The organism is Streptomyces sp. NPDC022910 (genome assembly GCF_055561075.1).
Genome location: NZ_JBVHHL010000008.1, coordinates 113,402 through 170,271 on the forward strand (window position 1 = coordinate 113,402; position 56,870 = coordinate 170,271).

Below are 56,870 nucleotides of genomic sequence, written 5' to 3' on the forward strand. Positions count from 1 at the left end.
TGCGCTTCGGCATTCTCGGCTCCCTCGACGTCCACACCGAAGACGGCACGCCGCTCGAGCCCGGCGGTCCCCGCCCTCGCGCCCTGCTCACGCTGCTGCTCATCGACGCCGGGCGGACCGTGTCGACGGAGCGCCTCACCGAGGGCCTGTACGGAGACGAGCCGCCCTCCGGCGCCGCGAACGCCCTCCAGTCGCAGATATCCCGCCTGCGCAAGCGACTGGGCCCGTACGCCGAGATCGAGGCGACCCCCACCGGCTATCGCCTGCTCGTCCCCCCCGACAGCGTCGACGCCCACCGCTTCGAGCGGCTGGCCCATGATGGCTCCTCGGCCCTCGCCCACGGCGACCACCGCGCGGCCGCGGCCACGCTCCGGGAGGCGCTCGCCCTGTGGCGCGGCCCCGCCCTGGCCGACCTCCCCGGCGCACGCGGCCAGCGCACGCGTCTGGAAGAGCTGCGGCTCGGTGCCGTGGAGGACCGCGCCCAGGCCGACCTCGCCCTCGGCGGCGGCTCCGGCCTCGTCCCTGAACTGCGTGAGCTGCTCTCCGTTCACCCACTGCGCGAACGGCTGTACGGACTGCTGATGCGGGCCCTGCAAGCGGGCGGACGGCCCGCCGAAGCGCTCACCGTGTACGAGCAGGCCCGCCGCACGCTCGCCGACGAACTCGGCGTCGACCCCTCGCCCGAGCTGTCCGCCCTCCACCAGGAGCTCCTGCGCGGCACGGGCCCCGCCCGGGGAACGCGCCTGCCGGCCCAGCTCACCCGCTTCATCGGCCGCGCCCCGGAGCTCGGCCGTATCCACGCGGTCCTTGCCTCGCCGGACACCCGTCTGGTCACCCTCACCGGTCCGGGCGGCGCGGGCAAGACACGGCTGGCGACAGAGGCGGCGCGGCGATATGCCGACGTCCGCGTCGACGACCGCACGGGCGCCGGCGCACCTGCGTACGCTCCCGCTCACTCCCATGCCGCCACCACTGTCGTCTGCTTCGTCGAACTCGCCCCCCTGACCGACGGCTCCCGGGTCCCGTATGCCGTCCTCGCCGCGCTCGGCGTGCGCGACGGATTCCGGGGCCCTGCCGCGGACGCCACGCAACGGCTCCTCGCCGCCTTGGAGGACCGGGAGCTGCTGCTGGTGCTCGACAACTGCGAGCACGTCGTCGAGGACGCGGCCAGGATCGCCGCGCTGCTCCTCGGTGCCTGCCCCGGCGTACGGATCCTGGCGACCGGACGGGAGGCCCTGGGGATCACCGGTGAGGTGCTGTGCCCGGTGCCGCCGTTGCCGCCGGAGCACGCGGTGCGACTCTTCCTGGACCGGGCACAGGCGGTGCGGCCGGGCTTCGAGGAGCACGCGCGCGTGGAGCACGTCTGTGCCGCGTTGGACGGACTGCCGCTGGCCATCGAGTTGGCCGCGGCCCGGCTGCGCACGCTGAGCCCGGACGAGCTGGCCGACCGTCTGGACGACCGGTTCAGGCTCCTGTCCCGGGGCGACCGCACCAAGGCGCCCCGGCACCGCACCCTCCGCGCGGTCGTGGAGTGGAGCTGGGAGCTGCTGGACGACGAGGAGCGCGAGCTGGCCCGGCGGCTGTCCGTGTTCCCCGGCGGCGCGACGCCCGACGCGGTCGAGGCGGTGTGCGGGGTGCCGTGTCCGGACGACCTGCTGGCGTCGCTCGCCGAGAAGTCGTTCCTCGAGGTGGCCGACGGGCGCTACCGGATGCTGGAGACCATCCGCGCGTTCGCCGCCGAGCACCTCGTGGGGGCCGGCGAGGACCAGCACGTGCGGAACGCGCACGCCGCGCACTTCCTGAGACTGGCCGAGCGGGCGGAGCCGCACATCCGCAGCGGGGAGCAACTGCCCTGGCTGGCCCGGCTGACCGCCGAGCACGGCAACCTGGACGCGGCCCTGCGCCATCTCGTGGTCACGGCTCCCGGGGACGCCCTGTGCCTCATGGCCCGCCTGTCCTGGTTCTGGCGGCTGCGCGGCCCGCACGGCGAGCAGGTGCCGGTCGCCCGCGCGCTGCTCGCGGCGATCGGCGACCAACCGCCCGAGGGGCTGGCCGAGGAGTATGCCCTGTGCGTGATGAACACGCTCACCGGACGCGGCGACGACCCGGCCGAACCCGACCGCGTCGCGCGCGTGGCCGAGGTGATGCGCGCCCTGGGCGCGCCGCTGCGGCTGCCGTTCACGATGGTCCTCTGGGCGCTCGCCTGCGGCCCGTTGCTCTCGGCGGACGCGGAGCTGCGGGCCGTCCAGCCCGGCGACGACCCCTGGAGCCGCGCCCTGCTGGACCTTGGGCTCGCCTACCAGGCGCAGTTCGCCGGCCGCCCCGCCGACTCGGAGTCCGCCTTCGCCCGCGCCCTGGCCGGCTTCCGCACGACCGGTGACCGCTGGGGCATGGCCAACTGCCTCGATCCGCTGGGCGTCTTCGCCGACTGGCGCGGCGAGTACGGGCGGGCCCTGGAGCTGCTCGACGAGGGCCTGGCCCACATCCGGGAGCTCCAGGCGCCGGAGGAGACCGCGGACCTGCTGCGTTCCCGGGCGACCGTGCTGCTGCACCGGGGCGACTTCGAGGGCGCGGCGGCGCACTTCGAGCACTCGGCCTCCCTCGCCCGCGCCGCCGGCGTCCCCGACAAGGTGGCGGGCGCCCGCCGTGGCCTCGGCGACCTGGCCCGACTGACCGGGGACACGGCCCAGGCGCGCGTGCAGTACGAACAGGCCCTTGAGGCGTGCGCCGCCAACTGGTTCAGCGTCGGCGAGAGCGTCCGCATCCTCATCGGTCTCGGCCGCACCGCGGCCGCCGAGGGGCGGACGGAGGAAGCCCGCGACTGGTTCGGGCAAGCGGCCGAGCTCGCCGCCGAGGGGCCGGGTGCGCTCGAACTGGCGGAGACCGCCGAGGCGTTGGCGTCCGTCGCCGAGTCCCCCGAGCGCGCGGCCGAGCTCCTCGGAGCCGCCACTGCGCTGCGGGGCGCACCGCTCCTCGGCGACCCCGATGTCGTACACACCCATCGGGCCACCCGCGCGAGACTGTCCCCGCAGGCCTATGAAGAGGCCTACGACCAGGGACGACGTCTTCGGTCAGCGGCGGTCAGCACACGGCAGGAGCGTGGTCAGCGCCGCCACCGAAGCTGTCGCCCATGACGAACACACACGACCTCAGCCACCTGAACGTCCTCGTCTCCGGCGCCAGTGTGGCCGGACCCGCAGCCGCGCTGAACCTCGCCCGGTACGGCGCCCGCGTCACCGTCGTCGAGAAGGCCCCCGCCCTGCGCGAGGGCGGCTTCGCGGTCGACTTCCGCGGGCACGTCCACCGCACGGTGCTGACCGCGATGGGCATCTGGGACGACATCCACGCCCACCAGACCCATATGGGCCGGCAGACCGTGGTGGAAGCCGACGGCACCCCGCGCGTGGACCTGCCGGCCGAGATGATGAGCGGCGACGTGGAGATCTTCCGCGGCGACCTCGCGCGGATCATGTACGAACGGACCAAGGACCGCGTGGAGTACGTGTTCGGCGACTCCATTTCCACGCTCACCGACACCCCCGACGGTGTCGACGTCACCTTCGAGCGCGGCGCGCCCCGCCGCTTCGACCTCGTCGTCGCGGCCGACGGGCTGCACTCGCACACCCGCCGTTTGGTCTTCGGCGACGAGTCCCGGCACCTGCGCTTCTTCGACCACTACGTGGCCGGGTTCGACGTACCCAACCACCTGGGCCTGGACCGCACCGGGCGCCTCTACAGCGAGCCCGGCCGCGCCGTCGTCATCGGCAACTACGACGGCGATCCCGACCGCGCGGGCGCCCTGCTGGTCTTCCGGTCCGAGCGGCTCACGTACGACCGACGGGACGTCGCCGCACAGAAAAGGATCCTCGCCGAGCGGTTCGCGGGCATGGGCTGGGAGACGCCGACGGTGCTGAAGGCTCTGGAGGGCACCGACGAGCTGTACTTCGACGCCATCGCCCAGATCCACGTCGACCGCCTCACCAAGGGGCGCGTGGTGCTCCTCGGGGACGCAGGGTACGGCGCCACGATGGGCGGCATGGGCACCGGCGTGGCGATCGTCGGCGCGTACGTCCTGGCCGGCGAACTCGCCCTCGCGGGCGGCGACCACTGCACGGCCCTGACCGCGTACGAGGCACGGATCCGGGACTTCGCCAAGGGCTGCCAGAAGATCTCCGGCAACGCGGGCCCGTTCTTCGCTCCGGCGACCGAGCGGCGGATCCGCAGCCGGGACCGGATGTACCGGCTGCTCGGCTCGCGCCTGCTCGCCGGGTTCTTCAAGCGGCTCACGGAGAAGGCGGCGACGGACATCGAACTGCCGCAGTACCCCGCGTGAGAGCACTGGCCGCCCCCGCGAGCGAGCCGAAGGGGCGCGCCGGTATCAAGAGCCCGGGCAGCGAAGCGAACGAAGGGGGCTGAGCACGGTCGGGCTCCCGACACCGGCTGAGGCACCCCGAAGGCGAACGAGCCAAGAAACCCAAGAAAAACCAAGGAAAACCAAGAAAACCAGAAAACTACGACTCGATGTCCCCGAAGTGGTCCCAGCCGCCCTTGCTGGTCCACGGCGCCCCGTCGACCGTCACCTGGGGCAGCGCCGACGGGTTGAGGACCTCGCCGATCACCTTCCAGCGCGCCGGCAGCTTCACGTCCGGCGGGAAGGTCGCCACGATCGCGTGGTCCTCGCCGCCCGTGAGCACCCACTGGATCGGGTCGACGCCCACGGCCTGCCCGATGTCGTTCATCTGAGAGGGGATGTCGATGGTGCCGGAGCGGATGTCGATCCGCACCTTGCTCGCCTCCGCGATGTGCCCGAGGTCGGCGATGAGCCCGTCGCTGACGTCGCACATCGCGGTCGCACCGAGCCCGGCGGCGGCCGGACCCGCGTGGTACGGCGGTTCGGGGCGCCGGTGCGCCTCGACGAACGCGCGCGGCGAACGGAAGCCGCGGGAGAGCACGGCGTGCCCGGCCGCGGACCAGCCCAGCCAGCCGGTGACGGCGACCACGTCGCCGGGCCGGGCGCCGGCCCGGGTGACCGGCTCGTGGTTGCGCAGATCGCCGAGCGCGGTGATCGAGATCATGATCGTGTCACCGCGTACGACATCGCCGCCGACCACGGCCGCGCCCGCCACCTGGCACTCGTCGCGCAGGCCGTCCATCAGCTCGGTGGGCCAGGTGACGGGCAGCTCGGCCGGGACGACGAGACCGAGCAGCAGCGCGGTCGGCACGGCGCCCATCGCGGCGATGTCCGCGAGGTTCTGCGCGGCCGCCTTGCGTCCGACGTCGTACGCCGTCGACCAGTCGCGGCGGAAGTGCCGGCCCTCCAGGAGGATGTCGGTGCTCGCCACCACCCTGCGGTCGGGCGCGGCGACCACCGCGGCGTCGTCGCCGGGGCCGATCCGTACCGCCGGGGTGGTGGTGAGCCGGGAGGTGAGCTCCCTGATGAGCCCGAACTCGCCCAGCTCGCCCACGGTGCCCTTCATCGTCGTACGTCCCCTTCTGTTCCCTGCCGCGCCCGGTCGCGAGCGGTCCTCGTCCTCGGTACGGTCGAGTCGACCGTAAAGTTGTGTCGCCGGTGTTCCCCGGCGCTCACGCCACAGCCTCCGTGGGTCTCCCCGCGGCGAGCGGCGACGCGATACCGTGGCGTCCCTTCTCCCCACATGATCCTCGTGGCCGCCCTGGAGGTTCCGTGGTACAGGCGTACATCCTGATCCAGACGGAGGTCGGCAAGGCGTCGACCGTCGCCGAGACGATCAGCAAGATCCCTGGGGTCATCCAGGCCGAGGACGTGACGGGACCCTATGACGTCATCGTGCGCGCCCAAGCCGACACCGTCGACGAACTCGGCCGCATGGTGGTCGCGAAAGTCCAGCAAGTGGACGGCATCACCCGCACCCTGACCTGCCCGGTCGTGCACCTGTAGCCCCCGTCTACGCTTGGCCGGTGCGCTTCTTCCGTCACCGGCGACTCGGTCTGCCCGCCCTCGCCCTGTTGATCGCCACGGCGGGCTGTTCCTCAAGCGACGACAGCCCCTCGGCCGCGGTTCCCAGCCCGGACGCGAAGGTCGCGAAGCTGTGCCAGAACCTGGACAAGGTGCTGCCGCGGAAGGTGGACGGCCTCGACCGGAACGATCCCGAGCCCCGGTCCGCGCTGACGGCGGGCTGGGGAAGCCCGGCGATCATACTGCGCTGCGGGGTGACGAGGCCTGCGGAGATGAACGATCCGGAGGCGGACGGTGTGGAGGCGAACGGCGTCGGCTGGCTCCTGCAGAAGCGTGACGACGGCTCGTTCCGTTTCACCACGACGCTGCGCCAGGCGTACGTCGAGGTGAGGCTGCCCAAGGCGCATACGGGCGACGGGCTGGGTCCGCTCGTCGATCTGGCGCCCGCCGTCAAGAAGGCGATCCCCGGGGGGATCGCCTCCTGAGCGCTGCGCCGGATCCCCTAGCGCAGACCTGTCGAACGGCGCAGGGCCGCCTGGATCAGGCGGTCGACCAGCTCGCCGTAGCTGATCCCGCTCGCCTGCCACATCTGCGGGTACATGGAGATGGGCGTGAAACCGGGCATGGTGTTGATCTCGTTGATCACGAACTGCCCGTCCTCGGCGAGGAAGAAGTCCGCCCGCACGAGGCCCTCGCAGGACGCGGCCTCGAACGCCTCCACCGCGAGCCGCCGGACCTCGGCGGTCTGCTCGTCGGTCAGCGGAGCGGGCACGATGCCGGGCGTCGAGTCGATGTACTTCGCCTCGAAGTCGTAGTAGGCGTGCGCGTCCGGCGGCGGGATCTCGGCCGGCACAGAGGCGCGCGGCCCGTCCTCGAACTCCAGGACACCGCACTCGATCTCGCGGCCGCGCACCGCGGCCTCCACCAGGATCTTCGGGTCGTGCCGCTGCGCCTCACCGATCGCCTCGTCGAGGCCCGCGAGGTCGTCGACCTTGGTGATGCCGATCGAGGAACCCGCGCGCGCGGGCTTCACGAACAGCGGCCAGCCGTGCTCACCGGCGAAATCGATGATCTTCTTGCGGGCGGCGGACTCGTCGCGCTCCCACTGGCGCGGCCGGATCACCACGTACGGGCCGACCTTGAGCCCGAAGGAGGTGAACACCCGCTTCATGTACTCCTTGTCCTGGCCGACGGCCGAGGCCAGCACGCCCGAACCCACGTACGGGACGCCGGACAGCTCCAGAAGGCCCTGGAGGGTGCCGTCCTCGCCGTACGGGCCGTGCAGCACCGGGAAGACGACGTCGATCTCGCCGAGCGCCTTGGGCACCGAACCGGGCTCGCTGTAGACGACTTCGCGGTTCGCCGGGTCGACGGGCAGGACGACGCCGCCCTCCTGGGACTCGGCGAGCTCCTCGACGCTGGGCGTACGGCGGTCGGTGATCGCCATCCGCTCGGGTTCGTCGGCGGTGAGCGCCCAACGGCCGTCCCGGGTGATACCGATCGGCAGGACGTCGTACTTCGTCCGGTCGATGGCGCGCAGCACGGCGCCGGCGGTGACCATGGAGATCCCGTGTTCGGAGCTGCGGCCGCCGAACACGACGGCTACGCGCGGCTTGCGAGGCGGCTGCTCAGGGCTCTGGGGGAGGTTCTCGGTGCTCATATCGCGTTGAGACTACCTGTCCGTAGGGCCCTGAGACAGCGTCGACGGCGCTGCCAAACGAGGGCGTCGCTCAGCGTCGTTCGGGCTTTGCGCTGCGCGACATCAGCTCCTTGAGCGCGACCACCGGCGACTTGCTCTCGTGGACGATGCCGACGACCGTCTCCGTGATCGGCATGTCGACGCCGTGCCGGCGGGCCAGATCCAGCACCGACTCACAGGACTTGACGCCCTCGGCGGTCTGCCGGGTCACCGCGATGGTCTCCTCCAGCGTCATGCCCTTGCCGAGGTTGGTGCCGAAGGTGTGGTTGCGCGACAGCGGCGAGGAACAGGTGGCCACCAGGTCACCGAGACCCGCGAGTCCCGAGAAGGTCAGCGGGTCGGCGCCCATGACCAGTCCGAGCCGGGTGGTCTCGGCGAGGCCGCGCGTGATGAGCGAGCCCTTGGCGTTGTCGCCGAGGCCCATGCCGTCCGCGATGCCGACCGCCAGCCCGATGACGTTCTTGACCGCACCGCCGAGTTCACAACCGACGACGTCGGTGTTCGTGTACGGCCGGAAGTACGGCGTGTGGCAGACGGACTGCAGCCGCTGCGCGACGGCCTCGTCGGTGCAGGCGACCACGGCGGCGGCCGGCATGCGGGCGGCGATCTCCCGGGCCAGATTGGGTCCGGTGACCACGGCGACGCGTTCCGGGGCGACCTTGGCGACGTCCTCGACGACTTCGCTCATCCGCATGGCGGAGCCGAGTTCCACGCCCTTCATCAGGGAGACGAGGACCGTGCCGCGCGCGAGCAGGGGCGTCCATTCGGCGAGGTTCCCGCGCAGCGTCTGCGACGGGACCGCGAGTATCGTGAAGTCGGCGTCTCGCGCCGCCTCGGCGGGGTCCGTGGTGGCCCGCAGGTTCTCGGGGAGTTCGACGCCCGGCAGGTAGTCCGGGTTCGTACGGGTCGAGTTGACCGCCTCGACGAGTTCGGCGCGGCGCGCCCACAGGGTGACGTCGCACCCGGCGTCGGCGAGCACCATGCCGAAGGCGGTCCCCCACGATCCCGTTCCGAACACGGCCGCCTTGACCGGCTTGCTCACTGGCCCTGCCCCTCCTTCTCCCGTGCCTTCTCCTGTGCGGCACTCCGGCGGCGCTGCTCGATGCGCACCTCACGCGGGTCGTACGGCTTCTCCGGCGCCCTCTCGCCGCGGATCTCCTCCAGCCGGCGGGTGATGGCGGCCATGATGACCTCCGTCGCCTCCTTCAGCAGCTCGGGGGACATCTCCTTGTCGTAGAAGCGTGTGAGGTCCACCGGGGGGCCCGCGAGCACGTGGTGCGTCTTGCGCGGACGGAGGTTGGGCTTCTTGGCGTACGGCGGCAGCAGTTCGTTGGCGCCCCACTGGGCGACGGGGATCACCGGGCACTTGGTCTGCAGGGCGACGCGGGCCGCACCGGTCTTGCCGGTCATCGGCCAGCCGCCCGGGTCGCGGGTGAGGGTGCCCTCGGGGTAGAAGGCGACGCACTCGCCGCGCTCCACGGCGTCGATGGCGGCCCGGAAGGCACTGAGCGCGTCCGTGCTCTCCCGGTAGACGGGGATCTGCCCGGTGCCGCGCATGACGGCGCCGACGAATCCCTTCTTGAAAAGGCCGCTCTTCGCGAGGAAACGAGGAACGCGCCCGGTGTTGTACTGAAAGTGCCCGTAGGCGAACGGGTCCACATGCGAATTGTGGTTCACCACGGTGATAAATCCGCCGTCAGCCGGAATGTTCTCCATTCCGCGCCAGTCCCGCTTGAGCAGAACCAACAGCGGCGGTTTGCCGAGGACCGCTGCGAGGCGGTACCAGAAGCCGATTCTGCGGCGGGGCACGCGGACACCTTCCTCTAAGGACCCGGCACGGAGCCTGGCACTGGGGGCTGTGGGCCGCACAAGTGTCGCCTCAGGCCGCCCGTCTGTCGAGAACACGGTACGCCCCGCCGCGTCGCCCACCAGTGGGGCTGTAGGGCATCACCTGCGGAACGGGGTGACAATGGACGCGCCAAGACAGGGACGGAGCGCTCGTGCAGTGGACTGTGGTCGTACCCCTGAAAGCCCTGGCGCGAGCCAAGACCAGGCTCTCGGACGCCGCGACGGACGGACTGCGTCCGGGGCTCGCTCTCGCCTTCGCGCAGGACACCGTGGCCGCGACGCTCGCGTGTGCGGCGGTGCGTGATGTGGCGGTCGTCACGGACGACCCGCTCGCCGGGCGCGAGCTGGCGGCCCTGGGCGCCCGGATCGTCCGGGACGAGCCGGCGGGCGGTCTGAACGCCGCGCTCGCGCACGCGGCGGCGTTCGTACGAGGGCTGCACCCCGCAGGTGCCGTGGCAGCGCTCAACGCCGATCTTCCCGCCCTGCGTGCCCTCGAATTGGCCCGGGTGCTCGATGCCGCCGCCGAATTCCCCCGCGCTTTTCTGCCCGACGCCGCCGGAATAGGTACGACGCTGCTGGCCGCGACGCCGGGCCGGGAATTGCTGCCCGCATTCGGTACCGATTCGCGGGTGCGGCACCGGGCCTCGGGCGCCGTGGAACTGGCTCTGGACGCGGTGGACTCCGTGCGCCAGGACGTGGACACCGGCGACGACCTGCGCGCGGCGCTGGCGCTCGGAGTGGGGCCGCGTACGGCAGCGGCGGCGGCACGGCTGCTCATCCCCGGGCAGCACGGCGGATGAGACGGCAAGGTCTCGGCGCGGCCCGGACAGACGCGCTCGATAGGCTGCCGTCATGCAGGCGACCGCGTACACCTACGACCCCGTGACGCACACCGGTCAGGTGCTGCTCGACGACGGCACCCCCGTCCCCTTCGACGCGCAGGCATTCGACGCGGGCGGGCTCAGGCTGCTGCGCCCGGGCCAGCGGGTGCGGATCGAGACGGAGGGTGAGGGCGAGGCCCGGCGCATCACGCTGGTGACCCTGCACACGTTCTGAGCACCCCCGGACAGACCGCGGGCCGGGCTCCCCCTGGGAGCCCGGCCCGGCGCGTGAGTGCCCGTACGCCCCGGTCAGCTGCGGGCGGTGGTCTTCTTGGCAGTGGTCTTGCGTCCCGTCGACTTCTTGGCCGGGGCCTTCTTCGCCGGGGCCTTCTTGGCCGCCGCCTTCTTGGTGGTCTTCTTCGCAGTGGTCTTCTTGGCGGCCGCGGTGGTCTTCTTCGCCGCCGCCTTCTTCGCCGTGGTCTTCTTCGCAGTGACCTTCTTCGCGGGGGCTGCCTTCTTGGCGGCGGCCTTCTTCGCGGGGGCCGCCTTCTTGGCGGTGACCTTCTTCGCCGCGGCCTTCTTGACCGTGGCGGCGGCGCCGACCTGGAGGCTGCCCTTGGGCGCCTTCTTGACGGCGACCTCACCGCCGCGCGGGAGCTTCTTCGTCCCGCTGACCAGGTCCTTGAAGCCCTGGCCCGCGCGGAAGCGCGGCACAGAGGTCTTCCTGACCCGAACCCGCTCGCCCGTCTGCGGGTTGCGGGCGTAACGGGCCGGACGCTCGACCTTCTCGAACGAACCGAAACCGGTGACCGAGACCCGGTCGCCTCCGACGACCGCGCGGACGATGGCGTCCAGGACCGCGTCGACAGCATCGGCGGCCTGCTGGCGACCGCCCATCTTGTCGGCAATCGCTTCTACGAGCTGCGCCTTGTTCACGTCTTCCCCTTCGGAGACATCGCCAGAACGAAAGTGTTCAAGCTTTTTCGCACGTTAGGCAGATATATACCGCAAATCAAACACGAAACGGGCTTATCACCCTCGTGCCGCAACGGACTCGGCCGCCTCAGAGCTCCTCTTCGGGGATTCGATCCTCGTCGAGGTCGGTCATGAACCGCTCGAGACGCCTGGTCGCTTCGGCGGGATCGTGCTTGGCCGCGGCCGTAATGACCAGCAGCTTCCGGGTCAGCGCCATCCGTACGCCCTCCGGGACTTGCAGTGTGCGCACCCTTGCGTGTGCTTCCTTGAGTTGGGCCGCGACCGCCGTATAGAGCTCGAGTTGGCCGTCGTTGTCCATGCACAGATTGTGCCATCTGGGGCGAGTTGTCGCCCGCGCTGGGGGCAACTGCCGCCTCCCCCAGGCCGCCCGGGCAGCACGGCGCATCGCGGCGCCGGGATCCGCCTTCCCCGGCAATGACCTTTGTAACTGGGCGAGTTGATGCCCTTCGAAGCGGCGCGCCGGAGCTGTTCCAGGGCAGAAACGGCTGTACCCCCAACCGTCCACGATTGGGGGTACAGCGAGGTGTTGCGGTGGCCGAAACCAGCCCTTGCGGGGGCCGGGGGTCAGACCTGAAGGGTCTGCGGCTTGTACGAGGGGCGCCCCGCCTCGTACGTGGCGATGTCGGCCTCGTTCCGGAGTGTGATCGAGATGTCGTCGAGGCCGTTCAGCAGCCGCCAGCGGGAGTTCTCGTCCAGCTCGAAGGCGGCGGTGATGCCCTCGGCGCGCACCTCACGCGCCTCAAGGTCAACAGTGACCTCAGCCGTGGGGTCCTTCTCCGTGAGCTCCCACAGGGCGTCCACGACCTTCTGCTCCAGGACGACCGTGAGAAGGCCGTTCTTGAGCGAGTTGCCGCGGAAGATGTCGGCGAAGCGGGAGGAGATCACGGCCTTGAAGCCGTAGTTCTGCAGCGCCCAGACGGCGTGCTCACGGGAGGAGCCGGTGCCGAAGTCGGGGCCGGCGACCAGCACGGTGGCGCCCTGCCGCTCGGGGCGGTTGAGCACGAACTCCGGGTCCTTGCGCCAGGCCTCGAACAGCCCGTCCTCGAACCCGTCCCGGGTCACCTTCTTGAGCCAGTGGGCGGGGATGATCTGGTCGGTGTCGACGTTGCTGCGGCGCAGCGGGACGGCCCGGCCGGTGTGCGTGGTGAATGCTTCCATGACTCTCAGACTCCAGCGGGCACGGTGACGTCGGACAGGTCGGCCGGCGAGGCCAGGTGGCCGAGGACCGCGGTGGCGGCGGCGACCTGCGGCGAGACCAGGTGCGTACGGCCGCCCTTGCCCTGCCTGCCCTCGAAGTTCCGGTTGGAGGTGGACGCGGAGCGCTCGCCCGGGGCCAGCTGGTCCGGGTTCATGCCGAGGCACATCGAGCAGCCCGCGTGCCGCCATTCGGCGCCGGCCTCCTTGAAGACCACGTCCAGGCCCTCGGATACGGCCAGCAGGCCCACGCGCGCGGAGCCCGGGACGACCAGCATCCGTACACCGTCGGCGACTTTGCGTTCCTGGAGGATCGCGGCGGCGGCGCGCAGGTCCTCGATGCGGCCGTTGGTGCAGGAGCCTACGAAGACGGTGTCCACCTTGATGGAGCGCAGCGGCTGTCCGGCCTCCAACCCCATGTATTCCAGGGCCTTTTCGGCGGCGAGGCGCTCCGAAGCGTCCTCGTACGAAGCAGGGTCGGGGACGGACGCCGAAAGCGGTGCACCCTGGCCCGGGTTGGTGCCCCAGGTGACGAACGGCGAGAGCGCGGCGGCGTCGATGTGGACCTCGGCGTCGAATTCCGCGTCGTCGTCGGTCCTCAGGGTCTTCCAGTACTCCACCGCGGCGTCCCAGTCGGCGCCCTCGGGCGCGTGCGGCCGGCCCTTGAGGTACTCGAAGGTGGTCACGTCGGGGGCGATCATGCCCGCGCGGGCGCCGGCCTCGATCGACATGTTGCAGATGGTCATCCGGGCCTCCATCGAGAGCTTCTCGATGGCCGGGCCGCGGTACTCGAGGATGTAGCCCTGACCACCGCCGGTACCGATCCTGGCGATGATCGCCAGGATCAGGTCCTTGGCGGTGACACCCTCGGGCAGCTCGCCGTCGACCGTGATGGCCATGGTCTTCGGGCGGGCCAGCGGAAGCGTCTGGGTGGCCAGCACGTGCTCGACCTGGGAGGTGCCGATGCCGAACGCCAGCGCGCCGAAGGCGCCGTGCGTGGAGGTGTGCGAGTCGCCGCAGACGACGGTGGTGCCCGGCTGGGTCAGTCCCAGCTGCGGGCCGACGACGTGCACGACGCCCTGCTCGACGTCGCCCAGCGGGTGCAGGCGCACGCCGAACTCGGCGCAGTTCTTGCGCAGCGTCTCCAGCTGGGCCCGGGAGACCGGGTCCGCGATGGGCTTGTCGATGTCGAGGGTGGGGGTGTTGTGGTCCTCGGTCGCGATGGTGAGGTCGAGCCGTCGCACCTGGCGGCCGCTCTTGCGCAGGCCGTCGAAGGCCTGCGGGCTGGTCACCTCGTGCAGCAGGTGCAGATCGATGTAGAGGAGGTCGGGCTCGCCCTCGGCGCGCCGGACGACGTGGTCGTCCCAGACCTTCTCCGCGAGTGTCCTACCCATCGCTTTCCCTCCGGCCGGCAAAGGTGCACCGACCCAACTAGAGATCTTGGGGTGGCAGCGCCCGTACCCCTGGTTCCCGAGCGTGTGCCTCCGGGCCCGTTGGTCTGCGGGCCGCTGTGACTTCCAGGGTGGCGGGTTCCACCGAAAATTGAACTTGCGTTTCACAGAGTGAGACGTGAGTATCGTTGCATGGACAACAGTAGCGGCGTCGGCGTTCTGGACAAGGCGGCACTCGTCCTGAGCGCTCTGGAGTCCGGTCCGGCCACCCTCGCGGGTCTGGTCGGTGCCACCGGACTGGCACGACCCACGGCCCACCGCCTGGCCGTGGCACTGGAACACCACCGCATGGTGGCACGTGACATGCAGGGCCGTTTCATCCTCGGTCCCCGGCTGGCCGAGCTGGCAGCGGCGGCGGGCGAGGACCGCCTGCTGGCGACGGCTGGGCCGGTGCTGACCCACCTCCGCGATGTCACGGGCGAGAGCGCCCAGCTCTACCGCCGGCAGGGAGACATGCGCATCTGCGTCGCCGCCGCGGAGCGCCTGTCCGGTCTTCGGGACACGGTCCCGGTCGGCTCCACGCTCACGATGAAGGCCGGCTCGTCGGCGCAGATCCTGATGGCCTGGGAGGAACCCGAGCGGCTGCACCGCGGTCTGCAGGGCGCCCGCTTCACGGCGACGGCCCTGTCAGGCGTGCGACGCCGCGGCTGGGCCCAGTCGATCGGGGAGCGCGAGCCGGGCGTGGCGTCCGTCTCCGCGCCGGTGCGCGGCCCCTCCAACCGCGTGGTGGCCGCGGTGTCCGTCTCCGGTCCCATCGAGCGTCTGACGCGCCACCCTGGTCGTATGCACGCCCAGGCGGTCATCGACGCGGCCACCCGCCTCTCCGAGGCCCTGCGCCGCTCCGGCTGAGCGGCCGGTACGTCACCGGGAAGGGGGCGGCCCCAACGCCGCGGCAGGCCCTCCCCCGCTCTCATGCCTCCCTGTTCGTGTTCTTCTCCGACCGGTACGCGAACCGGTCCTTCGCCCGCCACCCCCGCTTCTCCAGCGGCAGCAACCCGTGCGCGGCGGCGAGACCGAAGGGCGGCATGTCCCCGTAGATCGACTCGTACGAGCCCTCGGACACCACGTAGGTCTCGTGCCAGATCCCCACGTGCTGCCGCGTCTTCGCCGCCTTCTCCTTGCGGTTGACGATCGCCCACGCCCTGTGGTGGAACATGTCGGGCGCCGAGGCGTACGCGTAGAGCTTCTCCTTGGACTCCCAGTACTGGACGACGTAGTACGTGCGCGGCGAGGCCGTCAGCAGCACCCGCCCCAGCAGCCCCCGGTCACCGTCCCGCGCAAGCTCCCCCAGCATGCGGAACATCGACAGCATGACCGGAAGCCACTGGTGCACCGCCCAGAAGTGGTTGATGCGCATACCGATCAGCAGGACCACCACGTCCCCTTCGGCAGCCGCGGTGGTGCGGCCGGCGACGACAGGAGGAGTCGGCGCGGCGCTACGGCTTCGAGTAGGCCCCGGACGCAGCGAAGGCCCTTCGCTGAAGCGAAGAGCCTTCGTCTCGTACCCCCGACCGGATTCGAACCGGCGCTACCGCCTTGAGAGGGCGGCGTGCTAGGCCGCTACACAACGGGGGCGAGGATCTTACGTTTCCGCAGATCCGAGCTGGTCTACCTGGACTCGAACCAAGACTAACTGAACCAGAATCAGTCGTGCTGCCAATTACACCATAGACCAATGTGGTTTAGACCAGTCCGTACCCCCGACCGGATTCGAACCGGCGCTACCGCCTTGAGAGGGCGGCGTGCTAGGCCGCTACACAACGGGGGCCCTGGCGATCCTCACCCGGCCGTAGCCGGGTGTTGTCCACGTGACGACAGCGGGAGCGACCCAGCTGTCCTCGCGGGAAGGATCTGTACCCCCGACCGGATTCGAACCGGCGCTACTGCCTTGAGAGGGCAGCGTGCTAGGCCGCTACACAACGGGGGCTTGCGGATGAGATCCGCAGGTGCAGATGAGCTCTGCGAGCTGGCCTACCTGGACTCGAACCAAGACTAACTGAACCAGAATCAGTCGTGCTGCCAATTACACCATAGGCCACTGGAACACAAGCCCCTGTGGGGATTTTGTTCTAGCTTGCGCCTCCGGTTCCGGCCTTTCGGCCCGCTCCCCGGCGGCGCAGGAAGAACATTACCCGAAGGTGGACGGCGCTCCAAAACGGGTATCCGCGCCGAGGACGGCCGGGAGTTCGGCGAGGGAGGCGATCCGGTGCAGGCCGGCGGTCCTTTCCGCCCGCGGCGGGGGGCACTCCTCCGTGACGGCGCTCACGCCGGCACGGTCGATCCACACGGACAGCAGCCCGGCCTCGGCCGCGCCGCGGCCGTCGATCTCCGGGTGGTCGCCGACGTATGCGACGTGGTGCGGCGCGAGCCCCAGGGCGTCACAGGCCGCGCGGAAGGCCCGGGCGTCCGGTTTCGACACGCCCAGTTCGGCGGCGCACAGAACGGCCTCGAAGCGGTCGCGGACGCCGAGCGAGCGGAGCTTGTGCTCCTGGACGTGCACGCTGGAGTTGGACAGCACCGCGTGCCGGTGGCTGACGGCGAGGGCGTCCAGGGCGGGCAGGACGTCCGGGAAGAGAGCCCAGGCGGCCTCGTAGTGGCCCAGGTAGCGCTGGAACCAGGCGTCGGCCTCGTCGTCGGTCAGCTCCACGCCCAGGAAGACCCTCACCCGGTCCCGGCGCTGTCCCTCGAAGGTGGTCTCCCCCGCCGCGTATCGCGCCCACTGCCCGTCGGTGATCTCCCGCCACCGGACGAGAGCCTGCTCCACGGTCCTGAACCCGCCGAGCAGACCCTCGGCGGTCAGATGCCCCCGCATACCGGCTCGATCCGCGGTGGTGTAGTCGAAAATGGTGTCGTCGACGTCCCAGACCACGGCGCTGATGCTCATGGTCCGACGGTATCCCGGGGCCAGTGACCGTGTCCCTCCGTTGCCGCGGCCCGGCGCCCCGCCGCAGAACGCCCGAGGGGCGGCACCCGTTCGGGTGCCGCCCCTTGCCGTCGGGCGTGTCAGGCCGCCAGCTTCGCCAGCGCCGCGTCGATGCGCGCGATCGTCTTCTCCTTGCCCAGGACCTCGAGGGACTCGAAGAGCGGGAGGCCGACCGTGCGGCCGGTGACAGCGACGCGGACCGGGGCCTGGGCCTTGCCGAGCTTGAGGCCGTGCTCCTCACCGGCCGCGAGGACGGCGTCCTTGAGAGACTCCGCGCTGGTCCAGTCCGCCTGGAAGAGCTTGGCGCGCGCCGTGCTCAGCAGCTCGGCCGAACCCTCCTTCATCGCCTTCGTCCAGGACGCCTCGTCGAACACCGGCTCCGGCAGGAACAGGAAGTCGACGTTCTCCGTGATCTCCGACAGGACCTTGAGACGGGTCTGCGCGTGCGGCGCGATCGCCTGCCACTTCGCCTCGTCGAAGTCCTCGGGCGCCCAAGGCGCGAACGGGGCCTTCAGCCACGGCCGGCAACGCTCCGCGAAGTCCTTCACATCCAGGAGACGAATGTGGTCGGCGTTGATCGACTCCGCCTTCTTCAGGTCGAAGCGGGCCGGGTTGGGGTTCACGTCCGCGATCTCGAAGGCGGCGACCATCTCGTCGATCGAGAAGATGTCGCGGTCCGGGGCGAGCGACCAGCCCAGCAGGGAAAGGTAGTTGAGCAGGCCCTCCGGCAGGAAGCCGCGCTCGCGGTACAGGTTCAGCGACGACTGCGGGTCGCGCTTCGACAGCTTCTTGTTGCCCTCGCCCATCACGTACGGCAGGTGACCGAATGCCGGCACCGACTTCGCGATGCCCAGCTCGGTCAACGCCTTGTAGAGGGCGATCTGGCGCGGCGTGGAGGAGAGCAGGTCCTCGCCGCGCAGGACGTGGGTGATCTCCATCAGGGCGTCGTCGACCGGGTTCACCAGCGTGTACAGGGGCGCCCCGTTGGCCCGCACGATGCCGTAGTCGGGCACGTTCTCCGGCGTGAAGGTCAGCTCGCCGCGGACCAGGTCCGTGAAGGTGATCGTCTCGTCGGGCATCCGGAAGCGGACGATGGGCGTGCGGCCCTCGTTCTCGTACGCCGCCACCTGCTCGGCGGTCAGATCGCGGCAGTGCCCGTCGTACCCGGACGGCTTCCCGGCGGCACGGGCGGCGTCACGTCGGGCGTCCAGCTCCTCCGTCGTGCAGTAGCAGTGGTAGGCGTACCCGCCGTCCAGGAGCTTCTGTGCGACGTCCTTGTAGATGTCCATCCGCTGCGACTGGCGGTACGGCACGTGGGGGCCGCCGACCTCGGGTCCCTCGTCCCAGTCGAAGCCCAGCCAGCGCAGCGAGTCCAGAAGCTGGACGTACGACTCCTCCGAGTCGCGGGCCACGTCCGTGTCTTCGATGCGGAAGACGAACGTACCGCCGGTGTGACGGGCGAACGCCCAGTTGAACAGGGCGGTGCGGACCAGGCCCACGTGGGGGTTGCCGGTCGGGGAGGGACAGAAACGTACGCGGACGGATCCGTTAGCCACGCTTGATCACCTTGTTGGTGAGAGTGCCGATGCCTTCGATGGTGACGGCGACCTCGTCGCCGACGTTGAGGGGGCCGACCCCGGCGGGGGTGCCCGTGAGGATCACGTCGCCGGGGAGCAGCGTCATGGCCTCGGAGATGTTCACGATCAGATCCTCGATCGAGTGGATCATCTCGCTCGTCCGGCCGAGCTGGCGCTGCTGCCCGTTGACCGTGAGCTGGATGGTGAGGTCGCTCGGATCGAGGTCGGTCTCCACCCAGGGGCCGAGGGGGCAGGAGGTGTCGAAGCCCTTGGCCCGGGCCCATTGCTTCTCGCGCCGCTGGACGTCGCGGGCGGTCACGTCGTTGGCGCACGTGTAGCCGAGGATCACGTCCTTGACGCGCTCGCGCGGGACCTCTCGGCACAGGCGGCCGATCACCACGGCCAGCTCCGCCTCGTGGTGCAGTTCCTGGGAGAAGGAGGGGTACGCGATCTCGTCGCCGGGGCCGATCACCGAGGTGGACGGCTTGAAGAAGGCGAAGGGAGCCTCGGGCACCTCGTTGCCCAGCTCCCTGGCGTGCTCCGCGTAGTTGCGACCGAAGGCCACGACCTTGTTGGGGAGCACCGGCGGCAGCAGCCTGACCTTGCTCAGCGGCACCTTCGTACCGGAGAGCTCGAAGTCCGCGAACGGGATGCCCTTGATGATGTCGAGGACGAGTTCGTCCGGCCTGTCGCCCTCGACCGCGCCGAAGGCGACGTTCCCGTCGATGGAGAATCTGGCGATGCGCACGGGATCCTTGCGCCCCTCACTGAGCTGGCTGGAGTCTGACGCTCCAGGCTAACGCGGCAGGGGGCGGGCACCTCACGCTTTACGGCGGGAGCCACCGGGGTGTACGCAATCACGCTCTCTTCCTGCGGACTCGCGTTGAGCGAGCGGCGCCCGCGACGCGTACTACTCCGCGGCGGAGGCCTGGGCCGGGACCTCCATGAGAACGGTGCGCTTGGGATTGGCGGTCTGGGTGGGAAGGTCGACGGAGTGTTCCGGCGTCGCCGGGGCCTGCAGTTCGTCGGCGTCGGCGAGGTGCGCCAGCGTCGTGCGCTGCGGGTTGGCTATGGTGCGGAACATCATCGTGGTCTTCACTGTTGTAGTCGACCTTGTCGTTGTGGGCGCCGGGCGGGCCTCAAGGACCGTCGCCGGGGCGCGGGTTGTCGGATTCGCCATCCCTGTAAAGCGCCAGGCTAAACATGCAATTCCCTCCGGAAGCCACGAAGAGGGCATGATCCTCATGTGAGTTTGCTCACTGAGCGGCCACCAAAAGGGGCAATTCCCATCGGGCCTGCACCCTGGCGAATCGGACATTGCTTCATTGAAGCCCTCATTCCGCTCCTGATCATGGCGACTGGGACACCCTGCGCGAATCAGTGGTTCGCGGGCTTAGGTCCGTTATGTACTGGATAATTTTCTACGCCTCGTGACGCTTCCCTCACAAGGTGTCACGGTGGTCACCGGCTCGCCCGTTGGCCTTGTTGGAGATCCGGCACTGTGCTGGAATTCCACGGACCGCCGCGGGATCGCACCGGCGCGCAGGGGCGCAACGCAGCGCCGAGCAGCGGCGGGAAGGGGGAGCCAGCGCCGGTCACTCACGACCACCAGGGGGGCGTATTCAGGGCGCCTCTCACAACGCCGACACCGTCCCGCCGCTCGCGCGGAGGGGCGCCTGGTCCAGAGGTTGCGACGCTAGTGCAGGGACGTTTCAAGAGGGATGGCAGCGCTTCGGCGGAGCCGGAGCCGCACGGCGGGACCGACCGTGGTTCCGCGCCCCAGCACGCCCAGAACCCGGGACCGGCACCGTCCGGCGGCGGCCCCGAGCGATCTGGGCGTACCGGCGCGGCCGCGGCCCCCATACCGCCCGCCCCACCCAAGACCACTCCCCCGATCGACGCGGGCTCGCGCATCGCCCTGCGCAACTGGCGCATCTCCACGCGTCTGGTGTCGCTGCTGGCGCTCCCCGTGGTCGCGGCCACGTCGCTCGGTGCCCTGCGCATCAGCGACAACATGGACCAGATCCAGCAGCTCGACAACATGAAGCTGCTGACCGACATGACCAAGCAGGCGACGCAACTGGCCGAGGCGCTCCAGGAGGAGCGCGACCAGTCCGCCGGCCCGCTCGCCCACGGCGCGTCGGCGAGCGACGACTTCACGGTCAAGGGTGTCCGCGACAAGACGAACCGCGCCCGCTCCTCCTTCCTGGAGGGCACCCAGGAGATCGGCGACGCCTCCGACAGCGGCCGGCTCTCCGGTGTCCGTGACAGTGTCGTCGGTATCGCGAGCGAGCTGAACAACCTCAGCTCCATCCGGGCCGCCGCCTTCAAGGACCCCAAGAACTCCACGCAGACCGTCGAGGCGTACCACCGCCTGATCACCCAGCTGCTCAGCCTCTCCCAGGACATGGCGGAGGCGACCAGCAACCCGGAGATGATCCAGCGCACCCGCGCCCTGGCGGCCTTCTCCACCGCCAAGGAGTACGCGTCCGTGCAGCGCGCGGTCATCGCCGCGGCCCTGCCGGTGACCAACAAAAACGCGTTCGGCAACCTCTCCGAGAACGACCGCCAGTACGCCCTCTCGGCGCTGGAGAGCCAGGACTCCGAGCTCGACAGCTTCCGCAGCATCTACGGCGACGGCGCCGAGAACCTGACGAAGCCGATCGACCAGGGCAGCCCGACGATCGAGGCCGCCGACACCTACGCCAGTCGTGTCCTCAAGAGCTCGTCCGGCATGAAGAACCAGGACAAGCGCTCGTACAAAGACTGGGTCGACGACGACTCGGCAAAGATCGAGCAGATGAGCAAGATCGAGGGCACGCTCCTCGAGCAGATGGAGCAGAAGGCCCGCGAGCTGAAGAGCGCCTCGGAGCGCGAGGCGATCATCTCCGGTGCGCTGATCCTCCTCGTCCTCGGCGTCTCCCTCGTCGGCGCCTTCGTCGTGGCCCGGTCCATGATCCGCTCGCTGCGCCGCCTGCAGGAGACCGCGACCAAGGTCGCCCAGGACCGTCTGCCCGAGCTGGTCAAGCAGCTCTCCGAGTCCGACCCGCAGGACGTCGACACGTCCGTGGAATCGGTCGGTGTGCACTCCCGGGACGAGATCGGCCAGGTGGCCGCGGCCTTCGACGACGTGCACCGCGAGGCGGTCCGCCTCGCCGCCGAGCAGGCCCTGCTGCGGGGCAACGTCAACGCGATGTTCACCAACCTCTCGCGCCGCTCCCAGGGCCTGATCCAGCGCCAGCTGTCGCTGATCTCCGAACTGGAGTCCCGCGAGGCGGATCCGGACCAGCTGTCCTCGCTGTTCAAGCTCGACCACCTCGCGACGCGTATGCGCCGTAACGGTGAGAACCTCCTCGTCCTCGCCGGTGAGGAGCCCGGCCGTCGCTGGACCCGCCCGGTCCCGCTGGTCGACGTCCTCCGGGCCGCCGCGTCCGAGGTGGAGCAGTACGAGCGCATCGAGCTGGCCGCCGTCCCGGCCACCGAGGTCGCAGGCCGCGTCGTCAACGACCTCGTGCACCTGCTCGCCGAGCTGCTGGAGAACGCCACCTCCTTCTCCTCGCCGCAGACCAAGGTCAAGGTCACCGGTCACGCGCTGCCCGACGGCCGCGTGCTGATCGAGATCCACGACACGGGAATCGGTCTGTCCCCCGAGGACCTCGCCCAGATCAACGAGCGGCTCGCCTCGCCGCCCACGGTGGACGTCTCCGTGTCCCGCCGCATGGGCCTCTTCGTGGTCGGCCGCCTCTCGCAGCGCCACGGCATCCGCATCCAGCTCCGCCCGTCCGACTCCGGTGGTACGACCGCACTGGTCATGCTCCCCGTCGACGTCGCCCAGGGCGGCAAGAAGCCCGCTCCGGGCAAGCCGGGCCAGGGCGCCCAGCAGCCCGGTGGCCCCGCCGCCGCGCAGGCCGCCGCCGGTGCGGCCGCGGCCCGTCGCCAGGCCCAGCAGAGCGGATCCTCCTTCGGTACGGGCACGCCCGGCGGCCCGGGACTCGGCGCCGCACCGCAGCGCGGACAGGTGGGCGCCGGACAGGCCCCGCGCGCCGCGCTGCCCGGCAGCATTCCCGGCGGACGCCCGGGCGGACCGCAGGGCCCGGCCTCTCCGCAGCAGGGCCGGCCGGCCCCGGCGGGCGCGGGTGCCGGCGCCTTCGGACAGGGCGACCCGCACGGACTGCAGGGGGCCCAGGCCTTCCAGGACTCGGGAGCCCACCAGGGCGGATTCGGTGACGGCGGCTCCGGCATGCGACCGGCCGGCTTCGGCGACGGCGCCGCTGCGACCGCACCACAGCAGCCGCAGCAGCCACAGCAGAAGCAGCCCAAGGAGCGCGGTGGACGCCGCCGTCCGCAGCTGCCCGGTCGCGGTGGTCCGCGAGCCGAGCTGCCCGGTGGCAGCCAGCAGCGCACCCCGAGCTGGAGCGACGAGAACGCGCAGCCGTCGGTTCCGCGCGCCTCGCTGGACGCCCCGCGCGGCCACGAGGAGCCGGACCCCCTGTCCTCCACCTCGCCCATGCCCCGCATCGACGACCGCCAGGGACCCGGTTCCACCTCCGAGTTCCCGCGCGTCGACGAGCGCCAGGGTTCCACTTCCGAGTTCCCGCGGCCGGACTTCAACGCCCCGCGTCCCGGGGCGGGTATGCCGAACAACGGCGGGCAGTACGTCCGCCAGGACGTCTTCGGCAGCACGAACCCGGGCGGTGCGACGGGCCAGTTCCCGGCGCCCGGCCGCGCCCAAGGCCCGGCCCCCACCGGCCAGTTCCCCGCCCAGGGCTACGACGCCTCCGGCACGGGCCAGTTCGCCGCCCCCGGCTACGGAAACCGCCAGGATCCGTCCTCCACCGGCCAGTTCGAGCGGCCGCAGGCCGGCCCCAACGGCTACGGGGTTTCCCGGCCGTCGGCCCCGCAGCATCCGCACCAGCAGCCTCCGCGTCGCCAGGAGCCCGAGGCCCTGCCGCCGGCGTCGGGCCCCGGGGACGGGCGTACACCGCTCTACGACACGCTCGAGACCAACTGGTTCCGCGGCGGCGACCGGCAGCAGAGCAACGACTCCTCTCCGATGGCCCCGCAGCAGCAGACCCCCACGGCAACCCCGCGTCCGGCCGCCACCGCGGCCTGGCGCACCTCGCCGAACGACGACCTCGTCCGACAGGCCGAGCGCGTCCGGCAGCCCGCCGCCGGCGGCGTCACCACTTCCGGCCTGCCGCGCCGGGTCCCGCGCGCGAACCTCGTGCCGGGCACGGCCCAGCAACAACAGCACCACACCGGTCCGCAGGTCTCGCGTGCGCCCGATGAAGTACGCGGCCGGCTGACCAATCTCCGACGGGGCATCGCCCAGGGTCGCCAGGCCGGTACCGGCCAGACCGGCAGCTTCCCCAGCCCCACTCACCAGCAGGAGCGTTAGTTGAGCCCGATGAGCCAGGCGGCACAGAACCTCAACTGGTTGATCACCAACTTCGTGGACAACACCCCCGGGGTGTCCCACACCGTCGTCGTGTCCGCCGACGGACTCCTTCTGGCGCTGTCGGAAGGCTTCCCGCGCGACCGCGCGGACCAACTCGCGGCCGTGGCCTCCGGACTCACCTCGCTGACCGCCGGGGCCTCCCGGATCTTCGAGGGCGGCACCGTGGCGCAGACGGTCGTCGAGATGGAACGCGGCTTTCTCTTCCTCATGTCCATCTCGGACGGTTCGTCGCTCGCCGTGCTCGCCCACCCCGAGTGCGACATCGGCCTCGTCGGCTACGAGATGGCACTCCTGGTAGACCGCGCGGGTGCGGTGCTCACACCCGACCTGCGCGCCGAACTCCAGGGCAGTCTGCTCCACTGATCGGCCCCGGCACCACCCGCCTCACCAAATCACCGTCCGGCCGCCACAATCCCCCCACCGGCCCCGTCAGACGGCACGACTGACCGACCTGCTGTCCCGCCCGGAGGATTCATGACCCCGCCCACCGCCTCTCATGATCCGTACGCTGAGCCGTACGGGGACGAAGGCGACCAGCCGCTGGTCCGTCCGTACGCCATGACGGGCGGCCGGACCCGGCCGCGCTATCAGCTCGCGATAGAGGCGCTGATCAGCACGACGGCCGACCCGGCACAGCTGATGGGACTGCTGCCGGAGCACCAGCGGATCTGCCACCTGTGCCGTGAGGTGAAGTCGGTGGCCGAGGTGTCGGCGCTGCTGGCCATGCCGCTCGGTGTCGCACGGATCCTCGTCGCGGACCTCGCGGAGGCCGGACTCGTCGCGATCCACCAGCCTGGTGGCGACGAGAACAACGGCGGCGCGCCTGACGTGACACTGCTCGAAAGGGTGCTCAGTGGACTTCGCAAGCTCTGACGGAGGGCGGGCGACCACCTCCGCGAAGATCGTGGTGGCGGGCGGCTTCGGCGTGGGCAAGACCACGTTCGTCGGCGCCGTCTCGGAGATCAACCCGCTGCGCACAGAGGCCGTCATGACGTCCGCGTCCGCGGGCATCGACGACCTCACCCACACCGGAGACAAGACCACCACCACGGTGGCCATGGACTTCGGCCGCATCACCCTGGACCAGGACCTGATCCTGTACCTCTTCGGTACGCCGGGCCAGGACCGCTTCTGGTTCATGTGGGACGACCTGGTCCGCGGCGCCATCGGCGCGATCGTCCTGGTCGACACCCGGCGCCTGGCCGACTGCTTCCCGGCGGTCGACTACTTCGAGAACTCGGGCCTGCCTTTCGTCATCGCCCTCAACGGCTTCGACGGACACCAGCCCTACGCACCCGACGAGGTCCGCGAGGCGCTGCAGATCGGGCCCGACACCCCGATCATCACGACCGACGCCCGCCACCGCGCGGACGCCAAGAGCGCGCTGATCACCCTGGTCGAACATGCGCTCATGGCACGCCTGCGGTAGGGCAAGTCGTCAGCGCCATACGGCAGTTGTCGTAGATGTGCAGGAGCCGACTGTGGGGTTTGACACGGTCGGCCCCTGTGTTCATAACGTTTCGACAGAGATATCCGGTGGTACGGCCACGCGTCGCGGTCGGTCGGTGTCGCTGCGTTCACAAAAGCCCCGCCTTTTGGCGGGGCTCGCTCTTTATGACCGTTTTATCAGGGGCTTTCAGTCAGTGGAATGCTCGCTTCCGAGTGTTTGGAATCGCGCAGCCTGACGTGCTGGAATGCCTGAACTGCCCAATAGTCAAAGACGTACAGGTCGGAGACAGGGCTCTGGAGACACCGCGGCACGACGTAGGTGCCGTCGCCGAGAGGTTGTTGGTCGAGTGAGGCGAAGCAAGAACGGTCCCGAGCCGTCGGCGCGGGGCAACTTCACCCCGCCGCCGCGCGGAGCGGCACCCGCACAAGTGTCCGGCCCGGAGCCGTCGGCTCTCCCACCCAGCGGCAGTCGCATCTCGCCGCGCAACTGGCGCGTGCCGACCAGGCTGAACGCGATCCTGCTCATACCCGTGCTGGTCGGCCTCGTCATGGGCGGCTTCCAGGTGAAGAGCTCGATCGACACCTGGCAGCAGGCCCAGGACGCGGAGAACACCGCCCGTCTCGTGCAGGCGTCGCTGAGCTATGCGGACGCGCTGTACCAGGAGCGCGACGCGTCCGCGGCCCCCCTGCTGACCCCCAACAGCGGCGGCCAGAAGAACCCGACCGTCGTCCAGGTCCAGGCCGCCACCGACAAGGCCGCGGACGCCTTCGACCAGGCCGCGCAGAACATGCCGCACAAGGCGGGCCTGGAACGCCGCCTCAGCATCTTCCGCAAGGCGGAGACCAAACTGACGGCCCTGCGTCAGGCCGCGTACACCTCCAAGCTCTCCGGCGTGCGGACCGAAGAGGGCTATGTCCAGGTCGCGCACCCGCTGATGGAGTTCGCCAACGAGCTCGGCCTCGGCACCGGCAACATCACCAGCTACGGCCGCACCGTCTACGCCATCTCGCTGACCAAGGCCGCGCTCTCCCTGGAGCGCTCGATCGGCATGCACATGCTGATCCAGCCCGGCCCCGACGGCACCAGCCTGGCCAAGCAGCGCGTCGCCCTCTCCTCGTACGCCTACCTCGAGGGCATCGCCGTCGAGGAGTACATCGGCGGTGGTACCGCGGCGGACGCCAGGAAGCTGGACGCGGCCAAGAAGAAGCTGCAGACGGACGGCACGGCGCTGGCCCAGCAGGCCGCCGCCAAGGCGAAGGCCGAGGGCAAGACGTACGTGCCGCCGCCGTCGGACCCCACCACGATGGTGTCGGCCCTCGCCACTCTGCCCTCCACCGACCAGACGGCCCTCACCGGGCTCGCCCAGCAGGGCATCACACCGACGAACTGGTGGGCGGTCAACACCCTCAAGTACAACGCCTACCGCCAGATCGAGTCGGACCTCGCCGACAAGGCCGTGTCGGACGCCTCGATCATCGCCGACAACGCCAAGACCTCCGCGTTCATCACCGGTGGCATCGTCATCGTCGCCCTGCTCGCCGCGTTCATCATCGCCGGCCTCATGGCGCGCCAGATGAGCCGCTCGATGCGCCAGCTGCGCAACGCCGCCTTCGGCGTCGCCGAGCAGCGTCTGCCGATGCTGGTCGACCAGCTCTCGCGCACCGACCCGGGCCGCGTCGACACCCGTGTCGCGCCCATCCCGATCTCCTCCACGGACGAGATCGGCGAGGTCGCCCGCGCCTTCGACCAGGTCCACCGCGAGGCCGTCCGGCTCGCCGCCGAACAGGCCCTGCTGCGGGGCAACATCAACGCGATCTTCACCAACCTCTCCCGTCGCAACCAGTCGCTGATCGAGGGCCAGCTGACCCTCATCACCGACCTGGAGAACAACGAGGCCGACCCGGACCAGCTGGAGAACCTCTTCAGGCTGGACCACCTCGCGACCCGTATGCGCCGCAACGGCGAGAACCTCCTGGTCCTCGCCGGCGAGGAGCCCGGCCGCCGCTGGGATCAGCCGGTCCCCCTGGTCGACGTGCTGCGCGCCGCCTCCTCCGAGGTGGAGCAGTACGAGCGCATCGAGCTCTCCGGTGTCCCGGAGGCCGAGATCCACGGCCGCGCCGTGACCGACCTCGTCCACCTGCTCGCCGAGCTGCTGGAGAACGCCACGACGTTCTCCTCCCCGCAGACCAAGGTGCGGGTCACCGCCACACGGCTGCCCGACGGCCGGATCATGATCGAGATCCACGACAAGGGCATCGGCCTGACGGCCGAGGACTTCGCGGACATCAACCACAAGCTGGCCAACCCGCCGACCGTGGACGTCGCGATCTCGCAGCGCATGGGTCTGTTCGTGGTCGGCCGGCTGTCCGACCGGCACGGCATCCGCGTCCAGCTGCGCCCCTCCGGCGAGCAGGCCGGCACCACCTCGCTGGTGATGCTCCCCGACGCCATCACCCACGGCGGTGGCGGCGAGCAGCCGCTGGAGCGCGACGAGTTCACCGTCTCGCAGATCATCCCGCAGCAGCAGTCCTTCCAGGGCGAGAGCTTCGACGCCCTGCCGATGCGGACGGCGGCGGAGCTGGGCTTCGACGACAGCCGCTACACGGAGGTCCCGGACGACATCCGGGACCTGGACCCCGTCGGCCGCTCGCTGATGCGTGAGGAGCGCCGTGCGGCCCTGGAGGCCCAGGCACAGGGCCACAGCCGCCCGCAGGAAGGCCAGGAGTCCGCTCCGTACCAGGACGGATTCGAGGTGCAGCGGCCCGCCTACGGCAATGGGCAGCATCCGTACGACGAGCAGCAGGCGGCGTACGACCAGCAGGCGGCGTACGAGGAGCCGCAGCAGCCCGCGTACGACGAGACGTACTTCTCGCCGGGCGGCGGCCTGCCGCAGGGTGACGGCTTCCCGTCCGGCGGCGGTTACCCGGAGCCCGCGTATGCGGAGCCGGTCCAGGAGAACCGTGCGGGTGTCCAGGCCGCCCCCTCGGAAACGTTCTCCACCTTCGAGGAGTCGTCCTACCAGGACGACTGGCCGAGGCGGGACGAATACCAGAACTCCTACGGCGCCGGTTACGCTCCGGAAACGGAATCCGTGCAGGCCGCTGACGTGAGTGAGCGGGACCGCGTAGGCTTCGACCGTCCGGGACCGGCCCCCTCCGCCGCCCACGATCTGACCGACGCCGGACTGCCCCGCCGTGGCTCCGCCCCGAGCGGCGGAGCCGGTCGGCCGCAGCACGTGACGCAGGATCCGCCGGCGTCCACGGAATCGGGCGGGGACTGGCGCTCCGCGAACGACCAGCGGTGGCAGCAGGCATCCCAGCTCCGGAAACCCAAGGCGGGCGGGGTCACCTCTTCCGGCCTGCCTCGGCGGGTACCCAAGGCGAACCTCATGGAGGGCGCCGCGGAGACGACCCCGCAGGGAGGCCCACAGGTCTCCCGGGCCCCCGAAGACGTGCGGGGCAGGTTGAGCAACCTGCGTCGAGGCGTCCAGCGGGGACGCAACGCAGGCAGTGAAACGAACGGCCAGGGCTTCGGTCCTGACAGCACCTACAACCAGGAGCGTTAGTGTGAGCCCGATGAGCCAGGCGGCACAGAACCTGAACTGGTTGATCACCAACTTCGTGGACAACACCCCCGGGGTGTCCCACACCGTGGTGGTCTCCGCCGACGGACTCCTTCTGGCGATGTCCGAAGGCTTTCCGCGCGACCGCGCCGACCAGTTGGCGGCCGTCGCCTCCGGTCTGACCTCGCTGACCGCGGGTGCCTCCCGCATCTTCGAGGGCGGCAGTGTGAACCAGACGGTTGTGGAGATGGAGCGGGGATTCCTCTTCATCATGTCCATCTCCGACGGTTCGTCGCTCGCGGTTCTCGCGCATCCGGAAGCGGACATCGGCCTCATTGGGTACGAGATGGCGCTTCTTGTCGACCGTGCCGGAACGGTCCTGACGCCGGACCTTCGCGCGGAGCTCCAGGGGAGCCTTCTCAACTAACAGACGGACAGTGCGTATTGGCGTCCCGTGGCCGTAAGGTTTCGGGACGCGGCTTCCACAGGATGGGTGCTCGGCGCAGTCGGAGGAGGAGAGAAAGTGGCAACACCCCCAGGCGGTTCGTCCTCGGGCAACTGGTCCTACGGCCCTGGCCAGGGTCCGGGCCAGGGTGAGCAGAACCGGTACAACTTCCCCTCCGCACCGAGCCCGCGGCGTCAGCCGTACGCGCCCCAGGGCCCGCAGGGTCCTGGTCCGTCGCCGTACGACCAGCCGCCGGCGCCCCGCATCCAGCCCGTGCAGCCGCAGCGCCGCGCACCCGAACCGGCGCCGGCGGGGTCGTCGAACAACCCCCTGGTGCGTCCGTACGCCATGACGGGCGGCCGCACGCGGCCGCGCTACCAGCTCGCCATCGAGGCGCTGGTGCACACCACAGCATCTCCGCACCAGATGCAGGGCCAGTTGCCCGAGCATCAGCGGATCTGCAACCTCTGCCGGGAAATCAAGTCGGTGGCCGAGATCTCGGCGCTCCTGACGATCCCTCTCGGCGTGGCCAGGATCCTCGTCGCCGACTTGGCGGAGGCGGGCCTGGTCGCCATCCATCAGCCCGGCGGCGACGAGAACGCCGGCGGCCAGCCAGACGTGACACTGCTCGAAAGGGTGCTCAGTGGACTTCGCAAGCTCTAGCGGCGGTCCTTCCCGCTCCACCACCTCCGCGAAGATCGTGGTGGCGGGCGGCTTCGGCGTGGGCAAGACCACGTTCGTCGGCGCCGTCTCGGAGATCAACCCGCTGCGCACAGAGGCCGTCATGACGTCCGCTTCGGCAGGCATCGACGACCTCACCCACACCGGAGACAAGACCACCACCACGGTGGCCATGGACTTCGGCCGCATCACCCTGGACCAGGACCTGATCCTGTACCTCTTCGGTACGCCGGGCCAGGACCGCTTCTGGTTCATGTGGGACGACCTGGTCCGCGGCGCCATCGGCGCGATCGTCCTGGTCGACACCCGGCGCCTGGCCGACTGCTTCCCGGCGGTCGACTACTTCGAGAACTCGGGCCTGCCTTTCGTCATCGCCCTCAACGGCTTCGACGGGCACCAGCCGTACAACCCGGACGAGGTCCGCGAGGCGCTCCAGATCGGGCCCGACACCCCGATCATCACGACCGACGCCCGCCACCGCGCGGACGCCAAGAGCGCGCTGATCACCCTGGTGGAGCACGCGCTCATGGCCCGGCTTCGCTAGCGTCGGCCGTACGCGCACCAAGGGCCCCCTCCGTGTGGAGGGGGCCCTTGGTGTCTGTCCGCTGCGGCAGCTCGAACCCCGACGGCGGTGTCCGGCGGTGCCGAACCGGCCGGAACCGCCCCGTGCCTGCACACCGAGAAGGGCCCCTCCCAGCAGAGGAGCCCTTCAGGGTGACTGAGCGAGGCAGCCTAGCCGTGCCAGCTGTGCGGTGCCCGGAAGCCGGGCTCGCGCTCCAGGCGGCGCCAGCCCGCTTTGGCGCGGCCACGGTGGGCCGGGGTCGTGGTGGGCGACTGGGCCGCCGCACGGGCCAGCAGGATGGCCGTGATGGCGGCCACTTCCTCGGGCTCGGCGTGGCCCTTTTCGACGCGGATGTCAGGGGTGTTCATGCTGTCAGTCTCCGTGAGAGAGAGGTCCGCGGGATTGCCGCGTTGGGTCCGCTCGGTTACTGCGGGGGGTTGCCGTGCTTGCGCGAGGGCAGGTCCGCGTGCTTGGACTGCAGCATCGCCAGCGACTTGATCAGGACCTCACGGGTCTCCGCGGGGTCGACGACGTCGTCCACCAGGCCTCGCTCGGCCGCGTAGTACGGGTGCATCAGCTCGGACTTGTACTCCTTGACCATCCGCGCCCGCATGGCCTCCGGGTCTTCCGCGTCCGCGATCTGACGGCGGAAGATGACGTTGGCCGCACCTTCCGCGCCCATCACGGCGATCTCGTTCGTCGGCCAGGCGTAGGTGAGGTCCGCCCCGATGGACTGGCTGTCCATCACGATGTACGCACCTCCGTACGCCTTGCGCAGGATCAGCGAGATCCGCGGCACGGTCGCGTTGCAGTACGCGTAGAGCAGCTTCGCTCCATGGCGGATGATCCCGCCGTGCTCCTGGTCGACACCTGGGAGGAAGCCGGGGACGTCCAGGAGCGTCACCAACGGGATGTTAAAAGCGTCACACATCTGGACAAAGCGCGCAGCTTTTTCCGACGCCTCGATGTCCAGGACCCCGGCGAGGGTCTGCGGCTGGTTGGCGATGATGCCCACCACCTGGCCGTCCAGACGGGCCAGCGTGCAGATGATGTTGCGCGCCCAGCGCTCGTGGACCTCCAGGTACTCGCCGTCGTCGACGATCTCCTCGATGACCTTGGCCATGTCGTACGGCCGGTTGCCGTCGGCCGGGACAAGGTCCAGCAGGACGTCGCCGCGGCGGTCCACCGCGTCCGTCGACTCGACCCGCGGCGGGTTCTCCCGGTTGTTCTGCGGCAGCAGCGACAGGAGATAGCGCACCTCGGCGATGCACGTCTCCTCGTCGTCGTACGCGAAGTGGCAGACACCGGAGGTCTCGGCGTGCACGTCGGCGCCGCCCAGGCCGTTCTGGGTGATCTCCTCGCCGGTCACGGCCTTGACCACGTCGGGGCCGGTGATGAACATCTGGGAGGTCTCTCGGACCATGAAGACGAAGTCCGTGAGGGCGGGGCTGTACGCCGCGCCGCCGGCGCACGGACCCAGCATCACGCTGATCTGCGGGATGACGCCGGACGCCTTCGTGTTGCGCTGGAAGATGCCGCCGTAACCCGCGAGCGCGCTCACGCCCTCCTGGATGCGGGCCCCGGCGCCGTCGTTCAGGGAGACCAGTGGCGCACCCGCCGCGATGGCCATGTCCATGATCTTGTGGATCTTCGTGGCGTGGGCCTCGCCCAGTGCGCCGCCGAAGATGCGGAAGTCGTGGGCGTAGACGAAGACCGTACGACCCTCCACCGTGCCCCAGCCGGTGATCACACCGTCGGTGTACGGCTTCTTGGCCTCGAGGCCGAACCCGGTCGCCCGGTGCCGGCGCAGCTGCTCGACCTCCTGGAAGGAGCCCGGGTCCAGGAGCAGCTCGATGCGCTCCCGGGCGGTCAGCTTGCCCTTGGCGTGCTGCGCCTCGGTCGCCTTCTCGCTGGGGCCGGCCAGCGCCTGCGCTCGGATCTCGTGCAGCTCGGCGACCCGCCCGCGCGCGTCCGTGGGCTCGCTCCCGGAATCTACGGCCTCGTCCAAAACGGTCATGTAGCGACCTTACGAAGTCCACCCACTAAAGCGGCCCGTCGACTCCGTACAGTCTCCGGCCCGTTTTCCTGGTACCACTGAACAGAATCGGGGCCGCATGCAGCCCATCTGACTGCTCAGAGGGCCTGGGCGTTGTGGAGGTCTCACAAAGCGGTCAGGCGAGAGCGACCTCACATCGGCGGGTCGCACATGCCATCTCCGGGGTGACACGGAGCCTCGAACGGCGGTCCCGGACACGGTCGGCCGGTCCACCGTACCGGCCCGCAGGAAGATCGCCGCCATCGACCGCGGGGCGGGCACGCGGACCGCCCGGCGGAGTGACGTCCGCAACACACCTGAATGATGTTGAAACTTGAATGGAATAGGTCTACGGTCGGTCTCGTTAACGTCGTTGAAGATTAAACAGCTTCAGCGTCGCGGCCTCGCCCGAGGTCGCGAACCGTCCCCCAAGGAGCACATCATGGGCATCTTCGGCCGCAAGAGCACCGACACCGACACCACCCCGGCCGCGGCGGTGAACCCCGACCTCGCCGCGCTGACCGGCGACTACACGGTGGACCCGTCCCACAGCACGATCGGCTTCGTGGCACGCCACGCCATGGTCACGAACGTCAAGGGCGGTTTCCAGGACTTCGAGGGCACGCTGCACCTGGACGGCTCGGACCCGTCGAAGTCCACGGCCTCGATCGACGTCAAGATGGACAGCGTCGAGACGGGCTCGGCCGACCGCGACGGCCACCTCAAGAGCTCCGACTTCTTCAGGATCGACGAGCACCCGACGATGACCTTCCGCTCCACCAAGGCGGAGTCCCTGGGCGGCGACGACTACCGGATCACCGGCGATCTGGCGATCATGGGTACGACCAAGCCGCTCACCATCGACCTCGAGTTCAACGGCGTGGCCAAGGACCCGTTCGGCAACGAGCGCGTCGGCTTCGAGGGCAAGGCGGAGATCCTGCGCTCGGAGTGGGGCCTGACCTGGAACGCGGCCCTGGAGACGGGTGGCGTCCTGGTCTCGGACAAGATCAAGCTGGTCTTCGACATCTCGGCGATCAAGCAGGCCTGACCCCTGACGACACCACCGCGCGCCCCCGTCCCGCGCGGCCCTGAGCGAGCCCGCCCTCCACTCCCGCGTATCCGGAGGGCGGGCGCTCGCGCGTTCTGCGGCTGGGGGCTGCGGGACCGGACCGAATGGGGGCTCGGACATCTGCGGCGCTGGGGGCGCGCGACGCCCGGCGAGATCGCGGCGGCCCAGCGGCAGCGGCCGCAGTCGCTCACGCGGGTCTTCGCCGAACTGGAGGCCGAGGGGCTTATCGCGCGTGAACCAGGCACGGTCGACCGGCGTCAGTCCGTGCTGACGCTCACGGAGGAGGGGCGCCGGGCACTGGAGCGGGACATGGCCGAGCCTGGCCGGCCGCCGCCCTCGCGTCGCTCAGCGAGACGGAACGCGGGGTGCTCGCGCTGGCGAGCGCCTTGATGGAGCGGCTCGCGGATAGGGACGTTCCCCCGCGAAGACCTGTGAACCGGCCGGTTCAGATCCCTCCGCCGAAGTCGCCGCCGCCCCCGCCGAAGTCCCCTCCGCCACCGTCACCGAAGCCCCCGCCGAAGTCCCCGGGGTCGAAGTCCGCGCCGGACTGGTCCCCGCCCCCGTAACCGCCGAAGTCGCCGTAGTCCGCGCCGTAGTCGGCCCCGTACGACGGGGTGGCCATCATGCTGCCGAGCAGCGTGCCGACCAGCAGGCCCGGCAGGAGGCCGCCGCCGAAGTAGCCGCCCGCCCAGGGGCCGTACGCGGGGCCCGCGTCCCAGTACGGGCGGCGGCCGTACTCCGTGTCCACCTCGCGGATCATGGGGTCGCGGCCGTCGGCCAGCCGGGCCCGGTCCGCGGCGCAGACGGGGACCTCGCGCGGGGCGCCGCCCGGGGGCGTCCAGGTCGCGTCGGCGACGGACGGGCCGTGGCGGGGGTCGAAGAAGCACGGCGGCCTGCGCTCGGGCAGGGGCCGGCCCTCGCGGCGGGCGGCGAGGGCCGCCAGCGAGAAACGGCCGTCTGCCAGGGCCTGGGTCACGGCCTTCACGTCCTCCGGGCGCTCCGCCGCCGCCATGGACGACTTCGCCTCCTCGTACGCGTCCAGCGCGCGCTCGTAGTCCGCGCGCATCGCGTCGTCCCCGCCCGGCTCCGCCGGGTGGAAGTCGAGACGGTCCAGTTCCTCGCCGAAGGCGGTGATGTCCTCGTCGACCACGACGCGCAGCTTCTCCAGCGCCGCCCGTTGGTCCTCCTCGCGGCGACGCCGGCTGCGCCGTACGAGCGCGTAGGCGCCCGCGCCCCCGACCACGAGCACCACGCCGACGGTGATCAGTGCGGTGGACGAGATCCCGCCGCTGCCGCCCGAGGTGCCCCAGGTCGACGGGGCATGGCCGCCTACGTTGACGAGGGCACGGTCGGTGAAGTCGTTCAGCTGGGCTTTCACGGTCTCCCCCCGGACGCTGCCGACCAGGTTCTGCACGGCTGTGCGGGGCAGCACCGAGGAGTCGGCCCGGGCGTCGAAGCGGTCGCCGAGGCGGATCGCGTACAGGCCGGTGATGCCGGTGGCCGTGCGCAGGTCGGAGAAGAGGCTACCGGTGGGGTAGTGGGCGGGCAGCACCACGATGAAGACCGGCTTGTCGGCGTCCTCGATCTTCTTCGCGAGCGCGTCGGCGTCCGTGGTGGACAGCTGCCCGGAGGCCGCCGGGTCGACGTAGACCGGCCCCTTGCGCAGCGAGTCGGCGATGGCCGAGACGTCGGTTGCCGCGTACGCGCGCGGAGCACCGGTGGACAGGACCGCCAGAGCCGCCATGAGCAGGGCCATCAGCGGTACGGCGAGTCCTCGGAGCAGCACGGCCTTCATACTTCGAAGCTACCCCAAGGCACCCGGAACCGGACGCCCGGCCGGTGCCGTGCGGTGCGCGCGGAGGCGGGTCCGCGAGCGCCGCGAGCCGGGGCGACCGACACCCGGACGTGCCCGGCGGGCGGTGCGTGCCGTGCCGCACCGCCCGCCGGGAGCCACCGGGCCGTCACGCCGCCCGGTACGCCTGGGTCAGCTTTGCCACCGCCGCCGCGTACTTCCCCGTCAGCAGCAGATGGTCCGCGTCCGCGAACGGCCCGGAGACGGCCGCCGTGATCCCGGATCCCACCCTCTGCTGCACGAGCAGCCGCGCCTTGCTGACGATCTCCCGTCCCGCCCGGTCGGAGCCCGTCTTCTCGGCCGCGGCGGCCGCGAGTCCGAGCGCCTTCAGGGTCGCCGCGCCGCCCTCCGGGACCTTGGTGAGCGTGGTCAGCCCCCAGCCGTACGGGAACTGCGGGTCGTACGAGGCGTCACCGACGTTGATCGGCAGCTGAGCCTCGGACCTCGGCCAGGTGACCGGGAGCCGGCCGGTGAACGGGCGCTTGCCGTAGAGGACGTCCGCCACGCCGTCGCCCTCGGTGCCGGGCAGCCAGGAGGCCACGAGCGCGTCGACGGCGCCGAGCCGGTCGCCGACGAGCTGCGGACGCCCGGAGACGATCAGCACCGCGCACTTCATGGCCCCGCACACCTTGTCCACGGCGGCCTTGTCGGCGGCGGACAGCTGAAGGTCGCGGCCGTTGCCGACGTCCCCGACACCCTCGGCGTAGGGGGTCTCACCGACGACGACCACGCCGACGTCGTAGCCGGTCAACGGTGCCGAGGCGTCCTTGGAGTAGGTGACGTCTCCCCCGGCCCCGCGCATCGCCTGCAGGATCGTCGTGCCCTGGGTGTGGGTACCGGACGCGCCCTGCCAGGTGACGGTCCAGCCGCCGGTCTGGTTGCCGAGGTCGTCGGCGTTGGATCCGGCGACATACACCTTCTGGCTCTTCTTCAGCGGCAGGACACCGTTCGCGTTCTTGAGCAGCACCTGGGACTCGGCGGCCGCCTGCCGGGCCACGGCCCGGTGCGCGGCGGAGCCGATCTGCCCGGCGCCGCTCGTGTCGGCGTACGGGTGCTCGAAGAGCCCCAGTTTGAACTTCTGCGTGAGGATGCGCGACACGGCGTCGTCGATCCGCTTCTCGCTGATGCGGCCCGCCTTCACCTCGTCGATCAGCGTCGTGCGGAAGTCCTTGTACGTGTACGGCACCATCATCATGTCGACGCCTGCGTCGACCGATGTGCGGACGTGGGCCGCGTAGTCGCCGGGGAGCTGGTCGATGGCGTTCCAGTCGCTGATGACGAAGCCGTCGAAGCCCATGCGGCCCTTCAGGGCTCCGTTGATCATGTCGGCCCGCGCGTGCATCTTCACCGGGCCCTGGCCGTCCCCGAGGATGTCGAGCGACGAGTACGACGGCATGACCGAGCCGATGCCGCGGTCGACGGCCGTCCGGAACGGGGCCAGATGGACGGTCTCGAGCTGCTGCCGGGTGACCTTCGTGACGCCCTGGTCGATGGTGTACGAGCCGGTGGTGGACGAACCGTACTCGGTGCCCCCGTCGCCGACGAAGTGCTTGGCGGTGGCGAGGACCTTGTCGTCGCGGCTCAGGTCCCGGCCGTCCGCGCGACCCTGGAGGCCCTGGATGATCGTCTCCATGGACTGGACGAGGGCCGGGTCCTCGCCGAAGGACTCGTAGCTGCGGCCCCATCGCTCGTCGCGCGAGACGCACAGGCAGGGCGCGAAGTCCCAGGGCACGCCGGTTGCCCGCACCTCACTGGCCGTCACCGCGCCGGTCTTCTCGGCCAGTTGCGGATCTCTCGTCGCCCCGATGCCGATGTTGTGCGGCATGATCGTCGAGCCGACGAGGTTGTTGTGGCCGTGGACCGCGTCGACGCCGTAGATCAGCGGGATCTGGAACCGGGTTGCCTGTGCCCTCAGCTGGAAGGAGTCGATCATCTTCGCCCACGCCTCGGGGGTGTTGGGCGTCGGGGTCGAGCCACCGCCGGACAGCAGCGAGCCCAGGTCGTACGTCGCGATGTCGCCCTGCGAGGTGAGGGCGGCCCGCTCGGCCTGGGTCATCTGGCCCGCCTTCTCCTCCAGGGACATACGGGAGACCAGGTCCGCGACGCGCTTCTTCAACGGCAGCCTGCTGTCCAGATACGGCAGTCCGTGGGCGTCGACGACGACCTGCGGGGTCTCGGCGGGGGCCTTGGCTCCGGTGACGCTCAGCTTGAGCGGGATCGTCTCGGCGGGCTCGGCGGCCTTGTCCTTGAGGGTGGGGACCTGGATCGTGCGGGTCGTTCCGGAGGCCGTCCCGGCCGGGAAGGTGAGGGTTCCCTTGACGGGTGTGTAGTCCGTGCCGGACTCGGCCCTACCGCCCGTCGTCTCGTAGGCGACGGTGACCGGCTCGTCGATGGGGGCGGAGCCGGTGGTGGCGACGGAGATCCTCACTGCCGCCGTGCCGCCCTCCCTGACGGGGTAGACGGCGGAGTCCGTGGTGACGGAGGCCCGCAGGGACTGGTCCGCCCTGCCGTACAGCTCGACGTCGTCCATGGCGAACTGCCCCTTGACGCCCACGGGGAGCGTGACGGCGTACCCCCACATCTGAGTGAGGCCCAGCACGTGGTCGATGCCGCCGACGGGCTGGTAGTCCGTGCGATATGTGAAGTCGGTGAAGGGGATCTCGATCTGCTTCCAACCGGCGAAGTCGTCGGTGAACGAGGTGGTCCACAGCTCCGAGGCCTCGCCGTTCGCGCCGCCGTCCTTGATCTCGAAGGCGATCTTCCTGCCGTTGTCCTGGCCGTCCCACCAGAAGCGGATGCCCTTGTGGGCGGACCAGTCGTGGGCGGGCTTGTCGGAGGCGAAGTCGTGGGTGAAGCCGCCGTAGCCGCTGATGTCGTAGGTGCCCGTGAGGACCTTGGCGCCCTCGGGGGCGCCCGTGCGGTCGGCGAGTTGCAGCGCGGGCGGGTCGTCGGCGTCACTGCCCCAGGTGAAGATGCCTTCGGCGGGCTGGTTCGCGAAGGGCACCTCGCCCTCGAAACGGTCGACCGGGACGGGGGCCGGGTCCTCGGCACCGGACGCGGTCCCCACCACGGTGAGCGGGAGCAGGGCGGTGAGCAGGGTGGCGGAGGCGAGCAGGGCGGTTCTTCGCATGGACCTTCCCCTTGGCTCTCGTAGTCCACAAGTGTGAGCTTACGACTTAGATCACGGCGTGAGTTAACTGGCGCACCGGGAAGCCGTCAAGACTTCACGTCAGAACAGGTACAGACTCAAGTCGCCGCCGGAGCAGGGGCGTTGTTCCTTCGGAAACTGAACGCGCACCCCCTTGACGCGGCCCCGGCGCCGTCATTTACTCACGCCTCGCACGCCTCCCATCCCCCACCCCCGAAAGGGCGGCGCACCATGAGAACACCCCTGCGCGCGGTTCGCGTGCTCCTCGCCGGACTGCTGACCACCGCCGGACTGAGCGCCGCGGGCGCCGCTCCCGCGCATGCCGCCGGGGAGCAGATCACGGCCTGGCTGACCACGACCGACGACTCCGGCGGACGCCATGTCGTACGGGGACTCCAGGCGCAGACCCCGTTCGCCTTCCAGTCGGGCACCGGCGGCGGGGGCGAGAACATCACGGTCGACGAGAACACCCGGTACCAGACCTTCACCGGGGGCGGCGCGTCCTTCACGGACACCGCGGCCTGGCTGATGAACAGCAGCGGGGCGCTGTCGCAGGCGACGCGGGACGCGACGATGCGGAAACTGTTCTCGCCGACGGACGGGATCGGGCTGTCGTTCCTGCGCAATCCGATGGGCGCGTCGGACCTGGCGCGCTACGGCTACACGTACGACGACGTGCCGGCCGGACAGACGGACCCCGACCTGTCGCAGTTCTCGATCGCACACGACCTGGCGGACGTGGTGCCGCTGACGAAGCAGGCGCTCCAGCTCAACCCCTCGCTGACCGTGATGGCCTCGCCGTGGACGGCGCCCGCCTGGATGAAGGACAGCGCGCAGCTCAACGGGGGCTGGCTGAAGGCGGAGGACTACGGGGCCTACGCCTCGTACTTCGTCAAGTACCTCCAGGCGTACCGGAACCAGGGCGTCCCCGTCTCGTACGTCACGGCCCAGAACGAGCCGACGTGCTGTTCGGGCTATCCGTCGATGAGCTGGAACGCGTCCGGCCTCGCGTACTTCACGAAGAACGAGCTGCTGCCGAAGCTGCAGGCGGCGGGCCTGCCGACGAAGGTGCTGGCACACGACTGGAACTGGGACACCTACGACTCCTACGCGGCGCAGACGGTGGACGACGCGGCGATCCGTTCGCACCCGAACTTCGGGGGCATCGCCTGGCACGGGTACGGCGGTGACGTGACGAAACAGACGACCGTCCACAACCAGTACCCGCAACTCGATGCGTTCGGCACGGAGCACTCGGGCGGCACCTGGATCGCCGATCAGCAGCGCGAGGACATGCTCAACATCGTCGACTACACCCGCAACTGGGCGAAGTCGGTGACGAAGTGGTCGCTCGCGGTCGACCAGAACATGGGGCCGCACAACGGTGGTTGCGGCACCTGCACGGGCCTGGTCACGGTCCACAACGGGGACGGTGCGAGCGGGACGGTCGACTACACCGTCGAGTACTACACGATGGGTCACCTGACGAAGTTCGTACGGCCGGGCGCGCAGCGCATCGCTTCGACGGCGAGCTCGGCAGTGCCGAACGTGGCGTGGCGCAACCCGGACGGCTCCAAGGCGCTGATCGCGTACAACGACTCGTCCTCTGCGAGGACGGTGACGATCAACTGGGGTACGCAGCATGCGACCTACTCACTGCCCGGGAAGACGTCGGCGACGTTCACGTGGTCGGGTACGCAGTCGGGCGGCGGTGACCGGTCGGGGGCGTTCGTGGGCCTCGCGGGCAAGTGCCTGGACGTGGCGGGCGGGTCGTCGGCGAACGGGACGGCGGTGCAGCTGTACGACTGCAACGGGACGAGTGCCCAGCTCTGGACGGTGAAGGCCGACGGGACGATCCAGGCGCTCGGGAAGTGCCTGGACGTGTCCGGGGGTTCGACGGCGGACGGCGCCAAGGTGCAGTTGTACGACTGCAATGGGACCGGAGCCCAACAGTGGTCGTACAACGCGTCGACGAGTGATGTGGTCAATACGGCGGCGAACAAGTGCCTCGACGTGACGGACAACTCGTCGGCGAACGGCGCCCGGGCGCAGATCTGGTCGTGCACCGGGGCGGCCAACCAGAAGTGGCGACTGCAGTAGCGCAGGGGTGACGGCGCGTGCCACCCCCACGGTCCGAGGGGGCGGCACGCATGCGACGGACGATCCTGGCGGTGGCGGGCGCGCTCGGAACGATGGCCCTGCTGAGCGGGTGCGGCGCCGAGCTGCGCCCCCTGGCCGCGGTCATCTGGACGCCTCGAGGGCGCCGCGGGCACTGCTGCGACCGTGCGGCGACGACCTCATCCAGGGCCTCGGCCTCACCGGCGCGCCCGCCACGGACGACTTCGGCCGCAACCTTTCCGGCTGGAAGGCTCCCGGTGAGCGGCGCGGTTCAGGCGCCGACTTCCCGCTCTTCTCACCCCCGCGAACCTGGGGCACCCACGCGGTCGGGCAACAGCGGCTGGTGCCGGCGTATACCGACGAACTCGCCTTCGGAAAGGCCGAGTACGACTACGACCACACCGGCACGGTCACGTTCCGACCGGCCGATCTCGACCGGCTGCGCCCCGGCCAGGTCTGGGCCGACGACCGCGCCATGAGCCGCGGCGAGTTCGAGAGGCTCGCCGCGGACTCCTGCTGACGGGGCCGCTACTCCGCCGGTTCCACTCCGGCCCGCAGCAGGCCGTAGGCGTACGCGTCCTCCAGCGCCTGCCACGACGCCGCGATCACGTTTTCCGCGACGCCGACCGTGGACCACTCGCCCTTGCCGTCCGAGGTGGAGATGAGGACGCGGGTCGTGGAGTGCGTGCCGTGCTTGCCCTCCAGGATGCGGACCTTGTAGTCGACGAGGTCGAGGACCGCGAGCTGGGGATAGATCTTCTCCAGCGCGACCCGCAGGGCGCGGTCCAGGGCGTTCACCGGGCCGTTGCCCTCCGCCGTCGCGACGATGCGTTCGCTCTTCGCCCAGAGCTTGACCGTGGCCTCGTTGGCGTGGGTCCCGTCGGGGCGGTCCTCGACGATCGCCCGCCAGGACTCGGTGCGGAAGTAGCGCAGCGGGTGACCGGCCACCTCCTCGCGCAGCAGCAGCTCGAACGAGGCGTCCGCCGCCTCGTACGAGTAGCCCCTGAGTTCGCGTTCCTTCACGCGCTCCACGACGCGGCCGACCAGCTCCCGGTCGCCGCCCAGGTCGACACCCAGTTCCTTGCCCTTGAGCTCCACCGACGCGCGGCCCGCCATGTCGGAGACGAGCATCCGCATGGTGTTGCCGACCAGCTCGGGGTCGATGTGTTGGTACAGGTCCGGGTCCACCTTGATCGCGGACGCGTGCAGACCGGCCTTGTGGGCGAAGGCGGATACGCCCACATAGGGCTGGTGGGTGGACGGCGCGAGGTTGACGACTTCGGCGATCGCGTGCGAGATGCGCGTCATCTCGCGCAGCCTGCCCTCGGGCAGCACCCTCTTGCCGTACTTCAGTTCCAGGGCGGCCACCACCGGGAACAGGTTCGCGTTGCCCACCCGCTCGCCGTACCCGTTGGCCGTGCACTGCACATGCGTGGCGCCCGCGTCCACCGCCGCGAGGGTGTTCGCGACCGCGCACCCCGTGTCGTCCTGCGCGTGGATGCCGAGCCGGGCGCCCGTGTCCGCCAGGACCGTCGACACCACGGCCTGCACCTGCGCCGGCAGCATGCCGCCGTTCGTGTCGCAGAGGATGACCACGTCCGCGCCCGCCTCCGACGCCGCACGGACCACCGACTTCGCGTACTCCGGGTTGGCCCGGTAGCCGTCGAAGAAGTGTTCGCAGTCGACGAAGACCCGGCGGCCCTGCGCCCGCAGATGGGAGACCGTGTCGCGGATCATCTCCAGGTTCTCGTCGAGCGTCGTGCGCAGGGCCAGCTCGACATGGCGGTCGTGGGACTTCGCGACCAGGGTGACCACCTGCGCGCCGGAGTCCAGCAGCGCCTTGACCTGCGGGTCCTCCGCCGCCTTGCCGCCGGCCCGGCGCGTCGCGCCGAAGGCCACGAGCTGGGCGTGCCGGAAGTCGATCTCCTGCTGGGCGCGGGCGAAGAACTCGGTGTCCCGCGGATTGGCGCCGGGCCAGCCGCCCTCGATGAAGCCCACGCCGAAGTCGTCCAGGTGCCGTGCGATGGCCAGCTTGTCCGCGACGGTGAGGTTGATGCCCTCCCGCTGCGCGCCGTCGCGCAGCGTCGTGTCGAAGACGTGGAACGAATCGTCGAGTTCGCTGGTTTCCGTCATGGTCTCAAGGCTCCTGTTTTAAATCTCGGTCTACCGGAATGACCGGCTCCACCGTCCCCCCATGGTCCCTCGCGCTCCCCTCCCGGCTGAAGGTGGGCCAGGAAAACGAAAAACCTCTCGCGGGTGCGAGAGGTCTGCGCGCGGGTCGAGGACGACGATGGCCGCCCGTACCTGGTCGTACGTGGCGGTCACTGCGGACCGGCGCGCCTGCTGCCAATAATCATGGCCAACGAGAGCACGGGGGCAGTCTGGCACAATCCGCCCCCACGCTCACCGCCGTCTCAGGATGCGGTCGTCACGGTGGACGACTCGGGCGCCCTCATCCGCGTCAGATCGAGGTCCCGGGTCTCCCGCATGGTGACGTAGACCACAAGGGACACGGCCGCGCAGCCCGCCACGTACCAGTAGAAGCCGGACTCGGTACCGGCGTTCTTGAACCACAGCGCCACGTATTCCGCCGTCCCGCCGAAGAGCGCGTTGGCGATGGCGTACGGCAGGGCGACGCCCAGGGCGCGGACGCCCGTCGGGAACAGTTCCGCCTTCACGCAGGCGTTGATCGAGGTGTAGCCGGTGACCACGACCAGGGCCAGCAGGGACAGGCCCAGCGCCGGCCAGAAGCTGCCCGCACGCCCCAGCATCGTCATGATCGGCACGGTCAGGAACGTGGAACCGAGGGCGAAGGTGATCAGCAGCGGGCGGCGGCCGATCCGGTCGGAGAGCCGGCCGGCCAATGGCTGGAGGCAGGCGAAGACGATCAGCGCGGTGAAGGAGACGAGGGTCGCGGTCTCCTTGGACAGGCCCGCCGAGTTCGACAGGTACTTGGTCAGATAGGTGGTGTACGTGTAGTACGCGACCGTGCCGCCCATGGTCAGGGCGATCACCAGGAAGGCCTCGCGCTTGTGCTGCCACAGCGCGCGCAGTGTGCCGCGCTCCTCGCCGCCGGTCTCGTCCGCCTCGTAGACCTCCGTCTCCAGCATGTTCCGGCGCAGGTAGAAGATCACCGCCGCGCCGAGCGCGCCCACCACGAACGGGATGCGCCAGCCGTAGCTGTGCAGCGCGTCGTCGGACATCGTGCGCTGGAGGACGATCTGCAGGCCGAGGCCGACGATCTGGCCCGCGGTCATGGAGACGTACTGGAAGCTGGAGGCGAAGCCGCGCCGCTTCGGGTCGGACGCCTCGGTGAGGTAGGTCGCGCTGGCCGCGTACTCGCCGCCCACCGACAGTCCCTGCAGCAGGCGGGCGACGAGCAGCACGAACGCGCCGCCGTACCCCGCCACGGCGTACGTCGGCGCCATCGCGATGAGGATCGCCGAGGCGGACATCAGCGTGACCGTGAGGGTCAGCGCGGCCTTGCGGCCTCTGCGGTCACCGACCCGGCCGAGCAGCCAGCCGCCGACCGGGCGCATGAAGAAGCCGACCGCGAAGATGCCCGCGGTGTTCATGAGTTGGGCTGTGGGGTTCCCGTCGGGGAAGAAGGCCCCGGCGAAGTAGGTGGCGAAGCTCGCGTAGACGAACCAGTCGTACCACTCCACCATGTTGCCGGCCGAGCCGATCCAGATCCTCTTCCAATGCTCTCGTCCCATGGGCCCTACCCTGCCCCGGAGGGGCACCGGCGATTCACCGCGATCGGCCGTACGAGGACGTCACTTCAGGTGGCCTTGCCGATCGACGAACACGCGCCGTTCGGGGTGACCCTGGCGGCCGTCGACGCGCTGTCGGCCTGGGTGACTCACACGGATGCAAGCACATCAGCCACCCCGGGCCATGGGCTCGTTCCCCTACGACCCGGGCGGCTGATCACGCGTCCACGAACCCCGGCCGCCCCAGCGACTCGTCCAGGAACTCCCTTACGTGGCCGAGAATCTGCTCCCGGTCGGTGCCGCGCAGACCGATCGCCACATGGATGGAGAAGCCGTCGAGGAGGGCGCGCAGCCGGGCGGCGAAGCGATCGGCGTCGACCGGGCGGAACTCGCCGCGCGAGACGCCCTCGGCGATCAGCGCCACGAGATCGCGGTGCCAGGCGCCCTCGATGGCCGCCTGCCGGTCGCGGGCGTCGTCGTCGGCGTTCTGCGAACGGTTCCAGACCTCCAGCCAGAGCGTCCAGTGCGGGTCGCGGTGACCGTCGGGGACGTACAGGTCGACGTATGCGTCGAGCCGTTCACGGGCCGGGGCGTCGCGGCTGAGCAACCGTGCGCGTTCGGCGCCCAGCCGGCCCTCGCTCCACTCCAGGGTCCGCAGGAGCAGCTCGTCCTTGGAGCGGAAGTAGTACAGCAGATGGCCGCTGCTCATCCCGACCTCGCGGCCCAGTGCCGCCATGGTGAGCTTCTCCAGACCGCGCTCGGCGATCATCTCCATGGCGGCGGCGAGGACCTCCTCGCGCGGCGGCGCGTGCTTCCGCGCCCGTGCCGCACCGGCCATCCGGGACTCCTCTAGATCTTCGGCTGCTGTTGCGTGATGCAGTGGATGCCTCCGCCGCCCGCAAAGATCGTACGGGCGTCCACCAGTGTCACCGTCCGCTCGGGGAAGAGCCTGCGGAAGATGCCGGCCGCGAGGTCGTCGCGCGGGTCGTCGAAACCGCACAGGACGACACCGCCGTTGCAGAGGTAGTGGTTGATGTAGGAGTGGTCGGCCCAGTGGCCGTCGGCCTCGAGGACCGTAGGGGCCGGGACCTCGACGACCTCCAGGCGCCGGCCGCGGGCGTCGGTGGCGGACTTCAGGATCCCGATGACCTCCTTCGTCACCTCGTGGTCGGGGTGCGCCGGGTCCGGCTGGTGGTGGGCGACGACGACCCCGGGGCGGGCGAAGGCGGCGACGATGTCGACGTGTCCGAGCGTGCCGAAGCCGTACGGGGGGTAGTCGCCGGTCAGGCCGCGCGGGAGCCAGACGGCCTTGCGGGTGCCGAGGTGGGCGTGGATCTCGGCCTCGACCTGCTCCTTCGTCCAGTGCGGGTTGCGTTCGGAGCCGAGCTGCACGGTCTGCGTGAGCAGGACCGTCCCCTCACCGTCGACATGGATCGCGCCGCCCTCGTTGACCAGCTTCGAGGCGTACGTCTTCGCGCCCGCGAGGTCCGAGACGTACGCGGCGATCTTCGCGTCGTGCTCCCAGCGGGCCCAGGCCTGGGCGCCCCAGCCGTTGAACGTCCAGTCCACCGCGGCGAGTTCGCGCCCGTTGGTGAGGAAGGTGGGGCCGATGTCCCGCATCCAGGCGTCGTCGAGGTCGCGTTCGACGGTGTCGATCCCCGGGCCGAGGAGAGTCCGGGCCTCCGCCGATCGGCCGGGGCCGCAGACCACAGTGACCGGTTCGAAGCGGCGGACCGCGCGGGCGACCGACGCCCAGGCCGCACAGGAGGCTGCAAGGTCCTCGGGGTCGTGGAAGGTCGGGTTGGGTCCCGGCCATGCCATCCAGGTGCGTTCGTGCGGGGTCCACTCGGCCGGCATGCGGAAGCCGTCGGCGGCGGGGGTGGTCATGTCGGGGGTCCTCACAGAAAGTACAGGCGGTTGAGGGAGACGGACTCGGCCGGCTCGGAGCGGACCGGTTCGCCGTCGAGGGTGACCAGGCCGGAGCGCTGGTCGACGTCGACCGTTCCGGTGCGGGAGTTGAGGCGCAGGTCGGCGGGGCCGATGCCACGGGTGCCCCGGACGGCCACCCGTCGCCTGCGGGTCGGCATCCGGTCGTCCCCTTGGTCCACGGCCGCCTGTGCGACGAAGGCGACGGAGAGGTCGGCGGGGGTCGCGCCGTGCGCACCGAACTGCGGGCCGAGCACGAGGGGTTCACATGTGTCGGTGGCCGCGTTCGGGTCACCGACCACGCCGTACGCCGGGAAGCCGGCCTTGAGCACGAGCTGCGGCTTGGCGCCGAAGTATTCCGGCCTCCACAGCACGATGTCGGCCAGCTTTCCGGGCTCGAGGGATCCGACCTCGTGCGCGAGACCGTGCGCGACGGCCGGGTTGATGGTCAGTTTGGCCACGTAGCGCAGGACGCGGGCGTTGTCGTCGTCCGCACCGTCGCCCTCCAGGGGGCCCAGCTCGGCCTTCATCTTCCCGGCCATCGCGAAGGTGCGCCGCACGGTTTCGCCCGCGCGTCCCATGCCCTGTGCGTCGGACGAGGTGATGCCGATCGCGCCCAGGTCGTGCAGCACGTCCTCGGCACCCATGGTTCCGGCGCGGATGCGGTCGCGGGCCATGGCGGCGTCGCCGGGCAGGTCGGTCTTGAGATCGTGGACGGAGACGATCATGCCGTAGTGCTCGGCGACGGCGTCGCGCCCGAAGGGCAGCGTCGGGTTGGTGGAAGAGCCGATGACGTTCGCCACTCCCGCCATCTTCAGGACGTTCGGCACATGACCGCCGCCACAGCCCTCGATGTGGAAGGCGTGGATGGTGCGGCCCTCGAGGACTCTGAGTGTGTCCTCCACGGACAGGCATTCGTTCAACCCGTCGCTGTGCAGGGCGACTTGGACGTCATGTTCCTCGGCCACCCGGAGGGCGGTGTCCAGGGCGCGGGTGTGGGCGCCCATGTCCTCGTGCACCTTGAAGCCGCAGGCACCGCCCTCGGCCAGCGCTTCGACCAGGGGCGCGCTGTCGGAGGACGAACCCCGGCCCAGGAAGCCGATGTTGACGGGCCAGGCGTCGAACGCGTTGAACGCGTGCCGCAGCGCCCACGGCGAGTTGACGCCGACGCCCCACACCGGACCGAACTCCTGCCCGATGATCGTGGTCACGCCGGAAGCCAGCGAGGCCTCCATGATGCGCGGCGACAGCAGGTGGACATGGCTGTCGACGGCCCCGGCGGTGGCGATCAACCCCTCACCGGACACGATCGACGTACCCGTGCCGACCACGACGTCGACCCCGTCGAGGGTGTCGGGGTTGCCGGCCCGCCCGATCGCGTGGATCCGGCCCTCTCGGATGCCGATGGAGACCTTCCGGATGCCCAGCGCCGCGTCGATCACCACGACGTTGCTGATGACGACGTCGCAGGTCTCGCGGACGGCCGCGGCCTTGAGGTGCAGACCGTCACGGGCGGTCTTGCCGAAGCCGACGAGGAACTCGTCGCCGTACTTCTGGGCGTCGGACTCGACGCGGATCACCAGACCCGAGTCTCCGAGGCGCACGCGGTCGCCGGCGCGGGGGCCGTGGGTGGCCGCGTACTCGTAGGGGTTCATCGGTCGGCTCCCAGATATCCGCAGGCGGCGGCCCGCCGCAGGGCCTCTTCCTTCGTCCCGGGCGCGTCCAGCGCCCCGTCGACGAGACCCGCGGAACCGATCGCGACCCGGTCGCCGCCGATCGGCACGAGCCCGACCTCGACGGTCTCCCCCGGTCCGAAACGGATGGACGACCCGGCGGGCACGGCGAGCCGCATGCCGTAGGCGTCGGCACGGGCGAAGTCGAGCCGCGGGTTGGCCTCGAAGAAGTGGAAGTGGGAGGTGACGGACACCGGGACCGCGGCGGTGTTGGTCACGGGCATCCGCACGACCGCCTCCGGCTCGCTGTGCGCCGGCCCCGGCAGCAGCGCGCCCGGCGCCCGATCGCCCAGTCCTCCTTCGATGGGGTCGGAGACCACCGCGAGCCGTGATCCGTCGTCGAAGACGGCCTCGACGTGCACCTCGGTGACGATGTCCGCGACACCCGGCAGCACGTCGTCCGGGCCGAGCACGGACCGGGCCGCCTCGATCGCCTCGGCGAGCCGCTTCCCGTCGCGGGCGGCCTCGCAGACGGCGTCCGCGATCAGCGCGGTGGCCTCCGGCACGTTCAGCCTCAGACCCCGGGCCCGGCGGGCGCGGGCCAACTCGGCGGCTCCGAAGAGCAGCAGCCGGTCACGTTCCGTGGGGGTGAGTCTCACGACGTGGCACCTCCTTGCTTCCCACACTTAGAGCAACACTCTAAATGGGCGGGAGCGGAAAGGGAACGCTCAGCGCCCTTTGCCCGTCATGTCACATTGAACGTCACTCTAACTCTCGGACCACCCCTGCCTCCTAGGAGGGCCCCCGCCCGTCGGTGGCGTCGACCAGGGTGAGCGGCAGGGTGAACCGTCGGAGACCTCCAGCTCCACGCCCTCGCCGGAGAGGCGGCCGAGGCGAGGAAGGGGACCAGGCGGCGCGCGAACCCGTCCAGCGTGCGCAGGTTGCGCAGGATGACGGCGAGCGAGTCGGGGTCCAGAAGCAGGATCTGCACGCGGGCGCCGTGCGCGGTGGCCGACCTCGCCCCGGAAGAGCCGCTTGGAGAACCGCGACCCGAACAGGTTTCGAAAAGATGTCGAGCACCTTGACGTTCGACGTCGAGCCGTGAGCCTGGGCGGCGAACCACTCGTGGTCGAGCCGGGTGTGCTCGCGGACCCGGCCCTCCTGGGCAGCAGCGCGGCACATTCGGTGATCGGCGCGAGCACGGTGAGGCTCTGCGGCCGGCGTGGTGTGCGTAACGCCCGCGGCAGCCGGCGCAGCCGTGGCATCGGCGACCGTGCGTTCACCCGCGCCCTCTCCCCGCCCGAATCCGCGCACGGGAGGGGCACGCTCCCCCGCGGACTCAGTGACTACCCGCGAGAGGAGGCCGGTACGCGTCGAACGAACCACCGAGCATCAGCCCGGTACCCAGGAGCGTGGTGTCGGCCGAGCCCGCCCGGAACGTGGACGTCGCGGGCGGGCATGGACGTTCTTCGGACGCCTCAGCCGAGCCGGTGCATCCAGCCGTGCTTGTCCTCATGGGTGCCGCGCTGAAGGTCGAGCAGGGCCTCACGGAGCCTGAGGGTGACCTCGCCCGGCTCGCCGCCCGACTGCTTCCACTCGGCGCTCGTGCGCTTGACCGTGCCGACCGGGGTGATGACCGCCGCGGTGCCACAGGCGAAGACCTCGGTGAGGGTGCCGTCTTCCGAGTCGGCCTGCCACTGGTCGATGGAGACGCGACCCTCCTCCGCCTCGTAGCCGAGGTCGCGGGCGACGGAAAGGAGGGAGTCCCGTGTCACGCCCTCAAGGATCGAGCCGGTGAGCGAGGGGGTGACGATCTTGTTTCCGTACACGAAGTACAGGTTCATGCCGCCGAGCTCCTCGACCCACCTGTGCTCCACGGCGTCGAGGTAGCAGACCTGGTCGCAGCCCTTGGTCGCGGCCTCTGCCTGGGCGAGCAGGGAGGCGGCGTAGTTGCCGCCCGTCTTGGCGTCGCCCATGCCGCCGGGGACGGCGCGGACACAGTCCTCGGAGACCCAGATGGAGACCGGCTTCACGCCACCCGCGAAGTAGGCACCGGCCGGGGAGGCGATCACCAGGAAGAGGTACTCGTTGGCCGGCTTCACACCGAGGCCGACCTCGGTGGCGATCATGAACGGGCGCAGGTAGAGGGACTCCTCGCCGCCGTGCGCCGGCACCCACGCCTTGTCCTGCTGGACGAGGAGGTCGCACGCCTCGATGAAGGTCTCGACCGGCAGCTCGGGCATCGCGAGGCGCCGGGCGGAGCGCTGGAAGCGCCGGGCGTTCATCTCCGGGCGGAAGGTGGCGACCGAGCCGTCCGGCTGGCGGTACGCCTTGAGGCCCTCGAAGATCTCCTGCGCGTAGTGCAGGACGTTGGTGGCGGGGTCGAGGGAGATCGGGGCGTACGGGACGAGCTGGCCGTCGTGCCAGCCTCGGCCCTCGGTCCACCTGATCGTCACCATGTGGTCGGTGAAGTGGCGGCCGAACCCGGGGTTGGCCAGGATCGCCTCCCGCTCGGCGTGGGAGAGCGGGTTGGCGGAGGGCTTCAGCTCGATCGTGGGCGTCGTCATGTGTGGTTGTCCTTCACCGGTTTTGTTGTGACGGGCCGCGCTCACGTCCGTACCGCCGGTGGCGGGTGTTAGGACGTCCGAGCATTCCCTCATTCCGCGGCTCCTCGTTCGATTATCGCAAGCGGGGAGTCCTGCCCGAAACGGTGTGAATGCGGCCCTTGGGGTAGCCCAGGGGTGGGTCGATGGTGTCACCCGGCGAGGGCATGGAAAAGCCGCCGGGCGTGTTGCGACCCGGCGGCCTTCTCAGACGGTGTGAGCGGCGCGGCGGGTCAGCCGGCTACTCGTACGGCGAGCGCGTCGCCGATCTCGTCGGTGCTGCGGGCGGGCTTGCCCACGCGCTCCGCGAGGTCGGTGGAGACGGCCTCCTCGATGCGGGCGGCCTCGGCCTCGTAGCCGAGGTGACGCAGCAGGAGGGCGACCGACAGGACGGTGGCCGACGGGTCGGCCTTGCCTTGGCCCGCGATGTCGGGCGCCGAGCCGTGCACGGGCTCGAACATCGACGGGAACTCGCCGGACGGGTTGATGTTGCCCGAGGCGGCGACCCCGATGCCCCCGGAGATGGCGGCGGCCAGGTCGGTGATGATGTCGCCGAAGAGGTTGTCGGTGACGATCACGTCGAAGCGCTCGGGCTGCGTGACGAGGTAGATCGTCGCCGCGTCCACGTGCATGTACTCGGTGGTGACCTCGGGGAACTCCTCCCCCACCTTGTTGAAGATGTCCGTCCACAGGTGACCGGCGTGCACGAGCACGTTGTTCTTGTGGACGAGGGCCAGCTTCTTGCGGGGGCGGGCCTGCGCGCGGGCGTAGGCGTCGCGCACGACGCGCTCGATGCCGAAGGCTGTGTTCAGCGAGACCTCGGTGGCGACCGCGTGCGGGGTGCCGCCGCGGATGGTGCCGCCGTTGCCCGTGTACGGGCCCTCGGTGCCCTCGCGGACCACGACGAAGTCGATCTCGGGCTGGCCCGCGAGCGGGGTCTCGACGCCCGGGAGCAGCTTGGAGGGCCGCAGGTTGACGTGGTGGTCGAAGGCGAAGCGGAGCTTGAGCAGGAAGCCGCGCTCCAGGACGCCGGACGGCACCGAGGGGTCGCCGATCGCGCCGAGCAGGATCGCGTCGTGCTGCTTCAACTGCTCCAGGTCCGCGTCGGTGAGGGTCTCACCGGTGGCGTGGTAACGCTGGGCACCGAAGTCGTACTCCTTGGTCTCCAGCTTCACATCCTGCGGAAGGACGGCGGAGAGCACCTTGAGCCCCTGGGCCACGACCTCCTGGCCGATGCCGTCACCGGGAATCACTGCGAGATTGATGCTGCGAGACATGACGGCACCGTACTCCTTGTCCCATGGAATGACACACGCCGTCCGGGATACGGACACGCGGCATCATGACGTCACCATGGTGGAGGCGGAGAGCGGAACGGCGCCCAAGCTGACGGTGTCGGCGCTCGCACGGGCGGCGAGCGGATCGACCATGTCGAGGTGCGGCGCGGCACATGACGCGGGGCGCCCGTCCGCGCTGCACCTCGTGGGGTGCGGCTCCCGGTGGAGGTGATCTCCCGGCCCAGCCGTGAGATCAGCGGCCTTACAACTGAGGCCGCGGTTCAGTGGCCGGTCTCGCCGCCGTTGTCCCGGCGGTCGAGGGCGCGCTGGAGCGCTGCGGCGGCCTTCTTGCGGTCGGACTCGCTCGTACGGGAAACGTGACGGACTCGGCGGCGGGCGGTCGTCTCGGCCATGGGAAATCGACTCCTTCGAGATCCGGGAGTGCGGAAAGGGGTAACGAGACGCCGGAGGGCGGGGAGCGGTGCCGCAGGGGTTGCCTGCACGGGGCCCGGCTCACGACCGCCATTCGCTTGATCGAGCGAGACGTTCGGCTTCTACAAAGCTAAGCGAGGAGCGGGCATCTGTCTCCACAATTACTCGGACTTCCTACTATCTGAGACGGCCGATCTGGTCACTCGCCCGTGACCTGCGCACTCGTCAGACACCCGGATGCCGGTCCCCTCCCTGGCGCAACCGCTCAGCTCCTGACAACCGCCCGCACCGCGAACGGTCAGAGCACGTCGCCGTCCCGCCAGTCGAAGACCAGCTTGTGCTTGGGATCGAGGGGGCCCGCGGCTGCGTGGCGCACGAAGGTGGAGTCCTCTTCGTCGCGCAGGCGCACGACGCCGTGGGTCCCGAGGGCGCAGACGCGGCCGGACCAGAGCTGCCAGCCGCGCGCGGTGTAGAGAGGGGCGCCGTCGTCGCTCGCGGAGAGCGCACCGAGGTCGTAGGCGCGGTCGACGATCCGCTCCAGCTCGGCCATGACGCGTCCGCCCAGCCCCCGGCGCCGCACGTCCGCCCGCACACCCACGGCCTCGACATACCCGACGCGCAGCCAGCGCTTCCGGTACCGGACGCGCCGCTGGATGACGGACCCGTGCGCGGCGAGCCCCTGCTCGTCGGTCACCAGCGCATGCATCCCGCCGAGCCCGTGCTCCCAGTCCTGATCGTCGTAGTCACCCCCGAAGGCGTCGTCCAGCAGGGCACGGGCGGCGCTGAAGTCGGCGGAGGTCAGGTCCGCGGTGTGGGCGATGCGGAGTCGGGTGGCCACCGGGCCAGTATGGCCTCCTTCGCTGGTTTTCGTACGTGACCATGTCACCATGTATCTGACCGTCACTCCGATGTATGACGCCGCCGTATGCCTTGACATGCACATATAGGACCAGCACTCTCACAGTCATCGGATGACTGCTTCAGGGAGAGGTTCCGTATGACGGCCCGACCACGGCTCCGCACCATCGTCCTGACCCTCTGCTCCGCACTGCTCGCCACGACCGCGTCGGCGCTTCCGGCCCAGGCCGGCGCCACCGCACGGGAGACGACCTGGGAGGTGCGGGGCCCCCACGGCTCCCCGACCGCCGTCGTGACGCTCGACCCGGCCGACGGGCACCCGACGCTCGCCGTCGAGCGCGACGGCCACACGGTCCTGGAGCCCTCCCCGGTCGGCCTGGTCACCGAACAGGCCGACTTCTCCAAGGGGCTGAGCCTGATCGGCCGCAGCGAGCGCGCGGTCTCCGAGCGGTACACGAGCCCGACGGGCAAGTCCCGCCTGCGCGTCGTCCATATGACCGAGTCCCGCTTCCGCTTCCGCACGGCGACGGGCGCCCGGCTCGACCTGGTCACCCGGGTGGCCCCGGACGGTGTCGCCTACCGCTACGTCCTGCCGGGATACGACGGCGACGTGCTGCGCGAAACCTCCGGCTTCACGCTCCCCGCCGGCGCGAGCGCCCTCCTCGGCGCCTACCGCGCCGACAACGAACTGCCCTTCAAGCGCTACGAGTCGGCAGCGACGGCACCGGCGGGCGCGTACATGATGCAGTCCCTCTTCCACACGGACGGCGGCTACGCGCTGATCGCCGAGTCCGACGTCACCGGCACCTATGCGGGCGCCCACCTGACCCATGAGGCGGGCTCGCCGACGTACGGCATCAGCCTGTACGACGACGCCCCGATCCACACCGCCGGCGCCCTGACCACCCCCTGGCGGGCGGTCATCACCGGTGACCTGGCGACCGTCACCGAGTCGACCTTCGTGGACGACCTGGCCCCCGCCTCCCGTGTCCGCGACACCTCGTGGATCAAGCCGGGCCCGGCGCTGTGGACCTGGCTGGCCGGCGGCAAGGAGGCCGGGCAGAGCCTCGCGGCGCAGGAGAAGTACGTGGACTACGCGGCCGAGCGCGGCTGGCCGTACGAAGTCGTGGACGCCGGCTGGTACTTCAGATCCGACGCCTGGGACGTCGTCGACCCCGAATGGCAGACGGACAGCTGGATGCCCGAACTGGTGCGCTACGCGGCGGCGAAGGGCGTCGGCATCCACGTCTGGCTGCACTACACGCTGCTCACCGACCCCGCCGAGCGCGAGAAGTGGCTCGGCACACTGGAGAGCTGGGGCGTCAAGGGCGTGAAGATCGACTTCATGGACTCGGAGTCCCAGGAACGGATGCGCTGGTACGACGACGTCCTGGAGTCGACGGCCCGTCACCACCTCATGGTGAACTTCCACGGCTCGACGATCCCGAAGGGCATCCAGCGCACCTGGCCTCAGGTCGTGACGATGGAGGGCGTCGGCGGTGAGGAGAAGCGCAACAACACAGCGGAGCACCTGGCGTCGCTGCCCTTCACGCGGAACGTCATCGGCTCCATGGACTTCACCCCGGGCGCCTTCCACCGCCCGTACCGGCCCAACGTCGGGTCCGACGCGGGCGAACTGGGCCTGACGGTCCTGTACGAGTCGGGCATCCAGAACCTCTCCGGAACCCCGGAGTCGTACGACGCCCGCCCCGAGGCACGCCGCTTCCTGGAGCAGCTCCCCGCCCGCTGGGAGGAGACGCGGCTGCTGACCGGCGACCCGGGCCGCTCGGCGGTGCTCGCACGGCGCTCCCCCGACCACCGCTGGTTCATCGGCGGCACGTTCGCGGGCGCGGCGCGGACGGTCGACGTGCCGATGCGGCTGGGCGCGGGCCGCTGGCTGGTGGAGACCTTGACGGACGGGCCGACGGGCCTGGTGCGCACGGCGCACACGGTGCGGGGCGGGGACACGCTCGCGGTGCCCGTCGGGGCGGACGGCGGCTTCGCGGCGCTGGCCTGCCGCTGGTACGAGGGCCGTACGACCTGCGAGAGCTGACATGAAAACCGCCCCCGTCCTCGGTTGTCGACAACCCAGGGCGGGGGCGGTGCTCGGAGGGGCGTCAGCCCATGTGCGGGTACGTGTAGTCCGTCGGCGGTACCAGCGTCTCCTTGATGGCACGGGTGAGGGTCCAGCGCAGCAGGTTCTGCGGGGCGCCCGCCTTGTCGTTGGTGCCGGAGGCGCGGCCGCCGCCGAAGGGCTGCTGGCCGACGACGGCGCCGGTCGACTTGTCGTTGATGTAGAAGTTGCCGGCCGCGTAGCGGAGCTTCTCCATCGTGTACGCCGCGGCGGCACGGTCGCCCGCGATGACCGAGCCCGTCAGGGCGTAGTCCGAGACCGACTCCATCTGGGTCAGCATCTCGTCGTACTTCTCGTCCTCGTAGACGTACACCGCGAGGACCGGGCCGAAGTACTCGGTCCGGAAGACCTCGTTCTCCGGGTCGGTGCACTCGATGACGGTCGGGCGCACGAAGTAGCCGACCGAGTCGTCGTAGGAGCCGCCCGCGACGACGGTGCAGGCCGGGTCCTCCTTGGCACGGTCGATCGCGGCCTTGTTCTTGGCGAAGGCGCGCTCGTCGATGACGGCGCCGATGAAGTTCGACAGGTCGGTGACGTCACCCATGGTCAGACAGTCGACCTCGGACGCGAACTCCTCCTTGAAACCGGAGTTCCAGATGGACGCAGGGATGTACGCCCGGGAGGTCGCCGAGCACTTCTGGCCCTGGTACTCGAAGGCACCGCGGGTGAGCGCCGTCTTCAGGACCGCGGCATCCGCGCTCGGGTGCGCGACGAGGAAGTCCTTGCCGCCGGTCTCGCCGACCAGGCGCGGGTACGAGCGGTACTTCTCGATGTTGTTGCCGACCGTCTTCCACAGGTACTGGAAGGTCCTGGTCGAACCGGTGAAGTGGATGCCGGCGAGGTCGCGGTGCTCCAGGGCGACCTTGGAGACCTCGATGCCGTCGCCGGTGACGAGGTTGATGACACCCTTGGGCAGGCCCGCCTCCTCCAGGAGCTGCATCAGCAGCACGGCGGCGTGGGTCTGCGTCGGGGACGGCTTCCAGACCACGACATTGCCCATCAGCGCGGGCGCGGTGGGCAGGTTGCCCGCGATCGCCGAGAAGTTGAACGGGGTGATCGCGTAGACGAAGCCCTCGAGCGGGCGGTGGTCGAGGCGGTTCCAGACACCCGGGGAGTTGGCCAGGGGCTGCTCGGCCAGGATCTGGCGGGCGTAGTGGACGTTGAAGCGCCAGAAGTCGACCAGCTCGCACGGGCTGTCGATCTCCGCCTGCTGGGCGGTCTTCGACTGGCCGAGCATGGTGGAGGCGGCGATCGTCTCGCGCCAGGGTCCGGCCAGCAGCTCGGCGGCGCGCAGGATGATCGCGGCGCGGTCGTCGAAGGACATCGCGCGCCATGCGGGCGCGGCGGCCAGGGCCGCGTCGATGGCGTCCTCGGCGTCCTGCTGGGTGGCGTTGCGGTAGGTGCCGAGGACGGCCTTGTGGTTGTGCGGC

The 56,870-nt window shown here is 70.3% G+C and carries 48 protein-coding genes and 5 tRNA genes (2 of these 53 running past the window's edge); 20 read left to right on the plus strand and 33 right to left on the minus strand.

The annotated features are described in order from the left end of the window. Together ACZ3TS_RS10675 and ACZ3TS_RS10680 are read left to right on the plus strand one after the other, a co-directional pair. A protein-coding gene (locus tag ACZ3TS_RS10675) for an AfsR/SARP family transcriptional regulator (protein WP_467615930.1) crosses the window boundary here: on the plus strand, window positions 1-3,134 show its 3' portion. It extends 1 nt beyond the left edge of the window; only the last 3,134 of its 3,135 coding nucleotides appear in the window; only part of the start codon is in view: it crosses the left edge, with 2 bases visible at window positions 1-2; the stop codon is at window positions 3,132-3,134. Further along, window positions 3,131-4,333, plus strand: coding sequence for an FAD-dependent monooxygenase (locus tag ACZ3TS_RS10680; RefSeq protein WP_467615933.1), 1,203 nt, complete (start codon window positions 3,131-3,133; stop codon window positions 4,331-4,333). Before ACZ3TS_RS10675 ends, ACZ3TS_RS10680 begins: the two co-directional genes overlap by 4 nt. Before the next feature lie 178 nt (window positions 4,334-4,511). Here ACZ3TS_RS10680 and ACZ3TS_RS10685 read toward each other — a convergent pair whose 3' ends face one another. Next, entirely contained in the window at window positions 4,512-5,477 is a 966-nt protein-coding gene (locus ACZ3TS_RS10685; protein ID WP_467615935.1) for a thiamine-phosphate kinase, read from the minus strand. A 206-nt stretch (window positions 5,478-5,683) separates the two neighbouring features. Here ACZ3TS_RS10685 and ACZ3TS_RS10690 point away from each other — a divergent pair, with 206 nt between their 5' ends. Together ACZ3TS_RS10690 and ACZ3TS_RS10695 are read left to right on the plus strand one after the other, a co-directional pair. Continuing rightward, the gene (locus ACZ3TS_RS10690; RefSeq protein WP_028802415.1) at window positions 5,684-5,917 is read left to right on the plus strand and encodes an Lrp/AsnC family transcriptional regulator; all 234 of its coding nucleotides are present in this window, start codon (window positions 5,684-5,686) and stop codon (window positions 5,915-5,917) included. Window positions 5,918-5,937: 20 nt separating this feature from the next. After that, window positions 5,938-6,420: a DUF3515 domain-containing protein gene (locus tag ACZ3TS_RS10695; RefSeq protein WP_467615937.1), complete on the plus strand. Its 483-nt coding sequence runs from the start codon at window positions 5,938-5,940 to the stop codon at window positions 6,418-6,420. A gap of 17 nt (window positions 6,421-6,437) precedes the next feature. Here ACZ3TS_RS10695 and ACZ3TS_RS10700 read toward each other — a convergent pair whose 3' ends face one another. The 3 genes from ACZ3TS_RS10700 to ACZ3TS_RS10710 form a co-directional block, all read right to left on the minus strand. Next, window positions 6,438-7,595 (minus strand): D-alanine--D-alanine ligase family protein, encoded by a 1,158-nt coding sequence (locus tag ACZ3TS_RS10700; RefSeq protein WP_467615938.1) that lies wholly within the window; start codon window positions 7,593-7,595, stop codon window positions 6,438-6,440. Between the two features lie 70 nt (window positions 7,596-7,665). Continuing rightward, entirely contained in the window at window positions 7,666-8,676 is a 1,011-nt protein-coding gene (locus ACZ3TS_RS10705) for an NAD(P)H-dependent glycerol-3-phosphate dehydrogenase (RefSeq protein WP_467615940.1), read from the minus strand. Beyond that, the gene (locus ACZ3TS_RS10710; protein WP_467615943.1) at window positions 8,673-9,443 is read right to left on the minus strand and encodes a lysophospholipid acyltransferase family protein; all 771 of its coding nucleotides are present in this window, start codon (window positions 9,441-9,443) and stop codon (window positions 8,673-8,675) included. Before ACZ3TS_RS10710 ends, ACZ3TS_RS10705 begins: the two co-directional genes overlap by 4 nt. 191 nt (window positions 9,444-9,634) lie before the next feature. Between ACZ3TS_RS10710 and cofC the strand changes: the two genes are divergently transcribed. Together cofC and ACZ3TS_RS10720 are read left to right on the plus strand one after the other, a co-directional pair. After that, complete coding sequence (gene cofC / locus ACZ3TS_RS10715; protein ID WP_467615945.1) at window positions 9,635-10,282, plus strand: 2-phospho-L-lactate guanylyltransferase; 648 nt, start codon at window positions 9,635-9,637, stop codon at window positions 10,280-10,282. Window positions 10,283-10,334: 52 nt separating this feature from the next. Then, complete coding sequence (locus ACZ3TS_RS10720) at window positions 10,335-10,538, plus strand: hypothetical protein (RefSeq protein WP_467615947.1); 204 nt, start codon at window positions 10,335-10,337, stop codon at window positions 10,536-10,538. 74 nt (window positions 10,539-10,612) lie between these two features. Here the strand turns inward: ACZ3TS_RS10720 and ACZ3TS_RS10725 are convergent, their stop codons facing one another. The 4 genes from ACZ3TS_RS10725 to leuC all read right to left on the minus strand — a co-directional run bounded on the left by ACZ3TS_RS10725 (window position 10,613) and on the right by leuC (window position 13,887). Further along, window positions 10,613-11,239: an HU family DNA-binding protein gene (locus tag ACZ3TS_RS10725; protein WP_467615950.1), complete on the minus strand. Its 627-nt coding sequence runs from the start codon at window positions 11,237-11,239 to the stop codon at window positions 10,613-10,615. Window positions 11,240-11,366: 127 nt separating this feature from the next. Continuing rightward, window positions 11,367-11,597, minus strand: a complete 231-nt coding sequence (locus ACZ3TS_RS10730) for an SCO5555 family protein (protein ID WP_059131728.1) — start codon at window positions 11,595-11,597, stop codon at window positions 11,367-11,369. Window positions 11,598-11,863: 266 nt separating this feature from the next. Continuing rightward, the gene (gene leuD, locus ACZ3TS_RS10735; RefSeq protein WP_467615951.1) at window positions 11,864-12,457 is read right to left on the minus strand and encodes a 3-isopropylmalate dehydratase small subunit; all 594 of its coding nucleotides are present in this window, start codon (window positions 12,455-12,457) and stop codon (window positions 11,864-11,866) included. Between the two features lie 5 nt (window positions 12,458-12,462). Next, the gene (leuC, locus tag ACZ3TS_RS10740; RefSeq protein WP_467615953.1) at window positions 12,463-13,887 is read right to left on the minus strand and encodes a 3-isopropylmalate dehydratase large subunit; all 1,425 of its coding nucleotides are present in this window, start codon (window positions 13,885-13,887) and stop codon (window positions 12,463-12,465) included. A 189-nt stretch (window positions 13,888-14,076) separates the two neighbouring features. Here leuC and ndgR point away from each other — a divergent pair, with 189 nt between their 5' ends. After that, window positions 14,077-14,793, plus strand: coding sequence for an IclR family transcriptional regulator NdgR (gene ndgR / locus ACZ3TS_RS10745; RefSeq protein WP_365883002.1), 717 nt, complete (start codon window positions 14,077-14,079; stop codon window positions 14,791-14,793). 61 nt (window positions 14,794-14,854) lie between these two features. Here the strand turns inward: ndgR and ACZ3TS_RS10750 are convergent, their stop codons facing one another. The 10 genes from ACZ3TS_RS10750 to ACZ3TS_RS10795 all read right to left on the minus strand — a co-directional run bounded on the left by ACZ3TS_RS10750 (window position 14,855) and on the right by ACZ3TS_RS10795 (window position 19,543). Then, window positions 14,855-15,322: a DUF4188 domain-containing protein gene (locus ACZ3TS_RS10750; RefSeq protein WP_467615957.1), complete on the minus strand. Its 468-nt coding sequence runs from the start codon at window positions 15,320-15,322 to the stop codon at window positions 14,855-14,857. Window positions 15,323-15,446: 124 nt separating this feature from the next. Continuing rightward, window positions 15,447-15,519 (minus strand) — tRNA-Glu (locus tag ACZ3TS_RS10755). 28 nt (window positions 15,520-15,547) lie between these two features. Beyond that, window positions 15,548-15,619 (minus strand) — tRNA-Gln (locus tag ACZ3TS_RS10760). 20 nt (window positions 15,620-15,639) lie between these two features. Further along, a tRNA-Glu gene (locus ACZ3TS_RS10765) sits at window positions 15,640-15,712 on the minus strand. Window positions 15,713-15,798: 86 nt separating this feature from the next. Beyond that, window positions 15,799-15,871: transfer RNA gene (locus ACZ3TS_RS10770), tRNA-Glu, on the minus strand. A 39-nt stretch (window positions 15,872-15,910) separates the two neighbouring features. Further along, a tRNA-Gln gene (locus ACZ3TS_RS10775) sits at window positions 15,911-15,982 on the minus strand. Window positions 15,983-16,072: 90 nt separating this feature from the next. Continuing rightward, window positions 16,073-16,828, minus strand: a complete 756-nt coding sequence (locus ACZ3TS_RS10780; RefSeq protein ID WP_467615959.1) for an HAD family hydrolase — start codon at window positions 16,826-16,828, stop codon at window positions 16,073-16,075. A gap of 119 nt (window positions 16,829-16,947) precedes the next feature. After that, window positions 16,948-18,423 (minus strand): glutamate--tRNA ligase, encoded by a 1,476-nt coding sequence (gltX, locus tag ACZ3TS_RS10785; RefSeq protein WP_467615960.1) that lies wholly within the window; start codon window positions 18,421-18,423, stop codon window positions 16,948-16,950. Further along, on the minus strand, window positions 18,416-19,192 hold the full coding sequence (locus ACZ3TS_RS10790) for a fumarylacetoacetate hydrolase family protein (RefSeq protein ID WP_467615962.1): 777 nt from the start codon (window positions 19,190-19,192) through the stop codon (window positions 18,416-18,418). The genes gltX and ACZ3TS_RS10790 overlap by 8 nt, the downstream gene beginning before the upstream one ends. Before the next feature lie 162 nt (window positions 19,193-19,354). Beyond that, window positions 19,355-19,543: a hypothetical protein gene (locus tag ACZ3TS_RS10795; protein WP_467615964.1), complete on the minus strand. Its 189-nt coding sequence runs from the start codon at window positions 19,541-19,543 to the stop codon at window positions 19,355-19,357. Window positions 19,544-20,143: 600 nt separating this feature from the next. Here ACZ3TS_RS10795 and ACZ3TS_RS10800 point away from each other — a divergent pair. From ACZ3TS_RS10800 to ACZ3TS_RS10835, 8 genes are all read left to right on the plus strand, one after another. Then, on the plus strand, window positions 20,144-23,842 hold the full coding sequence (locus tag ACZ3TS_RS10800; RefSeq protein ID WP_467615966.1) for a sensor histidine kinase: 3,699 nt from the start codon (window positions 20,144-20,146) through the stop codon (window positions 23,840-23,842). 9 nt (window positions 23,843-23,851) lie between these two features. Beyond that, a complete protein-coding gene (locus ACZ3TS_RS10805) occupies window positions 23,852-24,265 on the plus strand; it encodes a roadblock/LC7 domain-containing protein (protein ID WP_103838061.1) in 414 nt (137 codons plus the stop codon). 111 nt (window positions 24,266-24,376) lie between these two features. Continuing rightward, on the plus strand, window positions 24,377-24,775 hold the full coding sequence (locus tag ACZ3TS_RS10810; protein WP_103838060.1) for a DUF742 domain-containing protein: 399 nt from the start codon (window positions 24,377-24,379) through the stop codon (window positions 24,773-24,775). Further along, a complete protein-coding gene (locus tag ACZ3TS_RS10815) occupies window positions 24,756-25,331 on the plus strand; it encodes a GTP-binding protein (RefSeq protein ID WP_402431726.1) in 576 nt (191 codons plus the stop codon). Before ACZ3TS_RS10810 ends, ACZ3TS_RS10815 begins: the two co-directional genes overlap by 20 nt. Before the next feature lie 367 nt (window positions 25,332-25,698). Then, the gene (locus tag ACZ3TS_RS10820; RefSeq protein ID WP_467615968.1) at window positions 25,699-28,917 is read left to right on the plus strand and encodes a sensor histidine kinase; all 3,219 of its coding nucleotides are present in this window, start codon (window positions 25,699-25,701) and stop codon (window positions 28,915-28,917) included. 10 nt (window positions 28,918-28,927) lie between these two features. Beyond that, the gene (locus ACZ3TS_RS10825) at window positions 28,928-29,341 is read left to right on the plus strand and encodes a roadblock/LC7 domain-containing protein (protein ID WP_004983065.1); all 414 of its coding nucleotides are present in this window, start codon (window positions 28,928-28,930) and stop codon (window positions 29,339-29,341) included. 96 nt (window positions 29,342-29,437) lie between these two features. After that, complete coding sequence (locus ACZ3TS_RS10830) at window positions 29,438-30,022, plus strand: DUF742 domain-containing protein (RefSeq protein ID WP_467615970.1); 585 nt, start codon at window positions 29,438-29,440, stop codon at window positions 30,020-30,022. Beyond that, window positions 30,003-30,584: a GTP-binding protein gene (locus ACZ3TS_RS10835; protein ID WP_385173314.1), complete on the plus strand. Its 582-nt coding sequence runs from the start codon at window positions 30,003-30,005 to the stop codon at window positions 30,582-30,584. Before ACZ3TS_RS10830 ends, ACZ3TS_RS10835 begins: the two co-directional genes overlap by 20 nt. 188 nt (window positions 30,585-30,772) lie before the next feature. Here ACZ3TS_RS10835 and ACZ3TS_RS10840 read toward each other — a convergent pair whose 3' ends face one another. After that, entirely contained in the window at window positions 30,773-30,970 is a 198-nt protein-coding gene (locus ACZ3TS_RS10840; protein ID WP_467615971.1) for an acyl-CoA carboxylase subunit epsilon, read from the minus strand. A gap of 56 nt (window positions 30,971-31,026) precedes the next feature. Further along, window positions 31,027-32,619 carry an acyl-CoA carboxylase subunit beta gene (locus tag ACZ3TS_RS10845; protein WP_467615973.1) on the minus strand — a complete coding sequence of 531 codons (1,593 nt, stop codon included), beginning with the start codon at window positions 32,617-32,619 and terminating at the stop codon, window positions 31,027-31,029. 460 nt (window positions 32,620-33,079) lie between these two features. On the opposite strand from ACZ3TS_RS10845, the gene ACZ3TS_RS10850 reads away from it, so the two are divergent. Then, window positions 33,080-33,685: a YceI family protein gene (locus ACZ3TS_RS10850; protein ID WP_467615976.1), complete on the plus strand. Its 606-nt coding sequence runs from the start codon at window positions 33,080-33,082 to the stop codon at window positions 33,683-33,685. Between the two features lie 174 nt (window positions 33,686-33,859). After that, on the plus strand, window positions 33,860-34,096 hold the full coding sequence (locus ACZ3TS_RS10855; protein WP_467616131.1) for a hypothetical protein: 237 nt from the start codon (window positions 33,860-33,862) through the stop codon (window positions 34,094-34,096). Between the two features lie 55 nt (window positions 34,097-34,151). On the opposite strand, the gene ACZ3TS_RS10860 is transcribed toward ACZ3TS_RS10855, so the two are convergent. Together ACZ3TS_RS10860 and ACZ3TS_RS10865 are read right to left on the minus strand one after the other, a co-directional pair. Next, window positions 34,152-35,501, minus strand: coding sequence for a hypothetical protein (locus ACZ3TS_RS10860; RefSeq protein WP_467615978.1), 1,350 nt, complete (start codon window positions 35,499-35,501; stop codon window positions 34,152-34,154). 166 nt (window positions 35,502-35,667) lie between these two features. Beyond that, window positions 35,668-38,688 carry a glycoside hydrolase family 3 protein gene (locus ACZ3TS_RS10865; RefSeq protein ID WP_467615981.1) on the minus strand — a complete coding sequence of 1,007 codons (3,021 nt, stop codon included), beginning with the start codon at window positions 38,686-38,688 and terminating at the stop codon, window positions 35,668-35,670. Window positions 38,689-38,937: 249 nt separating this feature from the next. On the opposite strand from ACZ3TS_RS10865, the gene ACZ3TS_RS10870 reads away from it, so the two are divergent. Together ACZ3TS_RS10870 and ACZ3TS_RS10875 are read left to right on the plus strand one after the other, a co-directional pair. Then, entirely contained in the window at window positions 38,938-40,806 is a 1,869-nt protein-coding gene (locus ACZ3TS_RS10870; protein ID WP_467615983.1) for a ricin-type beta-trefoil lectin domain protein, read from the plus strand. A 109-nt stretch (window positions 40,807-40,915) separates the two neighbouring features. Then, on the plus strand, window positions 40,916-41,344 hold the full coding sequence (locus ACZ3TS_RS10875) for a hypothetical protein (RefSeq protein WP_467615985.1): 429 nt from the start codon (window positions 40,916-40,918) through the stop codon (window positions 41,342-41,344). An 8-nt stretch (window positions 41,345-41,352) separates the two neighbouring features. Here the strand turns inward: ACZ3TS_RS10875 and cimA are convergent, their stop codons facing one another. The 10 genes from cimA to ACZ3TS_RS10925 form a co-directional block, all read right to left on the minus strand. Beyond that, the gene (gene cimA / locus ACZ3TS_RS10880) at window positions 41,353-42,957 is read right to left on the minus strand and encodes a citramalate synthase (RefSeq protein WP_467615988.1); all 1,605 of its coding nucleotides are present in this window, start codon (window positions 42,955-42,957) and stop codon (window positions 41,353-41,355) included. Window positions 42,958-43,238: 281 nt separating this feature from the next. Next, window positions 43,239-44,540, minus strand: a complete 1,302-nt coding sequence (locus ACZ3TS_RS10885; protein ID WP_467615990.1) for an MFS transporter — start codon at window positions 44,538-44,540, stop codon at window positions 43,239-43,241. Window positions 44,541-44,754: 214 nt separating this feature from the next. After that, window positions 44,755-45,375: a TetR/AcrR family transcriptional regulator gene (locus ACZ3TS_RS10890; RefSeq protein WP_467615993.1), complete on the minus strand. Its 621-nt coding sequence runs from the start codon at window positions 45,373-45,375 to the stop codon at window positions 44,755-44,757. A gap of 11 nt (window positions 45,376-45,386) precedes the next feature. Further along, window positions 45,387-46,424: an agmatine deiminase family protein gene (locus tag ACZ3TS_RS10895; RefSeq protein ID WP_467615995.1), complete on the minus strand. Its 1,038-nt coding sequence runs from the start codon at window positions 46,422-46,424 to the stop codon at window positions 45,387-45,389. An 11-nt stretch (window positions 46,425-46,435) separates the two neighbouring features. Continuing rightward, entirely contained in the window at window positions 46,436-48,118 is a 1,683-nt protein-coding gene (locus ACZ3TS_RS10900; protein ID WP_467615997.1) for an urease subunit alpha, read from the minus strand. Continuing rightward, window positions 48,115-48,795 carry an urease subunit gamma gene (ureA, locus tag ACZ3TS_RS10905; RefSeq protein ID WP_467616000.1) on the minus strand — a complete coding sequence of 227 codons (681 nt, stop codon included), beginning with the start codon at window positions 48,793-48,795 and terminating at the stop codon, window positions 48,115-48,117. Before ureA ends, ACZ3TS_RS10900 begins: the two co-directional genes overlap by 4 nt. An 819-nt stretch (window positions 48,796-49,614) precedes the next feature. Next, window positions 49,615-50,703 (minus strand): branched-chain amino acid aminotransferase, encoded by a 1,089-nt coding sequence (locus ACZ3TS_RS10910; RefSeq protein WP_467616002.1) that lies wholly within the window; start codon window positions 50,701-50,703, stop codon window positions 49,615-49,617. A gap of 269 nt (window positions 50,704-50,972) precedes the next feature. Beyond that, entirely contained in the window at window positions 50,973-52,016 is a 1,044-nt protein-coding gene (locus ACZ3TS_RS10915) for a 3-isopropylmalate dehydrogenase (RefSeq protein ID WP_467616004.1), read from the minus strand. A gap of 281 nt (window positions 52,017-52,297) precedes the next feature. Next, entirely contained in the window at window positions 52,298-52,429 is a 132-nt protein-coding gene (locus ACZ3TS_RS10920) for a hypothetical protein (RefSeq protein ID WP_107116645.1), read from the minus strand. Window positions 52,430-52,746: 317 nt separating this feature from the next. Beyond that, a complete protein-coding gene (locus ACZ3TS_RS10925) occupies window positions 52,747-53,286 on the minus strand; it encodes a GNAT family N-acetyltransferase (RefSeq protein WP_467616006.1) in 540 nt (179 codons plus the stop codon). A gap of 159 nt (window positions 53,287-53,445) precedes the next feature. Between ACZ3TS_RS10925 and ACZ3TS_RS10930 the strand changes: the two genes are divergently transcribed. Then, window positions 53,446-55,359: a glycoside hydrolase family 97 protein gene (locus tag ACZ3TS_RS10930; protein WP_467616007.1), complete on the plus strand. Its 1,914-nt coding sequence runs from the start codon at window positions 53,446-53,448 to the stop codon at window positions 55,357-55,359. Between the two features lie 64 nt (window positions 55,360-55,423). Here the strand turns inward: ACZ3TS_RS10930 and pruA are convergent, their stop codons facing one another. After that, window positions 55,424-56,870, minus strand: partial view of an L-glutamate gamma-semialdehyde dehydrogenase gene (gene pruA, locus ACZ3TS_RS10935; protein ID WP_467616010.1) — the 3' portion only. The gene runs 185 nt beyond the window's last position; only the last 1,447 of its 1,632 coding nucleotides appear in the window; the start codon falls outside the window, past its right edge — the gene reads right to left on this strand; its stop codon occupies window positions 55,424-55,426.

Bases quoted from the DNA above. Each gene is read 5' to 3' on its own strand.
- ACZ3TS_RS10680 (WP_467615933.1), top strand. From the start codon at position 3,131: ATGACGAACACACACGACCTCAGCCACCTGAACGTCCTCGTCTCCGGC.
- ACZ3TS_RS10685 (WP_467615935.1), bottom strand. From the start codon at position 5,477: ATGAAGGGCACCGTGGGCGAGCTGGGCGAGTTCGGGCTCATCAGGGAG.
- ACZ3TS_RS10700 (WP_467615938.1), bottom strand. From the start codon at position 7,595: ATGAGCACCGAGAACCTCCCCCAGAGCCCTGAGCAGCCGCCTCGCAAG.
- ACZ3TS_RS10720 (WP_467615947.1), top strand. From the start codon at position 10,335: ATGCAGGCGACCGCGTACACCTACGACCCCGTGACGCACACCGGTCAG.
- ACZ3TS_RS10730 (WP_059131728.1), bottom strand. From the start codon at position 11,597: ATGGACAACGACGGCCAACTCGAGCTCTATACGGCGGTCGCGGCCCAA.
- leuD (WP_467615951.1), bottom strand. From the start codon at position 12,457: ATGGAAGCATTCACCACGCACACCGGCCGGGCCGTCCCGCTGCGCCGC.
- leuC (WP_467615953.1), bottom strand. From the start codon at position 13,887: ATGGGTAGGACACTCGCGGAGAAGGTCTGGGACGACCACGTCGTCCGG.
- ndgR (WP_365883002.1), top strand. From the start codon at position 14,077: ATGGACAACAGTAGCGGCGTCGGCGTTCTGGACAAGGCGGCACTCGTC.
- ACZ3TS_RS10780 (WP_467615959.1), bottom strand. From the start codon at position 16,828: ATGAGCATCAGCGCCGTGGTCTGGGACGTCGACGACACCATTTTCGAC.
- ACZ3TS_RS10805 (WP_103838061.1), top strand. From the start codon at position 23,852: ATGAGCCAGGCGGCACAGAACCTCAACTGGTTGATCACCAACTTCGTG.
- ACZ3TS_RS10810 (WP_103838060.1), top strand. From the start codon at position 24,377: ATGACCCCGCCCACCGCCTCTCATGATCCGTACGCTGAGCCGTACGGG.
- ACZ3TS_RS10825 (WP_004983065.1), top strand. From the start codon at position 28,928: ATGAGCCAGGCGGCACAGAACCTGAACTGGTTGATCACCAACTTCGTG.
- ACZ3TS_RS10840 (WP_467615971.1), bottom strand. From the start codon at position 30,970: ATGAACACCCCTGACATCCGCGTCGAAAAGGGCCACGCCGAGCCCGAG.
- ACZ3TS_RS10845 (WP_467615973.1), bottom strand. From the start codon at position 32,619: ATGACCGTTTTGGACGAGGCCGTAGATTCCGGGAGCGAGCCCACGGAC.
- ACZ3TS_RS10850 (WP_467615976.1), top strand. From the start codon at position 33,080: ATGGGCATCTTCGGCCGCAAGAGCACCGACACCGACACCACCCCGGCC.
- ACZ3TS_RS10860 (WP_467615978.1), bottom strand. From the start codon at position 35,501: ATGAAGGCCGTGCTGCTCCGAGGACTCGCCGTACCGCTGATGGCCCTG.
- ACZ3TS_RS10865 (WP_467615981.1), bottom strand. From the start codon at position 38,688: ATGCGAAGAACCGCCCTGCTCGCCTCCGCCACCCTGCTCACCGCCCTG.
- ACZ3TS_RS10870 (WP_467615983.1), top strand. From the start codon at position 38,938: ATGAGAACACCCCTGCGCGCGGTTCGCGTGCTCCTCGCCGGACTGCTG.
- cimA (WP_467615988.1), bottom strand. From the start codon at position 42,957: ATGACGGAAACCAGCGAACTCGACGATTCGTTCCACGTCTTCGACACG.
- ACZ3TS_RS10885 (WP_467615990.1), bottom strand. From the start codon at position 44,540: ATGGGACGAGAGCATTGGAAGAGGATCTGGATCGGCTCGGCCGGCAAC.
- ACZ3TS_RS10890 (WP_467615993.1), bottom strand. From the start codon at position 45,375: ATGGCCGGTGCGGCACGGGCGCGGAAGCACGCGCCGCCGCGCGAGGAG.
- ACZ3TS_RS10895 (WP_467615995.1), bottom strand. From the start codon at position 46,424: ATGACCACCCCCGCCGCCGACGGCTTCCGCATGCCGGCCGAGTGGACC.
- ACZ3TS_RS10900 (WP_467615997.1), bottom strand. From the start codon at position 48,118: ATGAACCCCTACGAGTACGCGGCCACCCACGGCCCCCGCGCCGGCGAC.
- ACZ3TS_RS10910 (WP_467616002.1), bottom strand. From the start codon at position 50,703: ATGACGACGCCCACGATCGAGCTGAAGCCCTCCGCCAACCCGCTCTCC.
- ACZ3TS_RS10915 (WP_467616004.1), bottom strand. From the start codon at position 52,016: ATGTCTCGCAGCATCAATCTCGCAGTGATTCCCGGTGACGGCATCGGC.
- ACZ3TS_RS10920 (WP_107116645.1), bottom strand. From the start codon at position 52,429: ATGGCCGAGACGACCGCCCGCCGCCGAGTCCGTCACGTTTCCCGTACG.
- ACZ3TS_RS10930 (WP_467616007.1), top strand. From the start codon at position 53,446: ATGACGGCCCGACCACGGCTCCGCACCATCGTCCTGACCCTCTGCTCC.